The sequence below is a fragment of the Streptomyces sp. NPDC058796 genome (assembly GCF_042745235.1).
Lineage (GTDB): Bacteria > Actinomycetota > Actinomycetes > Streptomycetales > Streptomycetaceae > Streptomyces.
This window is the reverse complement of record NZ_JBHYOP010000001.1, coordinates 1-57,193: the sequence shown is the minus strand read 5'-3', so window position 1 is coordinate 57,193 and position 57,193 is coordinate 1. Positions and strand designations below refer to the sequence as shown.

The following is a 57,193-nucleotide window of genomic DNA, read 5'->3' as shown; positions in this document are numbered from 1 at the left end:
CAAAGATCGTCTGTACCCTGGGGCCCGCCACCGACTCGTACGACCAGATCAAAGCCCTGGTCGACGCCGGAATGGACATCGCCCGCTTCAATTTCAGCCACGGCACCCACGCCGAACACGAAGAGCGCTATCGCCGTGTCCGAAAAGCGGCCGACGAAACCGGTCGCAGCGTCGGCGCCCTCGCCGACCTTCAGGGCCCGAAGATCAGGCTCGGCCACTTCGCCGAAGGACCCGTACTCCTTGAACGCGGCGACACCTTCACCATCACCGTCGAAGAAGGCGTCGAAGGCGACCGCCACACCTGCGGCACCACCTACGCCGGCCTCGCCACCGACGTCACCCCCGGTGAACGCGTACTCGTCGACGACGGCAAGGTCTGCCTCGAGGTCACCGACGTCGACGGCCCCCGCGTCCACACCAAGGTGATCGAAGGCGGCATGGTCTCCGACCACAAAGGCCTCAACCTCCCCGGCGTCGCCGTCTCCGTCCCCGCCCTCTCCAAAAAGGACGAGGACGACCTCCGCTGGGCCCTGCGGGCCGGCTTCGACGTCATCGCCCTGTCCTTCGTCCGCAGCGGACGCGACGTCCTCGACGTCCACCGCATCATGGACGAAGAAGGCCGCCGCCTCCCCGTCATCGCCAAGGTCGAAAAGCCCCAAGCCGTCGAGAACATCGACGACATCGTCGCCGCCTTCGACGGCATCATGGTCGCCCGCGGCGACCTCGGCGTCGAAATGCCCCTCGAACAGGTCCCCATCGTCCAAAAGCGCGCGATCAAACTGGCCAAGCGCAACGCCAAGCCCGTCATCGTCGCCACCCAGATGCTCGACTCCATGATCGACAACGCCCGCCCCACCCGCGCCGAGGCCTCCGACGTCGCCAACGCCGTCATCGACGGCACCGACGCCGTGATGCTCTCCGGCGAGACCAGCGTCGGCAAGCACGCCGTCGACACGGTGCGGACGATGGCCAAGATCGTCGAAGCGGCCGAGGAGGACATCCTCGCCAAGGGCCTGCCGCCCCTCACCGAACGCAACAAGCCCCGCACCCAGGGCGGCGCCGTCGCCCGCGCGGCCGCGGAGATCGGCGACTTCCTCGACGCGAAGTTCCTCGTCGCCTTCACCCAGTCCGGCGACACCGTCCGCCGCCTTTCCCGCTACCGCTCACCCATCCCGCTGCTCGCCTTCACCCCCGAACCGGCGACCCGCTCCCAGCTCAGCCTGACCTGGGGCGTGGAAACCTTCCTCGGCCCCCACGCCGACTCCACGGACGCGATGGTCGACCAGGTGGACGAACTGCTCCTGCGCTACGGGCGCTGCGAGAAGGGCGACGTCGTGGTCATCACGGCCGGCTCGCCGCCGGGGGTGTCGGGCACGACCAATCTGGTGCGGGTGCACCACATCGGGGAGGACGACAGTCCCAAGTAGCTTCAGTACTTGGGGCCGACGTGGGCGTCCATGAGGGCTACGGAGGCTTTGCGGGCTACGGAGATGTTGTACGGGTTGCCGTGGCGCGTGCAGCGCGTCCACTCGATGCCTAGTTTGTCGAGGGTATCTGTGTACAGGCGGCGGATGTCGGTCGAGACGTTGGTGAAGAAGTATCGGGGGTATTCGTAGCGCTTGCGTTCGCCGTCGACGAGTCTGGTGGTCCAGTTGATGATGCGGCAGCCGTCGGAGTGGACCAGGCCACGGATGAACTCCCACGGGTGAGCATCGACGATCGCCTGTTGCCATGATGCGAGCACGATCTCCCGCTCATGCTTCATGCCGGGGCCGTGCTGCGGGAACATGCAGCACCAATGCTTGGTGTAGGACTTGACCTCGACACACCCGGGTTTGTGGCGCCGTCCCACGCGGTGTAGGGGCATGACCCTGTGCATGGCTTCCTCTGCCATGGCGATCAAGCCGGTTTGCCCGGCATTGCAGAAGATCGACAGATGGTGCTGGCTGGGCTTCGAGACGATGTGGCCGTCGCCGAGGTAGAGACCGAGCAAGTAGGCGTACGCGACCTCGTCGAACTCGCGGCCTGTGCACTGAGGGCAGTCGGTCGGTCGCTCGTAGGCGTCCCCGCGCGCTTTGCGGTCCTGACTGCGCCACCAGCCCACTGTCCCTCTAGGGACGTTTAGCTGCGCGGCGACCACGCGGTTGGGTACGCCTTGATTCATGAGAGCGACAGCGCGTGCGCGGATCGAAGGGCTGTGCTGTTCCATGTAGCCACAGTGGGCTGGTTATCGCAGCCCCAGGGATGGAAGATTCAAGGACCACGCGAACGTGATCCTCCGCTTGGAGCGGCTCACCTTCGAAATGAAGGAAAAATGCCCCGGGTGGGATTCGAACCCACGCTGTCGGTGGTTTGAGCACCGTGTCTCTACCGCTGGACTACCGGGGCTTCCTGTAAAACAGAGGTTGACGGTCACCCGCCGTGCCCCCACCTTATCGCAGCTAGGTACGCTCTTGTCAGCAGTACCGCCTGCCCCGGAACAAGGAGCGCCCACGTGACCGCCCCCGAGTCGCCCCAGCCCGCCGACGTGAACGACGACGACAAGTCGCACGTGCCTCCGCTGACGACCCGTGTCGTCATCGCCGAGGACGAGGCGCTCATCCGGCTGGATCTCAAAGAGATGCTGGAGGAGGAGGGCTACTCCGTCGTAGGTGAGGCCGGTGACGGTGAGGAGGCCGTGGAGCTGGCCCGTGAGCACAAGCCGGACCTGGTGATCCTGGACGTGAAGATGCCGAAGCTGGACGGCATCTCCGCGGCGGAGAAGATCGCCGAGGAGAGCATCGCGCCGGTGCTGATGCTGACGGCGTTCTCTCAGCGCGACCTGGTGGAGCGGGCGCGGGACGCCGGTGCGATGGCGTATCTCGTGAAGCCGTTCAGCAAGAGTGATGTCGTCCCGGCGATCGAGATGGCCGTCTCGCGGTTCACGGAGCTGAAGACGCTGGAGAAGGAGGTCGCCGACCTCAGCCAGCGGCTGGAGACGCGGAAGCTGGTGGACCGGGCGAAGTCGGTGTTGCAGACGGAGTACGGGCTGACGGAGCCGGCGGCGTTCCGGTGGATCCAGAAGACGTCGATGGATCGGCGGATGTCGATGCAGCAGGTTGCCGAGGCGGTCATTCAGGACGCTGAGGAGAAGAAGGCGTCGAAGGGCTGAGTGCGTACGGCTGAGGCCCGCGTCCCCGGTGTGGGGGCGCGGGCCTCAGCCGTGTCCGGGTCGGGTCAGTCCTCGCCGAGGTAGGCCTTGCGGACGGACTCGTCGTGCAGGAGGTCCTGTCCGCTGCCGGAGAGGACGATGTTGCCGACTTCCATGACGTGGCCGTGGTCGGCGAGGGAGAGGGCGGCTTGGGCGTTCTGCTCGACGAGCAGGATGGTGGTGCCCTGGGACTTCAGTTCGGCGATGGTCTGCATGATCTTCTGCATCATGATCGGGGAGAGGCCCATGGAGGGCTCGTCGAGCATGAGGAGCTTCGGCTGGGACATCAGCGCGCGGCCCATGGCGAGCATCTGCTGTTCGCCGCCGGAGAGGGTGCCGGCGGCTTGCTTGCGGCGTTCCCCGAGGATGGGGAAGAGGTCGTAGGCGCGCTGGATGTCCTTCTCGATGCCGGGCTTGTCGCTGCGGAGGAAGGCGCCGAGACGGAGGTTGTCCTCGATCGTCATGCGGGGGAAGATGTGCCGCCCCTCGGGGGAGTGGGCGAGCCCGAGGGAGACGATCTGGTGCGCGGGGACCTTCTTCAGTGACTTGCCGCCGAACTTGATCTGTCCGCCGACCGGCTTCAGGAGGCCGGAGAGGGTGCGCAGGGTGGTGGTCTTGCCGGCGCCGTTGGTGCCGATGAGGGTGACCACTTCGCCGGCGTCGACCTTGAAGGAGATGCCCTTGACGGCTTCGATCTTGCCGTAGGCGACGCGGAGGTCCTCGACCTCGAGGAGTGCGGTCATCGGTCGTTCTCCTTGCCGGCCGCGGTGTCCGTGGTGGTGTCGGCCTGGGCGTGGGCCTCGGCGGCTTCCACTTCGGCTGCTTCGGCGGCGCCGGGGTCGTTCTCGAGGGGTTCGCCGAGGTAGGCGGCGATGACCCGTTCGTCGCCCTGGACGGTTGCGCTGTCGCCCTCGATGAGTTTCTCGCCCTGTACGAGGACGGCGACGCGGTCGCAGAGGTTGAAGATGAAGCGCATGTCGTGCTCGATGACGAGGACGGCGATGCCTTGGTCGCGGATGGCGAAGACGAGTTCTTCGGTGGCTCGGGTCTCCTGGGGGTTCATGCCTGCCGTGGGCTCGTCCAGGAGGAGCAGGCCGGGTTCGCTGGCGAGGGCGCGGGCGATTTCCAGCTTGCGCTGTTCGCCGTAGGGCAGGTTCCGTGCGAGGTGGTCGGCCTTGGGGGCGAGGCCGACGAACTCCAGGAGTTCCATGGCGCGGTCGCGGGAGGTGGCTTCGGCCTTGTGGAAGCCGGGGCCGCGCAGGACGGCTGACCAGAAGCCTTCCTTGGTGCGGGTGTGGCGGCCGACGAGGACGTTTTCCAGGACTGTCATGTTGGCGAAGAGCCGGATGTTCTGGAAGGTTCGGGCGATGCCGGCGGCCGTGACCTTGAAGGATTTGGCGGGCAGTACCTGGCCTTTGTAGCGGACTTCGCCCTCGGTGGGTGTGTAGAGGCCTGTCAGGCAGTTGAAGAAGGTGGTCTTGCCGGCGCCGTTGGGGCCGATGAGGCCGACGATCTCGCCGCTGTTGACGGTGAGGTCGACGTTGTTGACGGCGGTGAGGCCGCCGAAGCGCATGGTGACGCCGCGTGCGTCGAGGACGGTGGTGCCGGGGGCGGGGGTGCCCGGGGTGGTGTCCTTGGTGGTGGTGTCGGTGGTCATGGTGGTCAGGCCCCTGTCTTGCCGAGGACTGTTGGCGCTTCGGCCTTGTCGTGGAATTCCAGTTGGCGGCGCCGGTTGGGGATGAGGCCTTCGGGCCGGAACCGCATGAGGAGGACGAGCGCGAGTCCGAAGGCGAGGAGCTGGTAGTCGCCGAGGAACTGGAGCTTGTTGGGGATGAGGAAGAGCAGTGCGGCGCCGAGGAGGGGTCCGCCGATGGTGCCCATGCCGCCGAGGACGACGGCGGCGAGGAGGAACGCGGAGTTGGGCGGGGTGGTACCGGCGAAGAGGTACTGCTCGGGGGTCACGGTGTAGGTGACGTGTGCCTGGACGGTGCCGGCGAGGCCGGCGAGGGCGGCGCCGACGGCGAATGCGATCAGTTTGACGCGGAAGCCGTTGATGCCCATGGCGAGGGCGGCGGTCTCGTCTTCGCGGATGGCGACCCAGGCTCGGCCGATGCGTGAGTCGCTGCTGCGTCGGAAGACGAGGACGACGACGGCGGTGATGATCAGCATCAGGAAGAAGTAGTTGGCGAACCGGCCGATGGTGACGCCGAGGATGTCGTGCCGGGCGCCGAGGTCGAATCCGAGGATGTTCAGGTCCGGCACGGCCGAGATGCCGTTGGAGCCGTTGGTGATGTCGGGTCCGGAGGTGCCGTCCATGTTGAGGACGGCGATGCGGAAGATCTCTCCGAAGCCGAGGGTCACGATGGCGAGGTAGTCACCGCGCAGCCGCAGGGTCGGGGCGCCGATCAGTACGCCGAAGATCAGTGAGGCGGCGGCGCCGACCAGGACGGCGGCCCAGAAGGGGAAGTGGACGCCGAAGGGGGAGCTGGGCGAGCCGGAGACCAGGGCGGCGGCGTAGGCACCGACGCCGAGGAAGGCGACGTAGCCGAGGTCGAGGAGGCCGGCGAGGCCGACGACGATGTTGAGGCCCAGGGCGACGGTGGCGAAGATCAGGATGTAGACGCCGATGGTGGCGTACTGGTCGTCGGTCTGGGTGAAGGGGAACAGCGCCGCGGCGACGAAGGCGCCCCAGATGGTGATGGTCTGGTGCCGTGCGGTGATCTGGGTGGCCTGGCGGATGAGGCCCGCCTTGTGGGCGGCTGCGAAGCCGAATCCGGCGGTGATCAGGAAGCCTACGAAGAGTTCGTCGTACTCGGTGCCGATGCCGTAGGTGAAGACGGTGAGGCAGACGGTGAGGACCGCGACGATGATGAGGATTTCGGCGGAGGAGGGCAGGGCGCGTACGGGGCCGGGCTCGCCGGCGGCGAAGGCGGCCTTGACGGTCTGCCAGGCGTGGCCCGCGCGGTGCTTGGTGAGTTCCCAGCCTGTCTCGTCGGGGTCGATGGGGTCGGGCGCGGGGTGATCGAAGGGGAGCGCGAGGGCGCCGAGGAGGGCTGCGAGGGTGACGATCGCCGCGATGTAGGCGCCGGGTTCGAGGTTGACCAGGCCGCCGAGCTGGAGGCTGATGGCGAGGACGGTGTACCAGGTGGTCGCGAAGGTGGCGAGTGCGGCGAACCTCAGTGCGGCGTCGGCGCCGGCGGGGGTGAGCCAGCGGAGGCCTTTGACGCCGTAGGAGGAGAGGCCGAAGAGGGTGGTGAGGGCGCCGCCGATGAGGACGAGGACCTGGAGGCCGCCCGGGTAGCCGTAGACGGTGAGGTCGCCGGGGAAGGCGGCGGTCCAGGTCCAGGCGAGGAAGGTGGAGACGACGGCGAGGAGGCCGCCGCCGGTGGCGAGGGCGCGTCCGAGGTGCGGTGGGATGCCGATGAGGCCGGTGGCCGCGTCGGTGGCGGGGGTGTTCGGGGTCTTCTCGGTGGTCTGTGTGGTCATCGGTGTCACGCCCTGTCCGCGACGCGCTCGCCGAGCAGGCCCTGTGGCCTGAACAGCAGCACAAGGATGAGGAGGATGAAGGCCCAGACGTCCGCCCAGGACTGGCTGCCGAACTGGCCGAGGCCGGGGATGTCGCCGATGTAGGCGGTGGCCAGGGTTTCGGTGATGCCGAGGACGACTCCGCCGATCATGGCGCCGTAGATGTTGCCGATGCCGCCGAGTACGGCCGCGGTGAAGGCCTTCAGCCCGAGGATGAAGCCCATCTTGAAGTCGACGTGGCCGTACTCCAGGCCGTAGGCGACTCCGCCGATGGCGGCGAAGACGGCGCCGAGGGCGAACGCGATCACGATGATGCGGTCGGTGTTGATGCCCATCAGCTTGGCGGTGTCGGGGTCCTGGGCGGTGGCCTGCATGCCGCGTCCGGTGCGGGTCTTCATGACGAAGTAGCCGAGGAAGGCCATGCTGACGGGGGCGGCGATGAGCAGGAAGATGCTGCCGGTCTGGAGGGTGACGTCGCCGATGTGGAAGGGGCCGCCCTCGATCTGGGGGAAGGTGCGGGCGGACTTCGCGTCGGGGTACCAGGCCCAGACCGCCTGCTGGAGGGCGAGGGAGAGGCCGATGGCGGTGATGAGCGGGGCGAGGCGGGGGCCGCCGCGCAGGGGGCGGTAGGCGAAACGTTCAGCCCCGATGGCGACGGTCACCGAGACGATCACTGCGCCGAGGATCATCAGGGGCAGGGCGATCAGCATGGAGGTGCCGTCGGGCAGGATGTAGATGTAGACCGTGAGCGCGCCGAAGGCGCCGGTCATGAAGATCTCGCCGTGGGCGAAGTTGATGAGCTGGACGATGCCGTAGACCATCGTGTAGCCAATGGCGATCAGCCCGTACATGGATCCCAGTAGCAGGCCGTTGACCAGCTGCTGCGGCAGTTCGTTCACCGCATGTCCTCCGAGAGGTTCGGATGTTCGACGGATGTGGCCGGGTGTGAGTCCGCGCGGGGCGCCGGTGGAAAAGCGCCCCGCGCGGCTCTTGGTGGTGCGGGTGTCTCGTCGGACGACTCAGCCGGTGTAGGTGCCGGACTTCACGGCCTTCCAGTCGCCGTTCTCGACGGCGTACACGGTCAGCTGCTTGTTGGTGGCGTCACCGAACTCGTCGAAGGAGACCTTGCCGGTCACTCCGTCGAAGGAGACGTTCTGCATGGCCTCGACGACCTGGCCTCGGGCGTCGTCGGGGAGCTTGCCGTCGTTCTTCTCGACGACCGTCTTGACGGCCTCGATGATGGCCCAGGCGGAGTCGTAGGAGTAGCCGCCGTAGGCCTCGAAGGGCTCCTTGTAGCCCGCGGCCTTGTAGTTGGCGACGAATTCCTTGGCGGAGGGCAGTTCCTCGACGGGCGCGCCGACGGAGGTGGCGAGGTCGCCGGTACCGCTGGCGCCGGCGAGCTTGATGAAGTCGGCGCTGTAGATGCCGTCGCCGCCGACCAGCGGAATCTTGGCGCCGGTGCCCTTGATCTGCTTGCTGAGCGGGCCGGCCTGCGGGTATTCGCCGCCGTAGTAGACGACGTCGGCGCCCGAGTTCTTGACCTTGGTGGCGACCGCGGAGAAGTCCTTGGTGTCCGGATTGATGTGCTCGGTACCGACGATCTGGCCGCCGAGCTTCTTGAACTCGTCGGTGAAGGTTCCGGCGAGGCCCGCGCCGTAGGTCTTCTTGTCGTCGATGACGAAGGCCTTCGTCTTCTTGAAGTCGTTGAAGACGTACTGCGCGGCGAACGGGCCCTGGATGGCGTCGGTGGTCGCGGTGCGGAAGTAGGTCTTGAACGGGCGCTTCTTCTCGGTGCGCCAGTCGGGGCCCTGGGTCAGCGAGGGGCCGGTGTTGGCCGGGGAGACCAGGGCCATGTTGCCGGACTCGAAGACCTGCTGCATGGACTCGCCGACCGAGGAGTTCAGCGGGCCGACGACGCCGAGGACCTTGTCGTTGGCGACGAACTGGCTGGCGTTCTGCTGGCCCGCGGAGGGCTGGCCCTGGTCGTCGAGGGCTTCGACCTTGAAGGTTATGCCCTCGACGTGCTTGTCCTTGTTGGCGGTCTTGGCCGCGAGGTCCGCCGAGTTCTTGATGCCGAGGCCCAGCGCGGACAGGTCGCCGGTCAGCGGGGCGTCGACGCCGATGACGACGGTGGTGCCTCCACCGCTGCCGCCGTTGCCGGAGTCCGAGCCGCCGTCGTCGTCGCGCGAGCCGCAGGCGGTGAGGGTGAGCGCTCCCGCCGCCAGAGCGGCGGTGATGGCGATGAGCGAACGTTGACGCACGATCAGTCCTTTCCCTGGCGCAGCCGCGTCCCCGTGGAAGCGGCCGAGTCGAACGCTGGGCCGAAGTGACAATCCGACTGCGCGGTGACTGGCCGTGACTCTAAGCGTGTGTGGGGAACGTGGAGGAGGGTCTGACTCAGGCTGTGACGCTCTTGTTATGACACGGGGTAATGCAGAGCGGTACTGGCTGGGAAGAAGGGCGGAATTCAGGCCGATTCGCCCTGTCCGCATGATGAGAACCCGCAGGACCGGTGGGGCTGGTTCAGGCGTCTGGGGCGTTTTGGTGATTACCCGGATTCGTTTCCGCAGACGGCCTGGAGGGCCTCGGAGAGGTCCTGTGCATAGCGTGATCCGAGGATGTAACTGTGGGCCTGGATTGCGCGCGTATTACGCAGCGTTACATCCAGAAAAGGGAGGCCAAGGTTCCGGGGTGCTTTTTCGCATTCCGTCACCCTCAGCGTGACAATGATCTTGCGGGCCGAATGCGACTTTGTCTGGAAAGGTGCCGCGGGCGACGAAGTGATCGTCAGGCCCTCGTAGGGCTGGGCCAGGCGCGTGACGGTGACGGGCGGGCCGGACCGCACGCTCAGCAGCACCGCGAAGCTGAAGGCGCCGGTCCCGGCGGCGGGTACCGCCTCAAGGTAGGCGACGTCCACCACATGGACCGGGTACGGCGGCGGGGGAGGGGCCGGCTGTCGTGGCCGGCTCGCGTACAGGTAGCCGCTGCCCGCCAGTACGGCGAGGGCCGCGGCGGTGGCGAGGACGGTCCGGCGGCGGTCGGCGTAGCGCCGGGCCAGGCGCCCGCGCGGCCGGGCGGGTGGCCGGGGAGCGTCGGCGGCGTCCTGGGCGCGGGTGCCCTCGCCCGGCTCCACGGGGCCGATGCCGGTCATTGCCACGGTCCGTCGGCCGGGCCGCCGTCGCGGTACTGCTCGGTGCACCTGGCCCGTGCCTGACGGTCGATCAGCGTCTGTGCGGCTCCGCTTCCCCGTACGCGCCGCGCGGTCTGCGCGGCGTCCACGACCTCGCGCAGGATGCCGTACTGACGGTTGGAGAGGCCCATCGACTGGTAGTCGCCGTACGGGGTGGCGCCGTCGAGTGTCCGGCGGGCCCAGTAACGGACGGCGGTCGTACACAACTCCGTGGGAGAGAGGGCTTGCCGAGCCGATGGCGATGCCGATGCGGGCGTGGGCGGTGGCGGGGTGGCTTCCGTGGCGGTGGCGGAAGGGACCCCGGTGGTGCGGGGGTTGCCGCAGGCGGTGGCCAGGGCGCCGGTCGGCAGAGTCAGCGCCAGTGCGAGCAGGGCGGGGACGATCCGGACGTGCGCCGTGTGGCGGGGCGTTCGCCGTGGGGGGACCGGGCGTCCGGGCCCGAGCCGCGCGGACGCGCGCCGTCGGGGCACGAGCCCTGCGGGCGCGGTGCGTGCGGAGGTGGAGCGGAACCGCCGAGCCGTCGCCCCCGGCCAAGGGGCATCTCCCCGTCCCATGCCCCGAAGTTAGGGCGCCGGGTGGCCGGGAGCAATGCCGTGGGCGCGACGCGCCGACCGGGCCGTGTGCCGACCGGGCCGTGCGCCCAACGGGCTGTCATGCCGCTCAGGCGGCCGCGTCCGCCTGCGCCCCGTCGCCCGGCTTCACGTCCCGCAGCAGGCAGGTCAGCCGGGCGGTGCACACGCGGCGGTCCTGCTCGTCGCTGATCACGATCTCGTACGTCGCCGTCGACCGGCCCCGGTGCACCGGCGTGGCCACTCCGGTTACCAGGCCGGAGCGGACCCCGCGGTGGTGGGTGCAGTTCAGGTCGACGCCGACGGCGATCTTGGAGGCGCCGCCGTGCAGCATCGAGCCGACCGATCCGAGCGTCTCGGCCAGCACCGCCGAGGCGCCGCCGTGCAGCAGCCCGTACGGCTGGGTGTTGCCCTCGACCGGCATGGTGCCGACGACCCGGTCGGCCGACGCCTCGAGGATCTGGACGCCCATGCGCGTCCCGAGATGCCCGGCGGAGAAGAGCGCCGGCAGGTCGACGCCGAGCGCGGCGTACTCGTCGATGACCTCCTGCGGGAACTGCACCTGCTGCTGCTCGCCCATGGGCCCGGCTCCGTTTCGTCGCTCCGTCTGTCGGATCCGCCGGCCGGCCCGGTGGGACGGGCCGTCGGCGCGACTGAGCAAACGCTCAGTCGGTCGCCGATTGTTCCAGACGGACGACGACGGACTTGCTGGCCGGGGTGTTGCTGGTGTCCGCGGTCGCGTCCAGCGGCACCAGGACGTTGGTCTCCGGGTAGTACGCCGCCGCGCAGCCCCGGGCCGTCGGGTAGTGCACGACGCGGAAGCCGGGCGCCCGGCGCTCGACACCGTCCTTCCACTCACCGACCAGGTCGACGTACGCGCCGTCCCGGACGCCGAGGGCCCGGGCGTCCTCCGGGTTGACCAGGACGACCCGGCGGCCGTTCCTGATCCCCCGGTAGCGGTCGTCCAGGCCGTAGATCGTGGTGTTGTACTGGTCGTGCGAGCGCAGCGTCTGGAGCAGCAGCCGGCCCTCGGGCAGCTCGGGGTACTCGACCGGTGCCGCGGTGAAGTTGGCCTTGCCGGTGGCCGTGGGGAAGCGGCGTTCGTCGCGCGGGGCGTGCGGCAGGGCGAAGCCCCCGGGGCGGGCCACGCGCGCGTTGAAGTCCTCGAAGCCCGGGACCACGCGCCCGATGCGGTCGCGGATCGTCGCGTAGTCCTTCTCGAACTCCTCCCAGGGCGTGGAACTGCCCTCGCCCAGCACCCGGCGGGCCAGCCGGCACACGATGGCCGGCTCGGACAGCAGGTGGGCGCTCGCGGGTTCCAGCCGGCCGCGGGAGGCGTGCACCATGCCCATGGAGTCCTCGACGGTGACGAACTGCTCGCCACCGCCCTGGAGGTCCCGCTCGGTGCGGCCGAGCGTCGGCAGGATCAGGGCACGCGCGCCCGTGACGGCGTGCGAGCGGTTCAGCTTGGTCGACACGTGCACGGTGAGCCGGGCCCGGCGCATCGCCGCCTCGGTGACCTCCGTGTCGGGGGAGGCGGAGACGAAGTTGCCGCCCATCGCGAAGAACACCTTGGCCTCGCCGTCGCGCATCGCGCGGATGGCCCGTACGACGTCGTAGCCGTGCTCGCGCGGCGGGGCGAAACCGAACTCCCTCTCCAGGGCGTCCAGGAAGGCGGGCGCCGGGCGTTCGAAGATGCCCATGGTGCGGTCGCCCTGCACGTTGGAGTGGCCGCGCACCGGGCAGACGCCCGCGCCGGGACGGCCGATGTTGCCGCGCAGCAGGAGGAAGTTGACGATCTCGCGGATGGTGGGCACCGAGTGCTTGTGCTGGGTCAGGCCCATCGCCCAGCACACGATGGTGCGCTTCGAGGCCAGCACCATGCGCAGGGCTTCCCCGATCTCCGCGCGGGTGAGACCGGTCGCCGTGAGCGTCGCCTCCCAGTCGGCCGCGCGGGCGGCCTCGGCGAACTCCTCGTACCCGTGGGTGTGCTGCTCGACGAACGCCTCGTCGACCGCGCCGTCGGTGTCCAGGATCAGCTTGTTGAGGAGCCGGAACAGGGCCTGGTCGCCGCCGATGCGGATCTGCAGGAACAGGTCGGTGAGCGCGGCGCCCGCGGTGAGCCCCTTGGGGGTCTGCGGGTTCTTGAAGCGCTCCAGACCCGCCTCGGGCAGCGGGTTGACGCTGATGATCTTCGCGCCGTTGGCCTTGGCCTTCTCCAGGGCGGAGAGCATGCGCGGGTGGTTGGTGCCCGGGTTCTGACCGGCCACGATGATCAGATCGGACTTGTACAGGTCCTCGAGCAGGACGCTGCCCTTGCCGACGCCGATGGTCTCGGACAGGGCCGAGCCGGACGACTCGTGGCACATGTTGGAGCAGTCGGGCAGGTTGTTGGTGCCCAGCTCGCGCGCGAAGAGCTGGTAGAGGAACGCGGCCTCGTTGCTGGTGCGCCCGGAGGTGTAGAAGACCGCCTCGTCGGGCGAGTCCAGGGCGCCGATCTCCTCCGCCACGATGTCGAAGGCGCGCTCCCAGGTCACCGGCTCGTAGTGCTCGCCGCCCTCCGGGAGGTACACCGGGTGCGTGAGCCGTCCCTGCTGGCCCAGCCAGTAGCCGCTGCGGGTGGCGAGGTCGGCCACGGAGTGCGCGGCGAAGAACTCCGGGGTGACCCGGCGCAGGGTGGCCTCCTCGGCCACGGCCTTCGCGCCGTTCTCGCAGAACTCCGCCTTGTGCCGGTGGTCCGGCTCCGGCCAGGCGCAGCCCGGGCAGTCGAAGCCGTCCTTCTGGTTGACGCTCAGCAGCGTCAGCGCCGTCCGCTTCACGCCCATCTGCCGCTGCGCGATCCGCAGGGTGTGGCCGATGGCCGGGATGCCCGCCGCCGCGTGCTGGGGCTCGGTGACCTGCGGGGCGTCCTGGACCGGATCACCCGTGGGCGGCTTGGTGGCCATCGCGCGCTCCTTCGCTTACGCGTGTGAGGTACGTCTCCGATCCTCGCACGTCCCTGTGACAGTGAAGGAGGCCGGGCGGGCCGGGACCCGGAAGCGGTGGCCGCGGCGGCGTACGGAGGCCGTCCGCGCCGGCGGCGAGCGCGGGGCCGAGTGTCAGTGGTCCGTGGCAGGATCGGGGGCGTGGCAGAGACAGCATCGAAGAAGACCGACAACCCCTCCGGCGGCGACCGTCCGCGCCTGATGCTCATGGACGGGCACTCGCTGGCCTACCGCGCGTTCTTCGCGCTGCCCGCGGAGAATTTCACGACCGCGACGGGCCAGCCGACCAACGCGATCTACGGTTTCGCGTCGATGCTGGCCAACACGCTGCGTGACGAGGCGCCGACCCACTTCGCGGTGGCGTTCGACGTCTCCCGCAAGACCTGGCGGTCCCAGGAGTTCACCGAGTACAAGGCGAACCGCTCCAAGACGCCGGACGAGTTCAAGGGGCAGGTCGAGCTGATCGGCGAGCTGCTCGACGCCATGCGCGTGCAGCGCTTCGCCGTCGAGGGCTTCGAGGCCGACGACGTCATCGCGACGCTCGCCACGCAGGCCGAGGCCGAGGGCTTCGACGTCCTGATCGTCACGGGCGACCGGGACTCCTTCCAGCTGGTCAGTGAGCACACCACGGTGCTGTACCCGACCAAGGGCGTCTCCGAGCTGACCCGTTTCACGCCGGAGAAGGTCTTCGAGAAGTACGGGCTGACCCCCGCCCAGTACCCGGACTTCGCGGCCCTGCGGGGCGATCCGTCCGACAACCTGCCGGGCATCCCGGGCGTCGGCGAGAAGACGGCCGCGAAGTGGATCAACCAGTTCGGGTCCTTCGCGGAGCTGGTGGAGCGCGTCGAGGAGGTCAAGGGCAAGGCCGGGCAGAATCTGCGCGACCACCTGGAGTCCGTGAAGCTCAACCGCCGGCTCACCGAGCTGGAGCGCCGGGTCGAGCTGCCGAAGACGGTCACCGACCTGGAGCGCGCCGCGTACGACCGCAAGGGCGTCGCCGTGATCCTGGACACCCTGGAGATCCGCAACCCGTCCCTGCGGGAGCGGCTGTACGCCGTCGACCCGGGCGCCGAGGAGGCCGAGGCGACCCCGGTCGTGGCGGACGGGGTGGAGCTGGACGGCACCGTGCTGGGCACCGGCGAGGTGGCCGGCTGGCTCGCCGGGCACGGCACGCAGCCGCTCGGCGTGGCGACGGTCGACACCTGGGCGCTGGGCACCGGCTCGGTCGCCGAGGTCGCGCTCGCCGCGGCCGACGGCAAGGCCGCCTGGTTCGACCCGACCGAGCTGGACGAGGCCGACGAGACGGCGTTCGCGGCCTGGCTGTCCGACCCGGACCGGCCCAAGGTCTTCCACAACGCCAAGGGCGCGATGCGCGTCTTCGCCGAGCACGGCTGGAGCGTCGCCGGCGTCGGCATGGACACGGCGCTCGCCGCCTACCTGGTCAAGCCGGGCCGCCGCTCCTTCGACCTGGACGCGCTCTCCCTGGAGTACCTGCACCGCGAGCTGGCCCCCGCCGCCGCGGCCGACGGCCAGCTGGCCTTCGGCGCGGACGACGGTGCCGAGGCCGAGGCGCTGATGGTGCAGGCCCGCGCGATCCTCGACCTGGGCGAGGCCTTCGAGGGCCGCCTGGCGGACGTCGGCGCCGCCGACCTGCTGCGCGACGTGGAGCTGCCCACGTCCGCTCTGCTGGCCCGCATGGAGCGGCACGGCATCGCGGCCGACCGGGAGCACCTCCAGGCCATGGAGCAGATGTTCGCCGGTGCCGTGCAGCAGGCGGTGAAGGAGGCGCACGCGGCGGCCGGGCACGAGTTCAACCTCGGCTCGCCCAAGCAGCTCCAGGAAGTCCTCTTCGGTGAGCTGAACCTGCCGAAGACGAAGAAGACCAAGACCGGCTACACCACGGACGCGGACGCCCTGGCGTGGCTCGCGGCGCAGACCGAGAACGAACTGCCGGTGATCATGCTCCGCCACCGCGAGCAGGCCAAGCTGCGGGTCACGGTCGAGGGCCTGATCAAGACGATCGCCGCCGACGGCCGCATCCACACCACGTTCAACCAGACGGTCGCCGCGACCGGCCGCCTCTCCTCCACGGACCCGAACCTGCAGAACATCCCGGTCCGCACCGACGAGGGCCGGGCGATCCGCCGCGGCTTCGTCGTCGGCGAGGGCTTCGAGTCGCTGATGACGGCCGACTACAGCCAGATCGAGCTGCGCGTGATGGCGCACCTCTCCGAGGACGCCGGCCTGATCGAGGCCTTCACCTCCGGCGAGGACCTGCACACCACCGCCGCCGCGCAGGTCTTCTCCGTCGAGCAGTCCGCGGTCGACGCGGAGATGCGCCGCAAGATCAAGGCCATGTCGTACGGGCTGGCGTACGGTCTGTCGGCCTTCGGTCTCTCCCAGCAGCTGAACATCGAGGCGGCCGAGGCCCGCGGCCTGATGGACGCCTACTTCGAGCGGTTCGGCGGCGTACGGGACTACCTGCGCCGGGTCGTCGACGAGGCACGGGCGACGGGCTACACGGCGACCCTCTTCGGCCGCCGCCGCTACCTGCCCGACCTCAACAGCGACAACCGCCAGCGCCGCGAGGCGGCCGAACGGATGGCGCTGAACGCGCCGATCCAGGGCACGGCGGCCGACATCGTCAAGATCGCCATGCTCAATGTGGACAGGGCACTGCGCGAGGCGGGCCTCACCTCCCGCATGCTGCTCCAGGTCCACGACGAAATCGTCCTGGAGATCGCTCCCGGCGAGCGTGCGGCGGCGGAGGAACTCGTCCGCCGCGAAATGGCCGGCGCCGTGCAGCTCAGGGTCCCCCTGGGCGTCTCGGTGGGCGTGGGACCGGACTGGGAGTCGGCGGCGCACTAGCCTGCGCGGCCTGCGCCGGTCGACGGCCGGTCGGCGGGACGGGGGATTCGCCGCGAGGCTGCGTGCTCGCGGCGAATCCCCCCGGCTCACCACCGCTGACATCTCCGAGTCCTCTCCCTCGCCGAAGCCCGGCGACCGGTCCCGGCCACCCGCGCCCGGCGCGTACGCCGATGCCCCTTGTCCGGTTGGCCTCCGGGCCGAAGCGCCATCCACCGCCGCCGCCCGCGCCCGGCACTTCCCCCGCCGCCCACCGACCGGGCGGGAAACGCCCCCGCCGGCCCCGCCCGCCCGGCAAGGGGGCACCGTCACTCAGGTGGCCCCCGCGAAAGCGCCCCCCGCCCCCGACTCCCGTGAGGATGCGGGCATGGGTATACGCATGCTCCACCACCGGACCACACCGGGACGGGCAAGCACAGACCGACCCGCCCGCGTGCCACTCCTGCCGGTCCCGGTCTTCGCACCGGGCGCAAGTACCGGCCGCACCCCCACCACCCTCACGACGGCCCTGCGCCGCACCACGGCAGACCTCCGCCGTGGACTCCTCCACCGGGACCAGGCCGCCGCGCCCCCGAGCGAGATGCCCGCCTGGCGCCTGTGGGCCGATCTCGCCCGCGGCTACCTGGCGCTCGCCCGCACCCTGCTGCCGCGGACCCGGCCCGCGCACACCTTCACCGTGTTCGTCGCGAGCACCGACACGCTCAGGGCGCGACCCGCCGGTCCGGCTCCGTACCGGCGCCTGCCGGGACGGCCGGGACGGCCGGGACCGGGGCCGGACGCCACACCCTGACCGCCACGGTGTACAGCAGCAGCCCCGGGACGAGCCCCGCGCCCGCCCCGAAACACACCGTCGGGATCAGCTCCCAGGGTTTCGCGACGTCACCCCAGTAGTCCCACCACCGGGTGGCCCGCCGCACCGCCCCGGCCACCGCACAACCGCCGAGCACCGCCCCGGCCCACCACCGGTCCCGCACCTGGAGCACCGGCACGTGCGACGCCCCGGCCCGGGGGGCCCGGCGCAGCGCCCGCACCAGGAACACGGCGAGGACGACGGCCGCCACGGCGGAACCCCCGTACTGGAGGTACCAGTACAGCGGAGCGCCCGCGATCTCCCGGCCGAGGACGGGGAACACCTTCATCCCCCACCGGTCGAGGTGCGTGAACGCGTCCCACACCACGTGGGTCGACGCCCCCAGCACCGCCGACACGTACCACCACAGCGGCAGCGACGGCCGCACACGCGCGCGCTGCGCCCCGCACCGCAGCAGGGTGGCGACCCGCCCCTGCCGGGACGGCGGCAGCAGGGCCACCAGTGGCTCCCGCACGACCAGCCACAGCCCCACCAGCGCCCAGGCGACGACCACGTCGACGGTGAGGACACCCGGGAAGGAGTGCGTGACGTCCCCGAACTCCATCGCCCCGGGCAGGAAACTCGCCGCGTAATAGGTCATGTCGGGCGCAAACGACCCCGCCACCAGCACGGCCGGCACCAGCCGCCCCCGTCCGGTCCCGTCACCCCGCAGCGCGGGCAGGACGGCGGCGGCGTGGCTGAGGGTGAAGGGCAACGAAACTCCTCTTATGGCCAACTGGTGAATATCGGGCACGAACGGGTCCCCGTGCAAAGCAAGTTGTCGTAGGGTCGCCTGCGGCACCGTGCTGATCGAACAGACGAGCACCGCGCGGGGGAAAGTTGCGGCGCAACCTGCGACGCGCACCGTTCGTCGCAACAGGGCGGGTACGACGGGCGAGTACGACAGCCGAAGACGGACGGACGCGCGGGCGTCCCACGGGAGGGGTTCACTCTATGGCGGCGCATTTCGACAGGAGGCTCCGCAAGGCGGCGGTCACCACCACCGTCGCGGCGGTCGCGGTCGCGGCCCTGTCCGCGTCCCAGGCCCCCAATGTGACGACCGACGCCAACGGCAGACAGACCACCTCTGACGAGGTGCCGGCCTCCGACGCGCCCGCCGAGGAGAGCGCGACCGGCAACTCGCCGTACTACACGGACCTGCCGCCGCTGAACAGCCCGAGCCCCGCGCCCACCATCGGCACGCCCGCGTCCCGGACACCTTCCGAGGCCGGCATCCCCGCCACCGTCCTCGACGCCTACAAGAAGGCCGAGTCGGCGCTGCGCCGGTCCAAGCCCGGCTGCAACCTGCCCTGGCAACTCCTGGCCGCCATCGGCAAGGTGGAGTCGGGCCAGGCCCGCGGCGGCCGCGTCACCGCCGACGGGACCACGACCAGTCCGATCATCGGCCCGCAGCTGGACGGCAACGGCTTCGCGCTCATCAAGGACACCGACAACGGCGTCTACGACGGCAACAGCGCCTACGACAACGCCGTCGGCCCCATGCAGTTCATCCCCTCCACCTGGGCCTGGGCGGCCCGCGACGGCAACGGTGACGGCAAGGAAGACCCCAACAACATCTACGACGCCGCGCTCGCCGCCGGACACTACCTGTGCCGCAACGGCTGGGACCTGTCCGACCAGGCCGACCTCAACCGCGCGATCCTCAGCTACAACAACTCGCAGGACTACCTGCACACGGTCCTGTCGTGGCTGGAGCACTACCGCAAGGGCACCCACGAGATCCCGGACGGCACCGGCGCCCTGCCCGGGAACCGCAGCGACGGCGCGGCGAGCCGCCCCGGCCCGTCGCCCAGCGCCACGGGCCCGTCCACGCGCCCCACGACCCCCGGCACGCCGTCGCCCAGCCCGGACAAGCCCGGCGGTTCCACCGGCTCCGGCAAGCCCACGAACCCGGCGAAGCCGACAGACCCCGGCGCCGGCTCCCCGAACCCGGAGACACCGGACCCGACCGACCCCGAGACCCCGCCCGAGAACCAGACCCCCACCGACACGGTGCACCACCTGGAGAACGCCGGCACCACCGGGCTCACCGCCATCGCCGGCGACACCTTCGCCAAGAAGGTCAGCACCCGTGCCGAGACCAGGGCCGGAAAGGCCGTCGGCAAGGTACGCATCCGCTTCACCATCCTGGGCGACACCGACGCCACCTTCACCGGCGGTGAAAAGGTGGCCGTGGCCACCACCGACGCCTCCGGCGTGGCGGTCGCACCCGCGTTGGTGGCGGGCGAGAAGACCGGTGCCTTCACCGTGCGGGCCGCCGTCGCCGGCCGGACCGTCCCCGGCGTCGACTACGAGGCGACCGTCACCGAGCGCGTCGCCGACGCCCTCGCGCGCACCGACGCGACCGACCTGACGTGCACACCCGGCGGTGAGTTCGCGGACCGGGTCGAGGTCAAGGCCACGCACAAGGGCGCCGCCGCGGACAAGGTCGCCGTCACCGCGACGCTCGTCAAGTCGGTGCTCGACCCGGCCGAGAACGACAAGGGCCCCTACTTCAAGGACGCCGACGGCAAGGCCGTCCGCACCCTGACCGGTCTGAAGACCGACGCCAAGGGCCTGCTGACGCTGCCGAAGCTGTACGCGGACGACACCGACGGCACATTCGTGCTGCGGCTCACCACCGCGGGCGGCGCCATGCTCGACGTCCGGCTGAAGGTGGCCGAAAAGAAGCCGACGCCGAGCCCGTCGCCCGACTCGCCCGACGCCTCGCCCAGCCCCTCCACCGAGCCGTCGACCGAGCCGGACGCGTAGGGGCGCGGCTCCCGCGCGAACGACCGGGGGGCGCCCTCCGCTTCGGCCCGGGCGCCCCTTCGGCACGTCGTCGTCCACTCACTTCGCGAGCCGGGCCTTGGTGTGCCGAGTCGGCTCCGCCGTGGCCGGGTCCTCGGGCCACGGATGCTTCGGGTAGCGGCCGCGCAGCTCCGCCCGTACGCCCTTGTAGCCGTCCTTCCAGAAGGAGGCCAGATCGGCGGTGACCGCGGCAGGGCGGCCGGCGGGGGAGAGGAGATGGACGAGGAGCGGCACCCCGGCGACCTCGGGCGAGTGCTGCAGCCCGAACATCTCCTGCAACTTCACCGCGAGGACCGGCTGCGCGGGGTCGCCGTAGTCGACCCGGATCCTGGACCCGCTGGGGACGGTGATCCGCTCCGGAGCCAGCTCGTCGAGCCGCGCCGCCTCGCCCGAGGCCCAGGGCAGCAGCCGCGCCAGTGCTTGACCGGCGTCGATCCGTGTCAGGTCGGCCCGTCGCCGGGCCCGGCTCAGCTCGGGCTCCAGCCACTCGTCCACGCGCTCGTGGAGCGCGTCGTCCGAGACGTCCGGCCAGGGATCGCCGAGCCGCCGCCGCAAGAAGGCGAGCCGCTGCCGCAGCGCCTCCGCGTCGGCCGGCCAACGCAGCAAGCCGAGTCCCTCCCGTCGCAGCCCCTCCAGCAGCGCACTCCGTACGAGGGAGGGGTCGGGGGCGGCGAGCGGCCGTGCCGTGAGCTCCACCGCCCCGAGCCGTTCGACCCGCCGCGCCACGACATCGCCGCCGGCCCAGTGGACCTCGTCCCGCTCCTCCAGCAGCGCCCCGGCGGCCAACCGGGCCGTCGCCTCGTCGACGGCCGCGCCGAGCCGTACGCGCGCGTGGCCCTTCCCCACGGGCCGGTCGGCCACGGCCACGGCGATCCAGGGGGCCCCGCCCAGCGCCGACGTCTCCGGCAGTTCGGCCCGGGTGCCGGACACCATGAGGTACGAACCGCCGTCCTTCCTGGCCACGCGCTCCGGGAACGCCAGCGCGGTCACCAGCCCGGCGACACCGTCGTCGGTGACGTCCACGGCCATGCCGGGCCCGGAGTCCCGACCGGAGTCCCGCCCGGCGGCCCGCAGCCGTCGGACCTCGCTCCGCCACCGTGCCCCGTACGCGTCACCCCCGCGCCGGGCGGCGCGCAACGCGGCCACCAGATCGTCCCCGTACTCCCGCGGGGGCTCCTCACTGAGCAGGGCCACGACCTCGGCCACCACCTCCGATCCGCGGACCCCCGAAACGACGGGGCCGGGCCCCTGACTCCCGGGGGCGTCCGAGCCCCGCCCCACCCGCGTGCCCTCACCCGACCCACGCGCACCGTGGGCGCCCACGCCTTCGGTGCCGGGGCTGGTGCCGGTACGTGCGCCGGTGCCCGTGCCCGTGCTGGAAGCCGAGCCGGTGCGTGTGCCCGCGTCGAGCCTTGTGCCGGAGTCCGAGCCGGTACCGGGGCCCGTGCCGGTGCCGGACTTCGTTCCGGCCCCCGCGCCGGCGCCGGCGCTCGTGCCGGTGTCTGTGCTCGTGCCGGTGTTCGCCGCCGTGCCGGCCAGCGAGGGGCGAGGCATCCTGGACGCCCCCGCTTCCGCCCCCGCGGCTTCCGCGTCGAGCAACGCCCGCCCCAGCCGGGGATGCAGCCCGAGGCGGGCCAGTCGTGCTCCCCGCCCGGTGGCGCGGCCGGTGGAGTCCACCGCGCCCACCGCCGTCAGGACCGACCGGGCCGCCTCCATCGCACCGCCCGGCGGCGGATCGAGCAGCGCCAGCCCGGATGCGTCCGGGTCGCCCCAGCAGGCCGCCTGCAGCGCGAACGCCGTCAGGTCGGCCACCTTGATCTCCGGCGCCGGGAAGCGCGGCAGACGGGCGTCCTCGGCCTCCGCCCAGCAGCGGTACACCGTGCCCGGAGCCTCCCGCCCGGCCCGCCCCGCCCGCTGCCGCCCGGCGGCACGCGAGGCCCGTACGGTCGTCAGCGCGCTCAGCCCCCGCGCGTGGTCCACCCGCGGCTCCCGGGCCAACCCCGCGTCCACGACCACCCGCACCCCCGGAACCGTCAGCGACGACTCGGCCACCGAGGTCGCCAGCACCACCCGGCGTCGTGCCCCGGGAATCAGTACCGCGTCCTGCACGGCCGCCGGCGCCCGCCCGTGCACCTGCAGCACGTCGACGTCCCCGAGACCCGTCAGCCGTCCGGCGACCCGGGCGATCTCACCGACCCCGGGCAGGAAACACAGCACGTCCCCGGCCCGCTCGGCCAGCGCCCGGCGCACCACCGAAGCCACATGCGCGAGCAGCGCCGGGTCCACCCGCATGCCGTGCGGCGGCCGTACCGGGCGGACCGGTGGCGCCCACACCACCTCCACGGGGTACGACACGCCCCGCGCCTCGACGACCGGCGCGTCGCCCAGCAGGCGCGCCCAGCCCTCCGCGTCGGTCGTCGCGGAGGCGGCCACCAGCCGCAGCTCCGGCCGCAGCGCCTGCCGCACGTCCCACAGGAACGCCGCCGTCGTGTCCGCGTCCAGATGCCGCTCGTGGCACTCGTCGAGCACCACCACGTCGACGCCCGTCAGCTCCTGGTCCCGCTGGAGCCGCTGCAGCAGCACGCCGGTCGTGACGACCTCCACGCGCGCGTGGCGCCCGACGACCCGCTCGCCGCGCACGGTGTACCCGACGCTCCCGCCGGGCTTCTCACCCAGCAGCCACGCCATCCGCCGTGCCGCCGCCCGCGCCGCGATCCGTCGCGGCTCGGCCACCACCACGCGCCGCGCGGGACCCTCACCCAGCAATCCCGCCAGCGCGAGCGGCACCAGTGTCGTCTTGCCGGTGCCGGGCGGCGCGACCAGCACCGCGGTGCCGTGCCCCTCCAGGGCGTCGTGCAAGGCGGGCAGGGCACCGCGTACGGGCAGCGCGTCCAGGGCGTCGTAACGGATCACGTCCCCAGTGTCGTACGCCGGCGAAACCGTCTCCCACGCGCGCGTGCCCGACGACGGTGACTCAGTCCCGCTCGCAGACGAAGATCGCCGTCCCGGGGATCAGATGTCCGCGCAGCGGCGACCAGCCGCCCCACTCGGAGGTGTTCCAGCCGGGCCACTCCGGTTCGACGAGGTCCACCAGCCGGAACCCCGATGTCACCACGTCCCGCACCCGGTCGCCGAGCGTCCGGTGGTGTTCGACGTACACCGCGCGGCCCTCGTCGTCCTGCTCGACGTACGGCGTGCGGTCGAAGTACGAGGCGGACACCGACAGCCCCTCGGGGCCCGGCTCGTCCGGGAACGCCCAGCGCAGCGGGTGCGTCACCGAGAAGACGAAGCGGCCCCCCGGCCGCAGCACCCGGCGCACCTCCCGCAGCACCAGCCGCGGATCGGCGACGAAGGGCAGCGCCCCGTACGCCGAGCAGGCCAGGTCGAAGGAGCCGTCCGCGAAGGGCAGCACCGCCGCGTCCGCGCACACCAGGGGGAAGGACGAGCCGATGCGCAGCGCGTGCTGGAGCTGGCGGTGCGAGAGGTCCAGCGCCACCGGACGGGCGCCCTGGGCGGTCAGCCAGCGCGAGCACTGGGCGGCGCCGGCGCCGATCTCCAGGACGTCCTTGCCCTTCAGCTCCTCCGGCGGGCCGAGCAGCTCGGCCTCCACCTCGTCCAGACCTTCGGGGCACCACACGAAGCGGTCGTCACCGAGGAACGTGCCGTGCTCGACCTGGTACTCGTCCGCGTTGCGGTCCCACCAGCCGCGGTTGGCGCGGGCGCTCTCCGTGACACCGGCGGCACGCCGGGTGGCCTCGGGCTCGGCGGGTCCGTCGGATTCGGCCTCGGACGCTACGGGCTCTTGGATGACCGGCTCCCTCGTACTAGTCTGCGGGCTCTTCCGCGCCGCCGGCCCCGCGTGTCGCAAGGCCCGCCCAAGGCGCCAGTGTGGCCCCGGGGGACGGCAATTGTGCCGGGAATGCGGTGATCCGCCCCGGGTGTGCGCCTTCGCGCATTGACCCTGCCCGGCTGCCCCCGTATGCTACAAGTTGCGCTGCGGGCCTGCGCACCTCAGACGTAGCAGGTCGCGCTCGCATCTGTTGTATGTCCCCTCGGTTCTCGAGGCGTCACCAGCGGTTTTCGGTGGCGCTTACTTGGCTGTCCGGCTTCTGCAGAGCGAAACGGGCTCCCGGCGTAAGCAGTACCTACGACTCAATGTCCGTACCGGAGCCCTTTCCCACATGACGAGCAGCACCGAGACCACCGCCACCACCCCGCAGGTAGCGGTCAACGACATCGGTAACGAGGAAGCCTTCCTCGCCGCGATCGACGAGACGATCAAGTACTTCAACGACGGCGACATCGTCGACGGCGTCATCGTGAAGGTCGACCGGGACGAGGTCCTGCTCGACATCGGTTACAAGACCGAAGGTGTCATCCCGAGCCGCGAGCTCTCGATCAAGCACGACGTCGACCCCAACGAGGTCGTTGCCGTCGGCGACGAGATCGAGGCCCTGGTCCTTCAGAAGGAGGACAAGGAAGGCCGCCTGATCCTCTCGAAGAAGCGCGCCCAGTACGAGCGTGCCTGGGGCACCATCGAGAAGATCAAGGAAGAGGACGGCATCGTCACCGGTACCGTCATCGAGGTCGTCAAGGGTGGTCTCATCCTCGACATCGGCCTCCGCGGCTTCCTTCCGGCCTCCCTGGTCGAGATGCGCCGTGTCCGCGACCTCCAGCCCTACGTGGGCAAGGAGCTCGAGGCGAAGATCATCGAGCTGGACAAGAACCGCAACAACGTGGTCCTGTCCCGCCGTGCCTGGCTGGAGCAGACCCAGTCCGAGGTCCGCCAGACCTTCCTCACCACCCTCCAGAAGGGTCAGGTGCGGTCCGGCGTCGTCTCCTCGATCGTCAACTTCGGTGCCTTCGTGGACCTGGGTGGCGTCGACGGTCTGGTCCACGTCTCCGAGCTCTCCTGGAAGCACATCGACCACCCGTCCGAGGTCGTCGAGGTCGGCCAGGAAGTCACCGTCGAGGTCCTCGACGTGGACATGGACCGCGAGCGTGTCTCCCTGTCGCTGAAGGCGACCCAGGAAGACCCGTGGCAGCAGTTCGCCCGCACCCACCAGATCGGCCAGGTCGTGCCCGGCAAGGTCACGAAGCTGGTGCCGTTCGGTGCGTTCGTCCGCGTGGACGAGGGCATCGAGGGTCTGGTCCACATCTCCGAGCTGGCCGAGCGCCACGTGGAGATCCCGGAGCAGGTCGTCCAGGTCAACGACGAGATCTTCGTCAAGGTCATCGACATCGACCTCGAGCGCCGTCGCATCAGCCTCTCGCTGAAGCAGGCCAACGAGGCCTTCGGCGCCGACCCGTCGACGGTCGAGTTCGACCCGACCCTGTACGGCATGGCGGCGTCCTACGACGACCAGGGCAACTACATCTACCCCGAGGGCTTCGACCCCGAGACCAACGACTGGCTCGAGGGCTACGAGACCCAGCGCGAGGCGTGGGAGACCCAGTACGCCGAGGCGCAGCAGCGCTTCGAGCAGCACCAGGCGCAGGTCATCAAGTCCCGCGAGGCGGACGAGAAGGCCGCTGCCGAGGGTGTCGACACCGCGGGTGCGGCCCAGGCCGCGTCCGGTGGCGGTGGCGGTGGCTCCTACTCCTCCGAGGGTGGCGACAACTCCGGCGCCCTGGCGTCGGACGAGGCGCTGGCCGCCCTGCGCGAGAAGCTGGCCGGCGGCCAGAGCTAACGCAGGCGGAGGCCGCTGAGGCCTAGCCGTTGACTGAGGGGCCGTACCTTTCGAGGTGCGGCCCCTCAGCCGTCCCCGCACGCCGGCACGATCAGACCCCGCTCCGTCGGGAATGCCGGCCCCCGTGCGGACGTTATGACGTACGAACACGAGGAGGGGAGCGGTCACTGTGCTTGATCCGCAGGGTTTGTACGCATGGGAGCCGAAGGGCCTGGCCGTCGTCGACATGGCACTCGCCCAGGAGTCGGCCGGACTGGTCATGCTCTACCACTTCGACGGATACATCGACGCCGGTGAGACCGGCGACCAGATCGTCGACCAGGTGCTCGACTCGCTGCCCCACCAGGTCGTCGCCCGCTTCGACCACGACCGGCTCGTGGACTACCGGGCGCGCCGGCCGCTGCTGACCTTCAAGCGGGACACCTGGACGGACTACGAGGAGCCCACCCTTGAGGTGCGGCTCGTCCAGGACGCCACCGGAGCGCCGTTCCTGCTGCTCTCGGGCCCCGAGCCGGACGTGGAGTGGGAGCGCTTCGCCGCGGCCGTGAGTCAGATCGTGGAGCGGCTCGGCGTCCGCCTGTCGGTCAACTTTCACGGCATCCCCATGGGTGTCCCGCACACCCGCCCCGTCGGCATCACCCCGCACGGCACCCGCACCGACCTTGTCCCGGGCCACCCCAGCCCCTTCGAGGAGGCGCAGGTCCCCGGAAGCGCCGAGGCACTCGTCGAGTACCGCCTCATGCAGGCCGGCCACGAGGTGCTGGGCGTCGCCGCGCACGTTCCGCACTACATCGCCCGCTCCCCGTACCCCGACGCGGCGCTGACCGTCCTGGAGACGATCACCGCGGCGACGGGCCTGGTGCTGCCGGGCATCGCGCACTCCCTGCGCACGCGGGCCCACCGCACCCAGACCGAGATCGACCGGCAGATCCAGGAGGGCGACGAGGAGCTCACCGCCCTCGTCCAGGGCCTGGAGCACCAGTACGACGCCGCCGCAGGCGCCGAGACGCGCGGCAACATGCTCGCCGAGCCCGTCGAGATTCCCTCGGCGGACGAGATCGGCCGCGAGTTCGAACGGTTCCTGGCGGAGCGGGAGGGCGACAACTGAGGCCCCGCGGCTGGGCCGCCACGGGCAGGCCCTAAGCTTCCGCACATGCTGAAGGTGGGCCTGACCGGCGGAATCGGCGCCGGCAAGAGCGAGGTGTCGCGGCTGCTCGTCGAGCACGGTGCCGTGCTGATCGACGCGGACCGGATCGCACGCGAGATCGTCGCCCCGGGCACCCCGGGGCTCGCCGCGGTCGTGGCGGCCTTCGGCGAGGAGGTGCTGGCCGAGGACGGCGGCCTGGACCGCCCGAAACTCGGCTCGATCGTGTTCGCGGACCCGGAGAGGCTGGCCACGCTGAACTCGATCGTGCACCCCCTGGTCGGCGACCGCTCCCGGGCCCTGGAGGAGGACGCCGCCGACGACGCCGTCGTCGTTCACGACGTGCCCCTGCTCACCGAGAACGGCATGGCCCCGCTGTACGACGTCGTGGTCGTCGTCGACGCCGCCCCCGCCACCCAGCTCGACCGGCTGGTACGGCTGCGGGGCATGACCGAACAGGACGCGCGGGCCCGCATGGCCGCCCAGGCGACGCGCGAGCAGCGCCGGGAGATCGCCGACCTGGTCATCGACAACGACGTCACGCTGGACCGGCTGCGCAGCCGCGTGGACGAAGTGTGGGCCGAGCTGACCCGCAGGGCGCACGAGCCGCGCCGGTCGCCCCGGGGCCAGGAATAGCGGCACGCACACGGGCGTTGATCCCTTCCAGCAAGGGAAGGACTTCTGCCGTGCCCGACACCAGCGGATCGACCGGACGTACGCCCGAGACGGATGTCATCGACTTCCGCGCGGCCGAGCAACTGCTCGCTGCGCGGGACCCGCGGGGCGCGGTGAAACTGCTCGACGGAGTCATCGGCGCCCATCCCGAGAACACGGCCGCGCGGCTGCTGCGCGCGCGTGCCTTCTTCGCGGCCGCCCAGCTGAGACCGGCCGAGCTGGAGTTCACCATCGTCCTGGAGCGCGAACCGGACAACGCCTTCGCCCACTTCGCCCTCGCCCGCACCTACGAACGCCGGGGGTGCGGCGAACAGGCACGGCGCCACTTCCGGCTGGCGGCGGCACTGGACCCGAACCCGGAGTACCTGCAGCAGGCACGCTTCGAGTCCTGACGGGCCGCGGAGACGGGGCGAGCGGGGCCGACGGGCCGGGTGCGATCGCACGCGTTCACTCGGTCGGGTGAATAGGTGCCGAGTGGGAACGGCTGTGCGGGGATGGGCCGTTGGACGGGCATGGAACTGAGCATGCGAGAGGGACACCAGGGGACGGGGCCGGGGGCGATCACCCCGGACGGCTGCGCGGTCGAGCTCTATGCGCGGCTGCCCGTCGGAGCCGAGCCGGACATCGTCGCCGCGGCCGTCCCCGAGGGCGCCCGCATCCTGGAGCTGGGCAGCGGGGTCGGGCGCATGACCCACCCACTGCTGGAGCGGGGGTTCGACGTCACCGCGGTGGACGAGTCCGCCGAGATGCTGGAGCGTGTGCGCGGGGCCCGGACGATATGCAGCCCGATCGAGGACCTGGACCTGGGCGAGCGCTTCGAGGCGGTGCTGCTGGCGTCGTTCCTCGTGCACGCCGGCGACAGCCAGGTGAGGCGGGGCCTGCTGGGCACCTGTGCACGGCACGTCGGGCCGGACGGCTGTGTGCTGATCCAGCGGGAGGGCGCGGACTACCACACCGACCTGCCGCGTGTGCGGGTCGATCCCAGCGGCTTCACGGTACGGATCGTGTCGTCGCAGCCGGTCGGGGACGGCGTCAACTCGGTACGCGCGGAGTACGAGTTCCCGGACGCCGTCTGGACGCAGACATTCCGGGCCCGGCCGCTGACCGATGCGCAGTTCGAGGAGGCGCTGTCAGAGGCGGGGCTGCGCGCGGACCGCCCTCTGACCGACGACGGGACGTGGGTGAGGGCGGTGCCCACATCACGGAGAGGCGGGCGATGAGTTCGGGGCCGACGGGCGGTCTGCATCCCCGGCAGCATCACGGACCGCTCACCAGGAGAGCCCATGTCTCAGCCCGTCGCCTCCACCGTCCCCACCACCCCCGCCGCGGCCCCGGCGGCTTCCGCCGCACCGGATCGAGGGCGGGGCGCCCGGATCGTCCTGCGTGTGGTGCAGGTGCTCCTCGCGGTCTTCTTCGCCGTGGCGAGTGCCCTGCCCAAGCTGATCGCGCACTCCTCGGCGGCCGAAAGCTTCGCCGAGATGGGCTGGGGCAACGCGGGTATGTTCACCATCGGAGTGCTCGAACTGTCCGGCGCGATCGCCCTGCTGATCCCCGTACTGCAGTCGGTGGCCGCGGCGGCCCTCGGCGCTCTGATGGTCGGCGCGTTCGTCGTCCAGCTCACCTACTTCGGCGGAGTCAACGCCGCGACACCCGTCATCCTCATGGTGCCGCTCCTGATCATCGCCTGGGTCCGCCGGGGGCACAACGAGGACCTTCTCCGTCGGGTACGGACACGGCGGGCCTGAACCGGCAGGGCACACGTGTGGCTGCACGCTCTCAGGGCCTGGCCTGGGCATCCTTGCGGGCGCGGTTCAGGCTCTCCAGCCCACGCAGCCGTTCCAGCTCGCGGCGGTCGCGCTTGGTCGGCCGGCCGGCGCCCCGGTCGCGGATGCCGGCCGGGGCGACGGCCTCGCGGGGCGGGGGCGGAGGGGAGTTGTCGATGTAGCACTGGGCGGCGACCGGTGCACCGACACGCTTGCGGATCAGCCGCTTCACGACGACGACACGTTCCCTGCCCTCGTGGCGCAGGCGGACCTCGTCCCCGACGCGCAGCGAGTACGCGGGCTTCACACGCTCGCCGTTCACCCGGACATGACCGCCTCGGCAGGCGGTCGCGCCGAGGGAGCGGGTCTTGATGAGACGGACGGCCCAGATCCAGCTGTCCACGCGGACGCTCTCGCCGCTCTGCGGCCCGGCCGCCTCGGCGGCGGCGATCGCGGCGGCGGTCTTCGGGTCCGGGGTCCGGGACGCGGTGGCACCGTCGTCGCCCGTGCCGGTTCCGGCCGCCCCGCCGTTCCTGCCCTCGTCATGCTCGGAAGCCATGCCTCGACTTTAGCCGCCCGCCCCGGCGGGACGGGCCGCCATTTCCCGGGCGGTCCGCCACCACCCCGTTGTCCCGGCACCCCCGTGCCCCGGCGTCGCGGCGGCAAGTCCCTCCGGGACGGGTTGCACCTACGGTGGAGGCATGGACACCAGCGGCCTCTCCGTACTCGACCGGCGGATCGCCGGGTGCCGGGCTTGTCCACGGCTGGTCGACTGGCGGGAGGAGGTGGCCCGTACCAAACGGGCGGCCTTCGCCGACTGGACCTACTGGGGCCGACCGGTGCCGGGCTTCGGCCCGCCGGACGCGCGGCTGCTGATCATCGGCCTAGCCCCCGCGGCCCACGGCGGCAACCGCACCGGCCGGATGTTCACCGGTGACCGCTCCGGCGACGTGCTGTACCAGGCGCTGTACGACGTGGGCCTCGCCTCACAGCCCACCGCGGTCGCCGCCGACGACGGCCTGGAGCTCTACGGAGTGCGCATCACCTCGCCGGTGCACTGCGCCCCGCCCGCCAACAAGCCCACCCCCACCGAGCGGGACACCTGCCGTTCCTGGCTCGTCCAGGAGCTGGGACTGCTGCGGCCGACGCTGCGGGCCGTGGTCGTGCTCGGCGCCTTCGGCTGGCAAGCCGCGCTGCCGGCGTTCGCCGAGTCCGGCTGGACCGTGCCCCGGCCACGCCCCGCCTTCGCACACGGCGGGCACGTCGCACTGGCCGCCGCCGACGGGCCGGCCCTGCACCTCTTCGGCTGCTTCCACGTCAGCCAGCGCAACACGTTCACCGGCCGGCTCACCCCCGAGATGCTCCGGGAGGTGCTGCGCACGGCGGCCCGGACGGCAGGGCTGACCGCCCGGTAAAGGGGATGAGTGGTTCCGGTCGGCCGGGCTACGGTGCTCCGATGGGCCTCTATCCGGTGATCGAACCGTACGACCACGGCATGCTCGACGTGGGCGACGGCAACCACGTCTACTGGGAGACCAGCGGGAACCCGCACGGCAAGCCCGCGCTGGTTCTGCACGGAGGACCGGGGAGCCGGACCAGTCCGAACCTCAGGCGGTACTTCGACCCCGCCGCCTACCGGATCGTCCTGCTCGACCAGCGCGGCGCCGGACGGTCGCTGCCCCGCGCGAGCGCGTACGACACCGACATGAGCGTCAACACGACCGCCCATCTCATGGCCGACCTGGAGCGGCTGCGCGCGCACCTGGGCATCGAACGGTGGCTGGTGTGGGGTGTGTCGTGGGGATCGGTGCTGGGTCTGCGGTACGCGCAGACGCACCCCGGGGTGGTGTCCGAGCTGGTGCTGACCGGGGTCGCGACCGGTTCCCGTGCCGAGGTGGACCTGCTGACGCGTGGCTTGGGCAAGATCTTCCCCGACGCCCACGAACGGTTCCTCGCCGAGCTGCCCCCCAAGGACCGCGACGGTAACCTGGCCGCCGCTTACAACCGCCTGCTGGAGTCGCCCGAGGCCGCGGTGCGCGACCGGGCCGCGCGTGCCTGGACGGACTGGGAGACGGCGATCATCCCGGCACCGCCCGGCTCGGTCGTCCGGTTCCGGGATCCGGAGTTCCGCAGGGGCTTCGCCCGCACCGTCACGCACTACTGGGGCAACGACCACTTCCTCGGCGAGGGCGAGGGCGAGAGCCAGGGCGGCGGCGACGAGGGAGTGGTTCTGAGGGACGCGCACCTGCTGAAGGGCATCCCGGGCACTCTGGTGCAGGGCAGCCTGGACTTCGGCAACCTCCTCGGCATCGTCTGGAGGCTCCACCACGCCTGGCCGGACAGTGAGCTGGTGGTCGTGGACGAGGCCGGACACGACGCCGGAGCGGTCGGTGACGAGGCGCTGCGGGCGGCGACCGACAAGTACGCCCGCGGCGGGGCCTGGCCGGCCGGCCCTTCCCCCTGGCTCACGGACCCGTCCGTTCCGGCACGACCGCCGTTGCCGTGATCTCCACGAGCTGCCCCGGGTATCCGAGGCAGCCGACCCCGAGCAATGTCGAGGAATGCGGTCCGGTACTGAGCCCGGACGCCTCGACGACCTCCCACACGGCGGACAGCGCGGCGGTCTCGGTGCTCACGACGTACACGTCGGTCGACAGGACGTGGGCCGGCTCGCTGCCCACGGCGCGCAGCTGCTCCGTGAGATTCGCGATCACCTGCTCCGCCTGCCGGACCGGATCACCCTCACCGACCAGCCTCCCTTCGGCGTCGAGCGGAACGGACCCGGCGAGGAAGGCGATCTTCGTCCCGGCCTCGACGACGGAGGCGTGGGAGTAGGCGGGCGGCGGGAACAGGCCGGGCACGGTGACGCGCCGAATCATGTGGGCTCCAAGGAGGCGAAACGGGCAGTCCCCCGATCGTCCGCTCCCCCCACACCCCACCGCATCCGAATTTCCCTCGTGCCCGGCGTCCCGGGCACCTAGGCTGCCGACGTCCGCGCCGCCCCCCGCCACAGGAGCCCTCCGCAGTGCCCTCCCTCACGGACCAGGTCTTCCTCGACACGACCGCCGACCGGCTCGCCGCCCTGCCCGCCGTCCGGGCGGTCACCCTGGGCGGCTCCCGGGCCCAGGGCACCCACGGGCCCGGCAGCGACTGGGACCTGGCGGTCTACTACCGGGGCGCCTTCGACCCGGACGACGTCCGCGCCCTCGGCTGGGCCGGCGAGGTGTCCGAGATCGGCGCCTGGGGCGGCGGCGTCTTCAACGGCGGCGCGTGGCTGACGATCGACGAGCGCCGGGTCGACCTGCACTACCGTGATCTCGGCGCGGTCGAGCACGAGACGGCGGAGGCGGAGGCGGGACGCTTCGGCATCGAGCCGCTGATGTTCCACCTCGCCGGCATCCCGACGTACCTCGTGGTCGCGGAACTGGCTCTCAACGAGGTGCTGCGCGGTGAACTGCCCCGCCCCGCCTACCCCGAGGCCCTCCGGACCACCGCCCCCGACCGCTGGCACGGTGCGGCCGCCGCCACCCTCGCCTACGCCAAGGCGGGCCACGCCCCCAAAGGTTCCCTCACCCAGGTCGCCGGCGCGATCGCCCTGGCCACCACTCAGACGGCACACGCGGTGCTCGCGGCACGCGGGGAGTGGGTCACCAACGAGAAGGGCATGGTCCGGCGGGCGGGGCTGGACGGGCCGGACGGGATCGACGGGCTTCTGGCGAACCTGACACCGGATCCCGGGGCCCTGGAACGGACGATCACGGACGCCGAGGAACTCCTGCACGCCACCGTCGAGTCGGCCCGCAGAGGCTGACCGCCGTGCCGGCGCCGGCGGACCGCTCGCCGGGCCGACGGACGAACTCGCCACGCGGCGCGGCCGGACGGGCCGTTCCCGTACGTTGGCGTGATGACGTCTCCTTCCCATGAGAAGCCCGCCCGGCAGCCCCATGAGAAGCGTCTCCGCGAGACGCCCGCCGACCTGGTCGTCACCGGATGCACCGTCCTCGTCCACGACGACCGGGAACGGATCGGCTTCGAGGAGGACGCGGCCGTCGTCGTACGGGACGGAGTGATCGACTCCGTGACCACCGCCGCCGCGGTGGACGGCCTGCCCGCCGCCGAGCGGATCGACGCCCGCGGGCAGGCCGCCCTCCCCGGGCTGATCAACTGCCACACGCACGCGCCGATGGTCGCCCTGCGCGGCCTCGCCGAGGACCTGCCCACCGACGAGTGGTTCAACGACGTCGTCTGGCCGGTCGAGTCCAACCTCGCCGAGCGGGACGTGGAACTGGGCGCCCGGCTCGCCTGCGCCGAGATGATCCGGGCGGGAGTGACGACGTTCGCGGACCACTACTTCGCCATGGACGCCGTCGCCGCGGTGGTCGCCGAGTGCGGGATGCGGGCGCTGCTGGGGCAGGCGTACTTCTCCTCGCAGGGCCCCCGGGGCCGGGAGAGTTCGCTGGAGTTCGCGCTGCGGCACCGGGGCTGGGCCGACGGGCGGATCACGACCGCCCTCGCCCCGCACGCTCCCTACACCGTGACCGGCGCCGACCTCGCGGCCACCGCCGGCCTCGCCCGCGACCACGGCCTGCCCGTGCACCTGCACGCCGCCGAGAACCGCGACCAGACCGACACCAGCCTCGCCCGGCACGGCGCCACCCCGATCGGCGTCCTGGAGCGCACCGGCATCCTGGACACCGACGTGCTCATCGCCCACGGCACCGGCATCACCGAGGACGACCTCCCGCGCCTGGCCCGCGCGAGCGGCCGTACGGCCGTGGCCACCGCGCCGCGCGGCTACCTGAAGTTCGCCTGGCCCACCACCACCCCCGTACGCGCCCTGCGTGACATCGGCGTCCCGGTCGGACTCGCCACGGACGGCGCCGCCTCCAACAACTCCCTGGACGTGTGGGAGTCGATGGCACTGACGTCCCTCGTCCAGAAGTCCACCGAGGGCGACCCCCGCTGGCTCACCTCCCGCCAGGCCCTGCACCACGCCACGCTGCAGAGCGCCCGCGCGGTCGGGCTCGGTGACAGCGTCGGACGCATCGCGCCGGGGCGGCGGGCCGACCTCGTCCTCGTCGACCTCACCGGTCCGCACACCCAGCCCGTGCACGATCTCGCCGCCACCCTCGTGCACAGCGCGCGCTCCGCCGACGTGCGCACCACGATCGTCGACGGGCGCGTCCTCATGCGGGACCGCGAGCTGCTGACCCTGGACGTCCACGCGGTGGTGCGAGAACTGGGGGAGCGGCTGCCCGCGCTGACCGACCGCGGCCACGGCCGCCGTATCCAGGAGTACGACACCTGAAACCGAAGGGCCAGGTCAGACGCTTACCGGTGCTGCCGCGAGAAAAATGTCGCCGGGCAGCGATGAGTTCCGCTCCGCGCGGCGGTCACCACCCCGACGGACTGTCGCATGCCGCACAGGAGGAGCTGGAGCCCATGTCGCTGCCCGAGATCGTCGACCGCGCGGACTGGCGCGCGGCGCGCGAGGCCTTACTGGTCAAGGAGAAGGCGGCCACGCGCGCGCGTGACGCGCTCAACGCCGAGCGGCGCGGGCTGCCCATGGTGGAGGTCGACAAGGAGTACGTGTTCGAGGGCGGCGACGGCAAGGCCACACTGCTCGACCTCTTCGAGGGCCGCGACCAGCTCGTCGTCTACCACTTCATGTTCGCTCCGGAGTGGGACGCCGGCTGCCGCAGCTGCTCCGCCTTCCTGGACCAGATCGGGCACCTCGCGCACCTGCGGGCCCGCGGTACGTCGTTCGCGGCCGTCTCCCGGGCGCCGTACCCGAAGATCCTGCCGTTCAAGGCGCGGATGGGCTGGACCCTGCCCTGGTACTCGTCGTACGTCTGCGACTTCAACACCGACTTCGAGGTGACCCTGGAGCACGAGGGCGAGCTCGTCGAGCGGCCGGGGGTCAGCTGCTTCCTGCGGGACCGCGAGCGGGTCTTCCACACCTACTCGACGTACGAGCGGGGTCTCGACGGGCTCGGCTCGACCACCAGCCTGCTGGACCTGACCGCGCTCGGCCGGCGGGAGCAGTGGGAGAAGCCCGAGGGGCGTGCGTCGGCTCTCGGGACGCCCGCGGGAAGCGAAGGCGTCCGGTACCACGACGAGTACGAGAACTGACACGCACGGTAGCGACCCGAGTCATATGGATGAGGTGCCGCTCACACTTTGCGGTGAACGAGTGTCAACTATGTCTCAGTACCATCACCACGCGAGGCTTCCGCTCCATGGTTGGCGTTTAACTCTACGAGTACAGCGCGACATGGAGGTGCAGGGTGGTGAACGGGCGAACGGTGCTTGAGCGCTTTCCCGCCGGTGGACCGCGAGGATCATGGCCGGCGGAGGAGTTCGCGCAGGCACGGCGTCTGGAGGGGCTGCCCGCCGAGGTCGTCATGGATCTCGCCACGGACATGTTCCTGGTCATCGTTCGCGGCGGCGACGCCGTGGGTGGCGCGGCTGCCTGACGCGCGGCCGTGAGACAGGGGGTCCCAGTCAGCCGGCCCTCGGAGCGGGCACCGGCCGGCTGGTGAACTGTTCCGCCTGCAGTGAGTACAGCTCCGCGTATACCCCGCCGGCGGCCAGCAGCTCGTCCGGTGTCCCTGACTCCACGAGCCGGCCCTGGTCGAGCACGTGGACGAGGTCGGCGTGGCGCACGGACGCCAGCCGGTGGGTGATCAGCACAACCGTCTGCCCGCCGCCTGCCAGGGCGCGGATCTTCTCGAAGACCTCCAGCTCGGCCCGTGCGTCCAGGGCCGCCGTCGGCTCGTCCACGATGAGGATGCTGCCCTGCCGGTACGCCGCCCGCGCGATCCCGACCCGCTGCCACTGACCGCCGGACAGCTCGTGGCCGCCGCTGAAGTTCCGGGCCAGCAGGGTGTCCAGGCCGCGCGGCAGGTCGGCGACCACCTCCTCGGCCCCGGCCTCGGCGACCGCCGCGGCCACGCGGTCCTCGCCCAGCGGCACGGAGGAGCGGCCCACCGCGACATTCACCCGCGCGGTGAACGGCCACCGTTTGAAGTCCTGCGCCACCATCGCCACCCGCTCGGCGAGCGCGTGCCGGTCCGCAGTCGCCACGTCGACGCCGTCCCACGTGATGCGGCCCGAGTCCGGCGTGTACAGCCCGGCCAGCAGTTTGACGAGGGTCGTCTTGCCCGAGCCGTTCTCCCCGACGAGCGCCACGATGCGGCCCAGCGGCAGGGAGAGCGTCACGTCGTCGAGGGCCGGGCGGGCCGCGTCGCCCGGATAGCGGAACGTGACGTTCTCGAAGCGGATCTCCTTCGGGTCCTCGGGCAGTGCGGCGCCGCCCACCGGGATGGCCCGGCCGGCCGCCTCCACGTGCAGCCGTTCCAGGTCGCCGACGAACAGGGCCTCCTCGTGGAGCGCGTTGACCTCCACGACCAGGGTGCCGAGGCTCTGCGAGCCGGTGCGGATCGCGATCACGGCCGTGCCCGCCACCGACAGGGCCATCGCGCCGCCCAGCAGCAGTCCGCCGAGCGTCGCGTACGTCGCCGCCGTCGCCAGTCCCGTCCACGCCGCCGCGATCAGCCCCGTACGGGCCGCCAGCCGGGCCAGCCGCGCCTGCTCCGCCTCGGCGGTCTCCGACATGGCGCGGAAGTGGCGCAGCAGGAAGGGACCGACTCCGTGCACCCGGATCTCGGGGGCGGCGGCCGGTTCGATGAGGAGACTCGCCAGCAGCCGGCCCGCCCGCTCGTGCTGCACCCAGGCGTGGAAGGACTCGTACCGGCGGCGGGCGAGGGTCAGCGCGCTCCAGGCGCTCGGCAGCGTCATCGTGACCAGCAGCGGCAGCAGGACCGGGTGCAGCACGGTCAGCACGCCCGCCGCCGCGATCAGCGAGATCATCGCGTTCATCACGCGCGTGCCGTACGAGATCATGCGTCGCGCGGAGGCGGCTCCGTACTGGGCGGTGTCCAGCAGCTTGTGGAAGGCGTGGTCCTCGATCGCGGCCAGCTCCACGGCCGCCGCCCGCTCCAGGTACCGCTCGGTGGCCACCCGTTCCACCTTGGGCTCCAGCCGCCCGGTCGCGTACGTCGACGCCGCCCGCAGCAACGCCGCGACCAGCATCACCACGGCCACCGTGATCAGCGCCGGGGCGGCCCCGCGCAGCCGCTCCTCGATCGGGCCGTCGGCCATCAGCCCGGCCAGCACGCTGTTGACCGCGAGCAGACTCACCGCCTGCGCCACACCCCGGCCCGTCTCGGCCGCCAGTACCGTCCGCGCGGCCTGCGGGTCCGCCTGCCGGGCGAGCCGCAGGCTGGACGCCAGCAGGGACGGCAGCCTGGTCAGCATCGCCCGGAAGCCCAGCTCCAAGAACGCGTCCGCGTGCTGGTTCCAGCCCATGTCGTAGCGCAGCGGGCCGCCGAAGAGCAGCCGCTCCGACTCCGACACCCCGGCCGCTTCCGTGCCGCCCTTCCTGCGCACCGTCTGCCTCCCCCGATCGTGGACGGACGGCCACTATCGCGGGGCGGGGGTGCCTGCGGGCAGGGCGCGGGCGGGGGGAGCCAGGAGCGCGCGGGCGCACTCCCGGCCGCGGCGCGCCGGAAGGGGGCGTGCGGGGGTGGTCCGGGGGAGTGGGGCAGGGCTCAGAAGCGTGCCCAGCGCGCGGCAGCGTTACGCGCTCACCGGACGCGACCAGGTCGGCGTCGTGTTCGTCAGCCGGCACAGCGCCAGGTACAGCGGGATGGGCGGGGTGTACGGAACCGTTCCGTCCGGCCGGTGGATGAGGCCGGGGGCGTCCGGCGAGTCGGGGACGACCGCGCCGGTGGCGTACCGGGCGGGGGCGGGCCACTCCAGGGCGTAGTCGGAGTCGGACGGGACGATCCACCACCAGTGCGCGTCGTCGGCGTAGACGCATCCCACGCGCGGCAGCCGGGGCATCACCAGGGGACCGAAACGGGCGGGCACCGCCACCGCGTCGCAGCCCAGTGGGGCCGTCATCCCGTCCGGTACGAGCAGCCGCCGGGGCGTCCCGGGGGCGTCCAGCCGCCGCTGGAGGCGGACCAGTGTGTCGAGGCCGAGTGGCCGGATGCCGGACGCAGCCCTCACAGCCATGCGGTCCCCGTTCCGCGGCGGGCCTGTGGGTGGTGCCCCTCCGCCTCGCCGTCGTCGCCCGTGCCGTCGGCCGGGCCGGGCTTGGGGCGGGCGCCCCAGCCCAGGTCGTTGTGGGGCTCCGCCGGGTCGCGCGGGCCGTCGGCCTTGCGCGGCAGCTCCGCCCAGACCAGCAGCCCGGGCCCGTGCTCGTGGGCGCCCCACGCGTCGCACAGGGCGTCGACGAGGAGCAGGCCCCGGCCGTGCTCGTCCTCGGGCTGCCGGCCGGCCTGCGGGTGTGGCTGACCGGGGGCGCATCCCTCGTCACGTACGGCTATGCGCACCAGGTCGGCACCGTCGTGCAGCTCGCACACTATGTGCCGGCTAGCGGTGTGCACGATCGCGTTGGTGACCAGCTCGGAGACGACCAGGGCCGCGGTGTCGCAGGTGTCCTCGCACACCGACCAGCCGTTCAGCCGGGCGCGTGTCAGGCGTCTGGCCTGCGCGGGCGAGCCCGGATGTGCGGCCAGCTCGAACCGGAACCGGCGCTCGGCGGCGGCGGCCCCCGAAGGGCCGGCTCCCACGGTGGCGGCGAGGCCCAGGGAGCCCGCGGTGGCCTCTGTTCCTAAGGGCGCGGACGGAATCACGCTTGCCACTATCGCCCCGTCGTGAACACTTGGCAAGTGTCACTCTGAAAAATGCAGAGTGCGGTGTGACGGTCTGCAAGGCCGTGGCACACTGCTCGCAACAGCACGTCGAGCGGCGCCACTTCAGGTCACCGAAGGTCTGCCCGGGCTTTCGAAAAGGTCTTCGAATGGCGCCGCCGGGCTGTGCGCACAAAGACGCAACGGGCTCTTCGGGATCTTCAGGAGGTGGGCGGTGAGCGAGCCCCGGTCGGCGCCGACGGTCGGCCAGGTCGTCCTCGGCCGGCGCCTGCTGGACCTGCGCGAACGCGCCGGTCTCAAGCGTGAGGAAGCCGCCCGCGTCCTGCGCGTCGCCCCTGCCACGGTACGCCGGATGGAGATGGCCGAGGTGGCCCTCAAGATCCCGTACCTCCAGCTCCTGCTGAAGGCCTACGGCATCGGCGACGAGGAGGCCGACGCCTTCGTCAAGCTGGCCGAGGACGCCAACAAACCCGGATGGTGGCAGCGCTTCCACGACATCCTGCCGGGCTGGTTCTCGATGTACGTCAGCCTGGAGGGCGCAGCCTCCCTGATCCGCTCCTACGAGCCCCACTTCGTCCCCGGGGTGCTGCAGACCGAGGACTACGCGCGCGGTGTGCTCCGCTCCGGGGCGATCGGGCAGACCAGGCCCGACGACATCGAACGCCACGTCGACCTGCGCATGCGGCGCCAGGAACTGCTCACCCGCAAGGACGCACCCAGGTTCTGGGCCGTGATGGACGAGACGACGCTGCGCCGCCCCGTCGGCGGGCCGGAGGTGATGCGGGCACAGATCGACAGACTGCTCGAGGCGACGGAGCTGCCCAATGTGACGCTGCAGGTCGCCCCGTTCTCCAACGGACCGCACCCGGGCACGTACGGCCCTTTCGTCCTCTTCCGATTCGCCATGCCGGAGCTGCCGGACATGGTCTACAGCGAGTACCTGACCGGCGCCGTCTACCTCGACGCGCGCGCGGAGGTGGCGACCCACCTCGAGGTCATGGACCGCATGGCGGCGCAGGCCGCCACGGCACACCGCACGAAGGAGATCCTCCGGGACCTCCGCAAGGAGCTGTGAATGAGTCACATCAAACCCCAGCGCTCGCCACGCAACCGCAGTCAGCGGATCTACAACGGCATGCCCGCCCGTGAGCTGGGCAGTGAGGGCTGGCACAAGCCGTGGAGCGGCGGCAACGGAGGGAACTGCCTGGAGGCGATGAAGCTCGCCGACGGCCGGATCGCCGTACGGCAGTCCACCGACCCCGACGGCCCCGCGCTGATCTACACCTCCGACGAGATGACGGCCTTCATCGAGGGAGCGAAGGCGGGAGAGGCGGACTTCCTGCTGTCCTGAACGTGCTCTGTTGATGCTTGTTCTAAAACTGGTTGTACTGGTCCAGCAGGACTCAAGGGAAAACTCGACACCTTGTCGGAGGGAGCTTTCAGCGGGCACTCAGGCCGTCATCGGCCGGTCGTACGGGCCGATCGGTGCCGGCAGCCGAGTACTGCCGCCGGACAGATGACGGTCGACTGCCGCCGCCACCGCCCGCCCCTCCGCGATCGCCCACACGACGAGCGACTGCCCGCGCGCCGCGTCCCCGGCCGCGAACACGCCTGGGACGTTGGTCGCGAACCCCCGGTCCCGGGCGATCGTGCCCCGGGGCTCCATCTCCAGTCCCAGCCCGCCGACCAGCCCGTCCTCCCGGTCCGGCCCCGAGAAGCCGAGGGCGAGGAGGACGAGGTCGGCGGGGAGTGAGCGTTCGGTGCCGGGCAGCGGCCGACGGCCGGCGTCCACGGCGACCAGGTGCAGCGACCGCACATGTCCCTCGGCGTCGCCGGTGAAACGGAGCGTGGACGCCGCGAACAGCCGCGCGTCCGCGTCCGCCGCCGGTGCGGACCGCAGGTCACGTGCCTCCTCGTGGGCGGCCGACAGCCGGTACAGCCGTGGGCAGGTCGGCCACGGCTCGGCCTCCTCGTCGCGCTCCGAGCCCGGCCGCGCGTAGATGTCCAGCTGGGTGACGGACGCGGCCCCCTCCCGCACCGCCGTACCGAGACAGTCCGCGCCCGTGTCACCACCGCCCACGATGACGACGTGCTTCCCGGCTGCCGACAGCGGAGAGCGCTGCAGATCGCCCTCGCACACCCGGTTGGTCAGGGGCAGGTACTCCATCGCCTGGTGGACACCGGCCAGCTCCCGGCCGGGCACGGCCAGTTCGCGCCGCGCGGTCGCCCCGGTGGCGACCACCACCGCGTCGTAGCGGGCACGCAGTCCGGCGGCGTCCACGTCCCGGCCGACGGCCGTCGACGTACGGAACCGTGTTCCCTCGGCCCGCATCTGCCCGATGCGCCGCTCCAGATGGTGCTTCTCCATCTTGAACTCGGGGATGCCGTACCGCATCAGCCCGCCGATCCTGTCGTCCCGCTCGTAGACGGCGACCGTGTGACCCGCCCGGGTGAGCTGCTGCGCCGCCGCGAGCCCGGTGGGTCCCGACCCGATCACCGCAACCGTCCTGCCGGACAGCCGGTCCGGCGGCCGCGGCGGGGTGAACCCCTCCTCCCATGCCTTGTCGGCGATCGCGCACTCGACGTTCTTGATCGTGACGGCCGGCTGGTTGATGGCGAGCACACAGCCCGCCTCGCACGGCGCCGGGCAGAGCCGGCCGGTGAACTCGGGGAAGTTGTTCGTGGCGTGCAGCCGGTCGCTCGCCGCCCGCCAGTCCGAACGGGCGACCAGGTCGTTCCACTCCGGGATCAGGTTGCCGAGCGGGCACGCCTCGTGGCAGAAGGGGACGCCGCAGTCCATGCAGCGGTCGGCCTGCGGACCGACGATCGGCAGCAGGGCCCCGGGCACGTACACCTCGTCCCAGTCCCGCACCCGCTGCCCGACCGGCCTTCGGGGCCACTCCTGGCGGGGCGTGGTCAGGAAACCCTTGGGATCGGCCATGACCGTCTTCCTTGCCTGCGGGGCCGGCCGTGCGCGGTCGGGGCGGTGTTCGTCCTGCGGCCACGATACGGCCCACCGGCCCCGCGCGCAGAGTGCCCGCGGCTCTCGCCGGTGGCGCCCGCCCTCTCAGACGAGGGCGAGCACGTACGCCACCGCGGCGGCGGCAGAGGCGACCGTACGGACGTGGTTCCACGCCGTCCACCGGCGGACGTACGTCGGCCACTGACCGGCCGCCTCCGCGGTGCCCGGCTCCAGCCGGAGCAGCGCGGTGTTGCGCGGCACGTTGGCGGCCGCGGTCACCCCGAACGACCCGAGGAGATGGAGCGCGCTGCCCAGCAGCAGCTCCACCGCGGCCCCGGCCGGCCACAGCACGAACGTCACCACGGCGATCGCCGCGGCCAGCACCGCCGTCCCGAGGAACACGAGCATGAAAGGCGGTCTCACCGCGGCCGTGTTGATCGAGTTCATCGCGGCGACCCCCTGCGCGGGAGGGAGCGCCGCGAGCCCTCGCATCACGAACGTCGAGAAGGCGCAGAAGACGCCTGCCGTCAGGCCGGTGCCGAGCACGCCCAGCACCGTCAGCACGAAGTACGGTCCGTCGATCATGTCCTGTCAACTCCCACCCGTCGAGTCGATGCCCGCGCGGTACCGGCGGCCGTCGACGATCCCAAGTCAACTTCGGTGCGGCCATGGTGACCATGGCCGGTCGGCGCGGGCGCATGTGCGAGCGTCCACGCGGGCGGACGGGTGGGCGGAGCATCATGGGCGGGTGCGACTGGAAGCGATCACCTGGGAAAGGCTCGGCGACCTGCTCGCCGAGCGCCTGCTCGACCTGGAGCCCGCCGACGGCGGCGACCGGCCACGCGTCGCCTTCGACGGCGCCCCGGCCGCCCGCCCCGGTGAACTCGCCCAGCGGGTGTCCGAAGCGCTGCGGATCCGCGGACGCCCCTCCCTCGTCGTCGGAACCGAGGGCTTCCTGCGCCCCGCCTCGGTCCGACTGGAGTACGGGCATCAGGACTCGGAGTCCTACTACAGCGGCTGGTACGACACGGGTGCTCTGTGGCGGGAGGTCTTCGACCCGCTCGGACCCGGCGGTGACGGACGTGTGCTGCCGGACCTGTGGGACCCGGTCACCGACCGCGCCACCCGCAGCCCCTACGTCCACCTCCCGTCCGGCGGCGCGCTGCTGCTGCACGGCCCTTTCCTGCTGCGCCACTGGTTCCCCTTCGACCTCAGCGTCCACCTCGTCCTCACCCCGGGGGCCCTGCGCCGCCGCACTCCCGACTCCGAGCACTGGACCCTCCCCGCCTTCGAGCGCTACGAGGAGGAGACCGACCCCTCGGCCACCGCCGACGTCCTGGTGCGCACGGATGATCCGCGGCACCCCGCGTGGAGCGGCTGAGCCGCCGGCCGGTTCACTCCCGCTCAGAGCCAGCCGTTGCGCCGGAACCCCCGGTGCAGCGTCACGCAGGCGACGGCTATGGCGGCGATGACCATGCCGTAGCCGTACCGCCAGCCGAGTTCCGGCATGTGGTCGAAGTTCATGCCGTACACCCCGCAGACCATCGTGGGCACGGCGATGATCGCGGCCCAGGCGGTGATCTTCCGCATGTCCTCGTTCTGCGCGACCGTCACCCGGGCGAGGTGCGCCTGGAGGATGGAGTTGAGCAGTTCGTCGAACGCCGCGATCTGCTCCGTGGCCCGCAGGAGATGGTCGGCGACGTCGCGGAAGTACGCCTGTATCTCCGGCTCGACCACCCGGGCCGGCCGCGTGGCCAGCTCGTCCAGCGGCCGGCCGAGCGGCACCACGGCCCGCCGCAGCTCCAGGAGCTCCCGTTTGAGCTGGTAGATCCGGCCCGGGTCGACCCGGGCGCCGTGCTCCGCGAACACCTCCGTCTCGACATGGTCGATGTCCGCCTGGAAGGCCTCGATGACACTGAGGAAGTCGTCCACCACATGGTCCGCGATCGCGTGCAGCACCGCCGACGGCCCCTTGGCGAGCTGCACCGGGTCGGACTCCAGCCCTTCCCGGAGTGGGCCCAGTGAGCCGTGCCGCCCGTGTCGCACGGTGATCACGAAGTCCTGGCCGACGAAGACCATGATGTCGCCGGTGCTCACCACCTCGCTCGTGGCCGTGAGCTGGTCGTGCTCCACGTGGCAGACGGTCTTGAACACGGCGAAGAGCGTCTCGCCGTACCGCTCCATCTTCGGGCGCTGGTGGGCTTCGATCGCGTCCTCGACCGCCAGTGGATGCAGGTCGAAGAGGTCTGCCACGCCCGCGAACTCCTGGTCCGTCGGCTCGTGCAGACCCAGCCAGACGAAACCGCCGCCCCGCCTGCGCATCCGCTCCACGACCCGGACCGGGTCGCCGCCCTCGGGGATGCGGACACCGTCCCGGTAGGTCACGCAGTTCACCACCGAGGAGCCCAGCGGCGAGCGCACCGGGTGGCTCAGGTCCACCCGCGGGCGCCGCCGGGCCAGCCGTGCCACCTTGCGGAGGCCGCCGGTCCGTCCCAGGCCCGTGACCTTCCGCAGATTGCCTGCCATCGTCATCCGTGTCTCCCCGTGTGCGTCCCCTCGCGCCGTGCTTGCCCGCGCCTTGGCGCGCCAGTCTGCCAGGCCGGCGCGGACGGCGGACGAGCCTGTGGACAGGGAGCATTCCGCTTTGTTCCCGGCTGTGGACGGGTGGTCCGGAGCCTCGTCCGGCCCGGTCCTGTCCCGCGGTCGGAGCGTCGACCGCTTCGGGCAAGCGGGACAACTGGGATGATCGTCGCATGACGCGAACCGACGGATACCTCCTCGACAACCGGCAGACCGAGGCGGGGGAGCGTTTCGACGCCTTCGCCACCCTCTTCGACCCCACGACCTTCCGACACCTCCAAGCGCTCGGCGTGGGGCCCGGGTGGCGCTGCTGGGAGGTCGGGGCCGGAGGCACCTCCGTGGTGTCCTGGCTGGCCAAGAGGGTCGGGCCGACCGGCAGGGTCCTCGCCACGGACATCGACACCTCGCGGGTCGCACCGGCCGGCCGTCCTCCCGTCGAGGTGCGCGTGCACGACGTGGGCGCGGAGGAACCGCCGGGCGAGGGCTTCGACCTGGTGCACGCCCGGCTCGTACTGGTCCATGTTCCGGACCGCGAGCGGGCACTGCGGTCCATGATCCGGGCTCTGCGGCCGAGTGGCCGACTCCTGGTCGAGGACGCCGACCCCGCGCTGCAGCCCCTGCTCTGCCCCGACGAGCACGGTCCCGAGCAGCAGTTGGCCAACCGGCTGCGGCACGGCTTCCGCCAGTTGCTGGCCCGTCGCGGCGCCGACCTGTCCTACGGCCGCCGGATCCCGCGGCTGCTCCGGGAGGCGGGGCTGCGCCGCGTGGAGGCCGACGCCTACTTCCCGGTCACCTCGCCCGCGTGCGCCGCTCTGGAGTCCGCGACGGTCCGTCAGGTCCGCGACCAACTGGTCGCCGCGGGTGTGGCCACCCACGACGACATCGACCGGCACCTCGCGAACGTGGCGTCGGGCAGCATGGACCTGGCGACTGCGCCGATGATCTCCGCATGGGGACGCAAGGCGTAGAGGAGCGGCGCTCGGGCCGGCCGGCGGCTGTCGTCGGCCGCGTACGACGGATGCCGCGGGCCGCCGACGGTCCACGAGGCTCCCCGTTCTCCCGAACGGTGCGGCACGCTGGGTACGGGAGTCCCGGTCGCCGTCGACGTCCCGTCCCCGCCGGTACATACCGTCGGCCCTCAGTCCTCCGCCCCCGGAGGCCTCGCCCCCACCCGCTCGACCGCCCTCGCTCCCGCCCGGCACCCCGCGGCGGCCGCCTCCTCGGGGGGCACGCCCGTGAGGAGGGCGGCGAGGAACGCTCCGGTGAAGGCGTCGCCGGCGCCGGTGCTGTCCCGTGGCGACGCCGGGACGGCGGGGACCCGCGCGCACACGGTGCCGGACCGGGCCACCAGGGCCCCCTCCGCTCCCTGCTTGGCGATCACCAACGGAACGTGCCGGCTCAGCTTCGCCGCGGCGTCGACCGGGTCGGGCAACCCGGTCAGCAGGCACGCCTCGGCACGGCTGGGGAGCAGGACGTCCACTCCCTCGACCAGGTCGAGGAACCGGTCGACGCCCAGCTCGGTGAGGAACCCGGCCGACGCCGGATCCAGACTCACCGGGACCCCGCGCGCGCGTGCGGCGGCCAGGGCGACCGGCACCAGGGCGCGGCTCGGCTCCGAGAACAGGAGGTAGCCCGACAGGTGCAGCCGGGCGGCACCGTCGAGCAGCCCGTCCGACCAGTCACCGGGCTCCAGCCGAAGGGACGCCCCGCTGTCCGTCAGGAACGTCCGCTCGGCCGCGGCACCCGTGTCGACCAGGCAGATCACCGTCCCCGTCGGTGCGCTCCCGTCGACGACCAGGTGGGGACGCACGCCGAGGGCCGTCAGCTCCCGCCGGTGCCAGCCCGCCGCGTCCGAACCGACCCGTCCCAGCAGCCGGACGTCCCGGCACCCGCCGTACGCGGCCCAGCAGGCCACGTTGGCACCCGCCCCGCCCGGCAGCCGGTGGATCGCGGCGGCCGTGTCCGTGCCGGTGGCCAACGGTCCCCGGTGCCGGGCGACGACGTCCGTCACCACGTCCCCGACGACCAGCAGCGCGCCGCCCCGTCCCGCGGTCATGCCCCTGCCCAGGCCGCCGCGATGCGTGCCGCCAGCCGTACGTTCCCGCGCACCGCCGCCAGATTGGCCTCCAGTGACGCGCCGTCGGTGTGCCGTACCAGGTGGGCGAGGAGGAAGGGAGTGACCGCCTGGCCCGTGATCCCCTCCGTCTCGCACGCCCGCAGCGCGTCGGCGAGGACCCGAGCGTGGAGCGCGGGATCCAGCTGCTCCTCCTCGGGGACGGGGTTGGCGACGACGAGAGCGGACCGCGGCCCGCGCAGCGAGTCCTGCGCCCGCATGACGGCCGCCACCTGCGTCGGGGTGTCCAGCGTCCAGTCCACCGGGTGTCCCGAGTCGGACAGGTAGAAGCCGGGGAAACGGTCCGTACCGAAACCCGCCACCGCGACGCCCAGTGTCTCCAGTCGCTGCAGGGTCGCCGGCACGTCCAGGATGGACTTCACTCCCGCGCAGACCACCGTGATCCGGGTGCGCGCCAGCAGGCCCAGGTCGGCGGACTCGTCCTGCGTGGCCGTCCACTCCCGGTGCACGCCGCCGAGGCCGCCGGTCGCGAACACCCGCACGCCTGCCAGCTCCGCCAGCAGGGCGGTCGCCGACACGGTGGTCGCTCCGCTCGCGCCGGTGGCCACCGCGAGCGGCAGGTCCCGGTGACCCAGCTTGCGGATGCCGTCCTCGTTCGCCACCCGCTCCAACTGCTGTTTGTCCAGGCCGACGTGCGGCCGTCCGTCCAGCACGGCGATCGTCGCCGGTATCGCACCCTCCTCCCGGACCGCCTCCTCCAGTTCCCGCGCCACCCGGAGATTGCGCGGGCGTGGCAGCCCGTGCGCGATGATCGTGGACTCCAGGGCCACCACGGGGCGGCGCGCGCCGATCGCCGCCCGTACCTCTTCCGACACCACCAGGTTCACGCGTCCGCCTCCTGTCGTCGGTCCTTCCTCATCTCTGGCGGGCACGGGAGCGGACCAAACCCGCAGCCGGGGGCGGGCCGGACTTCCCCGGCTCCCCAGCGGCCTCTTGCGGCCCGCTCGGGAGGAAACGAGTCTGGGCGCACGACGGACCACAAGACACGCCTCGGCCACGTAGTCCTCTGGGTGCGCGACCCGGTCGCCGCGGCCGCGTTCTACGAGAAGACCCTGGGGACGGAGCCCCTGCGGGTCACCGAGCACGCCGCGGGAACCGTGAGCTTTCCCCCCGTGCGCCTCAACGAGGAGACCATCCTCGATCTCGCGCCCCGTTCCATGGCGGAACGGATGCGAATGATCCCCGGCGCCGACACGAGTGCGGGCCACCCCGTCAACCACATCCGCGTGTCCCTGTCACCCACGACTTCGACGCACTCCGCGCCCGCCTGACGGAGCAGTCCGTTCCGGTGTCCGAGCTCTCGCACGACTCCTATGGCGCACGCGGCCTGGCGAAGCGCAGCTTCTACTTGGGAGACCCGGACGGCAACATCATCGAGGCACGGCACCACGAGTAGCCCGCCCACCGCCACGCCCGGCGGCCGGCCGTTCAGAACAGCGGCTCGGGCAGCACACCCTCCAGCGCGAGCAATTGCCGTTTGGTGTCCACACCGCCCCCGAACCCGCCGATGCCGCCGTCACTGCCGACGACCCGGTGGCACGGCACGACGACCGGCAGCGGATTGGCCCCCATGGCCGTGCCCACCGCCTGAGCGGCGCCCGGCTGACCGACCCGGCCGGCGAGGTCGCCGTAACCGACGACCGAGCCGTAGGGGACGCCGGACGCCAGCTCGCGCAGCACCTCCCGGTTGAAGCCCGAGATCAGCGACCAGTCAAGAGGCAGGTCGAAGTCACGCCGTCGGCCCGCGAAGTACGCCTCCACCTGCCGTATCGCCTCGGTCAGCAGTGGGGAGCCGGGCGCCTCGACGGGCTCCGTGCCGAGCCGGGCCGCCAGCCTCTCGAGGGCCCGGCCGCGCACGGCGCCGGTGGCGTGGAACACGACGTTGACCAGGCCGTCGCGGGTGGCGGCCAGCAGCAGTGGACCGATGCCGGTGTCGACGACGGTCCACACGATCCGCTGCTCGTACTGCCCATTGCTGTCCATGCGCCCACGGTACGGCCGGCCACTGACAACGGGTCACCACCCGGTGAGGAGACCGCCCCGGTTCTCGTCCTCGTCCTCACCCACGGCCTCGCGCACCACGTCGGGCTTGTTGGTGATGATGCCGTCGACGTCGTACCCGGCGACCCGCCGGGCGGTGGCCGCGTCGTCGACCGTCCAGGTCAGGACCTCCATCGGACGGCCGTGCGGCCCCGTGAACGCGTGGACGGAGGAGACGTAGCTCATGGAGAGCGAGCCGTGCGAGGGGTTGATCTGGTCGGCGAACTCCGCGTATTCGGGCAGGTCCGACACGGACGGCGTGCCGAGGAATCCGGTCTTGACGGCAGGCTTGAGCTCGTGGACGGTCCGGATGCTGTCCGCGCTGAAGCTCTGCACGACCAGCCGGCCCGCCAGGTGCCGCCGGTCGAGCCAGCCCTCATTGGCGAGCACCTTGAGGGTCTGCTGCTCGATGCCGGGGTACAGCTCGGGGTTCTTCAGCTCCAGGAGCAGCTTCTGGTGGTTGTGCTCCACACGCTCCACGTACTGCTCCAGCGTCGGCACGCGCGCGCCCGCGTACTCGGGACCGAACCAGCTCCCCGCGTCCAGCCTGGCGATCTCCGCGGCGGTGAAGTCCTTCACCTTCCACGGCGAGCGGTCGGGGAAGACCTCCTCCACGTCGGTCGTGCGTCGCAGGCTGTCGTCGTGGAGGACCACGAGTTCCCCGTCCCTGGTGCGCTGGACGTCGTTCTCGACCCAGCGGATGCCCAGCTCGGCGGCCCGGTCCACGGCGGCCAGCGTGTTCTCCGGGGCGTACCCGGAAGCACCCCGGTGGGCGACGACCACGGGCCCGTCGTCCTCACCGCTCTGGGGGGCCCGGGCGTGGGAGAGGGGGGTCAGCAGGGCAACCCCCAGGAACGCGGTGGTCGTCACGGCGACTGCGCGTGCGTACATGCGTGCTCCTCGCGTCGAGCGATCACGGACAGCATCACTGTGACATCAGAGAGTCAACAGGAGAGGGGTGCGGAGTGGCCGCAGGCTGAATGGAGATGCTCAACTCCGCACACCGGGGCGGCACAAGTGGGGCAAGGCCGTGATTCTTTGCAGGAGAATCGTTCGACCATTCCGGTGGGAGTCATACTCTCTGCCTCGACCCTGGGCGTCTCAACCGGTCCTGGGAGGGGGGGTACATCAGGAAATTCCGGGGTGTATCCGGGCAGCAAGAACGCGGAAGGGCGGCCGCAGATGCAAGGCACGGTCGACGGATTCAGTTACGGACTGGTCACACCGCTGGTGGCCTACCTCATGGCCTGCCTCGGCGGTGCCCTCGGGCTGTGCTGCACCACCAGATCCCTGCGGGTCGCCCGCTCCTGGCGTCCCGGGTGGCTCGCCCTCGGCTCGGCGGCGATCGGCTCCGGGATCTGGACCATGCACTTCGTCGCGATGATGGGGTTCACGATCGAACACACGCCGGTCCGCTACGACTGGCTGATGACCTTCGCCAGCCTGGCCGTCGCCATCGTCATGGTGGGCGTGGGAATCTTCATCGTCGGCTACCGGGGGGCGCGGGGAACGGCCCTGTTCACCGGCGGCACCATCACCGGCCTGGGCATCGCCTCGATGCACTACCTGGGCATGGCGGGTATGCGCCTGGACGGGCAGCTGACGTACAACACCTTCACCGTGGCCGTGTCCGTCGTCATAGCCATGGCCGCCGCCACCGCCGCCCTGTGGGCGGCCGGACAGGTCCGGGGCTTCCTGTGGAGCGTCGGAGCGAGCCTCGTCATGGGACTGGCCGTCACCGGCATGCACTACACCGGCATGGCCGCCCTGGAGGTCCACCTCCACGGCACGTCCGACCCCGGCACCGGCGGGTCCCCCGCGGAACTGCTCGCCCCGATGCTGATCGGTCCTCTCGCCTTCCTCCTCCTCGCAGCCGTGGTGGTGATGTTCGATCCGCTGATGGTCACGGGCAAACCCGCCGGGGCCCCCGTCGAACGGAAGCCGGGCATCCCCGCCCACACCGTGGCCCCGCGCACGGTCCCCCGCCGGGCGCACCCACCGGCGCTGCGAACCCGCCGCCCCCTCGTCCACCGCCGCTCCCGCACCCCGCAGAACCGCTGATCCGGACCGGTTGTCAGTGCGGGGTCGTACGGTGGAACCCATGCGGCCCGTTTCCCAGATCGAACGCACGGTGGCGCCCTTCGAGGTCGTCAGTCCGTACCAGCCCAACGGCGACCAGCCGGCGGCCATCGCCGAGCTGGCCCGGCGTGTCGAAGCAGGCGAGAAGGACGTCGTCCTCCTCGGCGCGACCGGCACCGGCAAGTCCGCCACCACCGCGTGGATGATCGAGAAGCTCCAGCGCCCCACCCTCGTGATGGCGCCCAACAAGACCCTGGCCGCCCAGCTGGCGAACGAGTTCCGAGAGCTCCTGCCGAACAACGCCGTCGAGTACTTCGTCTCGTACTACGACTACTACCAGCCCGAGGCGTACGTCCCGCAGTCGGACACCTACATCGAGAAGGACTCCTCGATCAACGAGGAGGTCGAGCGACTGCGGCACTCCGCGACCAACTCGCTGCTCACCCGACGCGACGTCGTCGTGGTCGCCTCCGTCTCCTGCATCTACGGCCTCGGCACCCCGCAGGAGTACGTCGACCGCATGGTCCCCCTCCGGGTCGGCGAGGAGTACGACCGGGACGAGCTGCTGCGCCGCTTCGTGGACATCCAGTACACGCGCAACGACATGGCCTTCACCCGCGGCACCTTCCGGGTCCGCGGCGACACCATCGAGATCTTCCCGGTCTACGAGGAGCTGGCCGTCCGGATCGAGATGTTCGGCGACGAGATCGAGGCCCTGTCCACCCTCCACCCGGTCACCGGCGAGATCATCAGCGACGACCAGCAGCTGTACGTCTTCCCGGCCTCCCACTACGTCGCGGGCCCCGAGCGCCTGGAGCGGGCCGTCAACGACATCGAGAAGGAGCTCGCCGAGCGCCTGACCGAGCTGGAGAAGCAGGGCAAGCTCCTGGAGGCGCAGCGGCTGCGGATGCGCACCACGTACGACATCGAGATGCTGCGCCAGATCGGTTCCTGCTCCGGCGTGGAGAACTACTCGATGCACTTCGACGGCCGCTCACCCGGCTCCCCGCCGAACACCCTGCTGGACTACTTCCCGGACGACTTCCTGCTCGTCATCGACGAGTCGCACGTCACCGTGCCGCAGATCGGCGCCATGTACGAGGGCGACGCCTCCCGCAAGCGGACCCTGGTCGACCACGGTTTCCGGCTGCCCTCCGCCCTCGACAACCGCCCGCTGAAGTGGGAGGAGTTCCAGGAGCGCATCGGGCAGACCGTGTACCTGTCGGCCACCCCGGGCGCCTATGAGCTCTCCCGTTCGGACGGCGCCGTCGAGCAGATCATCCGCCCCACGGGCCTCGTCGACCCGGAGGTCGTCGTCAAGCCCACCGAGGGCCAGATCGACGACCTGGTGCACGAGATCCGCACGCGGACCGAGAAGGACGAGCGCGTCCTGGTCACCACGCTCACCAAGAAGATGGCCGAGGACCTCACCGACTACTTCCTGGAGCTCGGCATCCAGGTCCGCTACCTGCACAGCGACGTCGACACCCTGCGCCGCGTGGAACTGCTGCGTGAGCTGCGCGTCGGCGAGTACGACGTCCTGGTCGGCATCAACCTGCTCAGGGAAGGTCTCGACCTGCCGGAGGTCTCCCTGGTGGCGATCCTGGACGCCGACAAGGAGGGCTTCCTGCGCTCCGGCACCTCGCTGATCCAGACCATCGGCCGTGCCGCGCGCAACGTGTCCGGCCAGGTCCACATGTACGCCGACAAGATCACGCCGGCGATGGAGAAGGCGATCGACGAGACCAACCGCCGTCGCGAGAAGCAGATCGCGTTCAACCAGGCGAACGGCATCGACCCGCAGCCCCTCCGCAAGAAGATCAACGACATCGTCGCGCAGATCGCCCGCGAGGACATCGACACCGAGCAACTGCTCGGCTCTGGCTACCGCCAGACCAAGGACGGCAAGGGAGCCAAGGCCCCCGTCCCCTCCCTGGGCGGCGAGACGGCAACCGGCGGCAAGGCGGCCAAGGGCAGGGGCAAGGCCAAGGAGACGCCGGTGACCGACCGTCCGGCGGCGGAGCTGGCCGCGCAGATCGAGGACCTCACCACCCGTATGCGGGCCGCCGCCGCGGACCTCCAGTTCGAGATCGCGGCCCGGCTGCGTGACGAGGTCTCCGAGATGAAGAAGGAACTGCGCCAGATGAAGGAGGCAGGTCTGGCCTGACGGCCCACCCGGGCACGCGCTGTGTTGCAAGACCGACACAAAGTGCGGTCCTGGGTGGGGCGCTGTCCGTGCCCCTGCGTAGGGTTCTGGTCAACCGCGGGCGCCGCGGCAACAGGGGACAGCTCGAGAGGGGATCAGCGCGTGACCGTCAATATGACCAAGGGTCAGGCCATCAGTCTGCAGAAGGACGACGGCGGCAGCCTGACGTCGGTGCGCATGGGTCTCGGCTGGCAGGCGGCTCCCCGGCGCGGCCTGTTCGGTTCGCGCACGCGGGAGATCGACCTGGACGCCTCCGCCGTCCTGTTCGCGGAGAAGCAGCCCGTCGACGTCGTCTTCTTCCGTCACCTGGTGAGCGACGACGGCTCGGTGCGCCACACCGGGGACAACCTCGTCGGCGGCGTCGGCCAGGGCGGTGACGACGAGGCGATCCTCGTCGACCTGCAGCGCGTCCCCGTCCACATCGACCAGATCGTCTTCACCGTGAACTCCTTCACGGGCCAGACCTTCCAGGAAGTGCAGAACGCGTTCTGCCGCCTGGTCGACGAGACCAACGGGCAGGAGCTCGCCCGCTACACACTGGCCGGCGGGGGCGCCTTCACGGCCCAGATCATGGCGAAGGTGCACCGGGTGGGGCAGGGCTGGTCGATGACCGCCATCGGCTCCCCGGCCAACGGCCGCACCTTCCAGGACCTGATGCCGGCGATCCTGCCGGTCCTGTAGCGGACGCAAGCACGAGCGCCGCCGAGTGACACAGCCGCCGAGTGAGCACGAGTGACACAGGGGGAAAGGCGATGACGGCCGAGCTGACGCGGGGACAGAACCACCCGCTTCCCCGGGCTCGCCTGGAGATCCGGGTCTCGGCCGGCACGCCGGTCGTGGCCGGAGCCACGCTCGGCGACGAGAACGGCGAGGTCCACGGCGTCGAGGGGGTGGCCCACCCGGGCGCGCCCACCCTGCCTGGTGTGGAGGTCTCCCGGCAGGCCGCCGCCGACCACCGCCTCGCGGTCGACCTGGACGCGGTCCCGGACGCCGTGCACCGCGTCAGCGTGCTGCTCGCCCTGCCCATCGGCGGCCGGGGACCGGCCCGCTTCGGAGCCGTGGCCGCCCCCTTTGTCGCCGTCACGGGCCTCGACGGCGACGAGGTCGCCAGTTACACCCTCACCGGCCTGGAGGCCGAGTCCGCCGTCGTCGCGCTGGAGCTCTACCGGCGCCAGGGCGCCTGGAAGGTGCGTGCCGTCGGCCAGGGCTACGCGGGCGGGCTCGCAGAGCTGCTCACCGACCAGAACCTGCCCGGGGCCCACCGCCTCGCCGACGACATCCAGGACGCGGTGGCCCGCGGTCTGGCGCGTTCGGTGCCGGCCCCCTCGTCCCGCACTCCCGACGGCGACCGCTCCCGGCCCGCCACCGCCTCGGCGCACGACCCCGGCACGGCCGCGGCCCACGGCGCCACGGGGGGCGTGCCACCCACGCCGCAGACCGACCCCCAAGGCCCGCCGGCACGGCAGACACCCGCGACCCCGGGACAGCACGCCGCGCCACAGCCGTACCCGGCCGCCACGGCGGACTCCTCCGTGACCCGCCAGCCGTCCGCGGCCACCGGCGGCGGTCCCATCGACTACAGCCACCCCCGTCGGCAGCACGGCGCTCCGCCCCCGCCCCCGCCGGCCACGCCCCCGACCGCACCCGGGGAGCCCGCGCCCCCCGTCGCGGGCGACGCCACCGGCTGGTCCATGGAGGAGCGGCTCTACAACCAGGTCTGGGGCATGTTCGAGGACCTGGCCCGCACCACCGCCGCCTACCGCAGCGCCGTGGACTTCGCGGACTCACGCATGGAGAAGGAGCTCGACCAGGTCCTGTCCGACCCGCGCAGCCGGATCGGCGGTCAGGGCGACGCCGCCCGGGAGGCGGCCCGCGCCCGGTACGAGCAGCTCGTGGCACAGGCCGCGGAGGCCCTGGAGCGGGACGTGACCCAGCTGGAGGCCGAGGCCGAGGTCGTCGAGCCGGCCCTGCCGGCGGCCTACGCGCGCTGGGACAGCCCCGTCTGGCACGCCTACCGCGTGCCCATGGAGATCCCCATGGCCGTCAGGCTGGGCGATCTCCATCTGTCCGAGGCGGACCGCATACGCATTCCGCTGCTGGTCCGGCTACCGCTGGAGCGCGGCCTGTGGATCGACAGCGGACGCGCGGCCTCGCTGGACGGCGCGTACACCGACCCGCACGAGACCCGGCGCCTGGGCCTGGAGACCGCGGTCGCCCACGCGGCCCGGCTGCTCGCCGTCTACCCGGCGGGCGAGTTCACCGTGCACGTCGTCGACCCGGCCGGATCGGGGACACAGCCGCTGGCACCCCTGGTGCACTCCGGGGTGCTCGACGCCCCGCCGGCCCTGGGCGCCGCCGGGACCGCGGACGTGCTCACGCGCCTCACCCAGCGCGTCGACCTGGTGCAGATGGCGTTGCGCGGTGGCGCTCCCGACGCGCTCCCGCCCGGCCTGGACACGTCCCAGCAGCTCCTCATCGTCAACGACTTCCCGCACGGTTTCGACGACCGGGCGGTGAACCAGCTGCGCTACCTCGCCGACGAGGGACCGGCCGTCGGAGTCCACCTGATGCTGGTCGCCGACCGTGAGGACTCCGCCGGGTACGGGCCGCTGCTCGACCCGCTGTGGCGGTCGCTGCTCCGGTTGACGCCCGTCGCCGACGACCACCTCGCCGACCCGTGGGTGGGGCACGCCTGGACGTACGAGCCCTCGCTCGTCCCGCCCGGCAGCCAGGTGCTCCGGCACGTGCTCGAGCAGGTCGCCGCAGCCCGCCGTTCGTGGCGTCGGTAAAGGCCCTGAGCTGCCCTCTTGGGCTTTATTTGCAAATCTCTTTACCTTCCCTTGGGGAATGGGGTACTGTCGTCCGTACGGAGGGGAGTACTCCCTGCCAACTACTGCGGCGTACCCGTCAATACGGATCAGGCCAGATCCCGGGGCGTCGGCCCGTGGGTTCCGGACGCGTCACGCGTCCCGGGCACCCGGGGTGGAAGAGACCTCCGGCAGCGACGACGCTGACATCTGCCGTGTGACGTACTGCCGGAGGCGTAGTAGTGGAAGTTTCCGTGACCCTGTGGGTCCTGACCGTCGTGGGCCTCGCCGTCCTGATCGGGGCCGACTTCTTCATCGGCCGCAAGCCGCACGACGTATCGATCAAGGAGGCCGGGATCTGGACGGCCGTCTGGATCGCCCTGGCGGGCCTCTTCGGAGTCGGCCTGCTCATCTTCGGCGGCGGCCAGCCCGCCGGCGAGTTCTTCGCGGGCTTCATCACCGAGAAGTCCCTGAGCGTGGACAACCTCTTCGTCTTCATCCTGATCATGGCGAAGTTCGCGGTGCCCTCGCAGTACCAGCAGCGAGTGCTCCTCATCGGTGTCCTCATAGCCCTGGTCCTCAGGGCTGTCTTCATCGCGGCGGGTGCCGCGATCATCGCCAACTTCGCCTGGGTCTTCTACATCTTCGGCGCCTTCCTGATCTACACGGCCTGGAAGCTCATCCAGGAGGCCCGTGCCGACGAGGAGGACGAGGAGTTCGAGGAGAACAAGCTGCTCAAGGCGGCCGAGCGCCGCTTCGGCGTCGCCGACCGCTACCACGGCACCAAGCTGTGGATCGAGGAGAACGGCAAGCGCGTCATGACCCCGATGCTGGTCGTGATGCTCGCGATCGGCACCACCGACGTGCTCTTCGCTCTCGACTCCATCCCGGCGATCTTCGGCCTGACCCAGGACCCGTACATCGTGTTCACGGCCAACGCGTTCGCCCTGATGGGTCTGCGACAGCTGTACTTCCTCCTCGGCGGTCTGCTGAGGAAGCTGGTGCACCTCTCCTACGGCCTGTCGGTCATCCTGGGCTTCATCGGCGTCAAGCTGGTGCTGCACGCCCTGCACGAGTCCGGGGTTCACGTCCCCGAGATCAGCATCCCGGTCTCGCTCGGCGTGATCTGCTCCGTCCTGATCGTCACCACGATCACCAGCCTGCGAGCCTCCAAGAAGCAGGCCGAGGCGGAGGCCGCGGAGAGCAGGAGCGACGAGGCCCCGAAGGACAGCATCGAGGCCTGACCGGAAGTACCCGCCCCAGCACGGGCAGGAGCCACCGGGAGCGGGGGGGGGGGGGGGGCCGCCCCCCCCGCGTGCGGTGGGGGGCGCGGGGGGGGGGGCACCCCCGGCGGGGGGGTATAAAAAAAAGAAGCAGCCCGCCACGCATAGAGTGTATGTGAAGGGG

The 57,193-nt window shown here is 71.5% G+C and carries 50 protein-coding genes, 1 tRNA gene and 1 pseudogene (1 of these 52 cut by a window edge); 26 read left to right on the top strand and 26 right to left on the bottom strand.

Translation table 11 applies throughout. The features are described from left to right. Positions 1-1,427, top strand: the 3' portion of a protein-coding gene (gene pyk / locus ACFW47_RS00260) for a pyruvate kinase (protein ID WP_386282563.1). 10 nt of this gene lie to the left of the window's left edge; 1,427 of the gene's 1,437 nt are visible here — the last part of the coding sequence; its start codon lies beyond the left edge, outside the window; the stop codon is at positions 1,425-1,427. A 2-nt stretch (positions 1,428-1,429) separates the two neighbouring features. On the opposite strand, the gene ACFW47_RS00255 is transcribed toward pyk, so the two are convergent. Further along, the gene (locus tag ACFW47_RS00255) at positions 1,430-2,209 is read right to left on the bottom strand and encodes a helix-turn-helix domain-containing protein (protein ID WP_386304155.1); all 780 of its coding nucleotides are present in this window, start codon (positions 2,207-2,209) and stop codon (positions 1,430-1,432) included. A 106-nt stretch (positions 2,210-2,315) separates the two neighbouring features. Further along, positions 2,316-2,388, bottom strand: a tRNA-Leu gene (locus ACFW47_RS00250). 106 nt (positions 2,389-2,494) lie between these two features. Between ACFW47_RS00250 and ACFW47_RS00245 the strand changes: the two genes are divergently transcribed. Continuing rightward, a complete protein-coding gene (locus ACFW47_RS00245; RefSeq protein WP_272585322.1) occupies positions 2,495-3,151 on the top strand; it encodes an ANTAR domain-containing response regulator in 657 nt (218 codons plus the stop codon). A gap of 65 nt (positions 3,152-3,216) precedes the next feature. Here the strand turns inward: ACFW47_RS00245 and ACFW47_RS00240 are convergent, their stop codons facing one another. The 9 genes from ACFW47_RS00240 to ACFW47_RS00200 all read right to left on the bottom strand — a co-directional run bounded on the left by ACFW47_RS00240 (position 3,217) and on the right by ACFW47_RS00200 (position 13,419). Next, a complete protein-coding gene (locus ACFW47_RS00240; RefSeq protein WP_386282557.1) occupies positions 3,217-3,933 on the bottom strand; it encodes an ABC transporter ATP-binding protein in 717 nt (238 codons plus the stop codon). Beyond that, on the bottom strand, positions 3,930-4,847 hold the full coding sequence (locus tag ACFW47_RS00235; protein ID WP_386304154.1) for an ABC transporter ATP-binding protein: 918 nt from the start codon (positions 4,845-4,847) through the stop codon (positions 3,930-3,932). The genes ACFW47_RS00240 and ACFW47_RS00235 overlap by 4 nt, the downstream gene beginning before the upstream one ends. A 5-nt stretch (positions 4,848-4,852) precedes the next feature. Next, on the bottom strand, positions 4,853-6,676 hold the full coding sequence (locus ACFW47_RS00230; RefSeq protein ID WP_386282552.1) for a branched-chain amino acid ABC transporter permease: 1,824 nt from the start codon (positions 6,674-6,676) through the stop codon (positions 4,853-4,855). Between the two features lie 5 nt (positions 6,677-6,681). Continuing rightward, positions 6,682-7,614: a branched-chain amino acid ABC transporter permease gene (locus ACFW47_RS00225; protein WP_386282550.1), complete on the bottom strand. Its 933-nt coding sequence runs from the start codon at positions 7,612-7,614 to the stop codon at positions 6,682-6,684. 120 nt (positions 7,615-7,734) lie between these two features. After that, on the bottom strand, positions 7,735-8,976 hold the full coding sequence (locus ACFW47_RS00220) for a branched-chain amino acid ABC transporter substrate-binding protein (protein WP_386282548.1): 1,242 nt from the start codon (positions 8,974-8,976) through the stop codon (positions 7,735-7,737). A 287-nt stretch (positions 8,977-9,263) separates the two neighbouring features. Then, a complete protein-coding gene (locus ACFW47_RS00215) occupies positions 9,264-9,866 on the bottom strand; it encodes a Tat pathway signal sequence domain protein (protein ID WP_386304152.1) in 603 nt (200 codons plus the stop codon). Beyond that, on the bottom strand, positions 9,863-10,111 hold the full coding sequence (locus ACFW47_RS00210) for a hypothetical protein (RefSeq protein ID WP_386282543.1): 249 nt from the start codon (positions 10,109-10,111) through the stop codon (positions 9,863-9,865). The genes ACFW47_RS00215 and ACFW47_RS00210 overlap by 4 nt, the downstream gene beginning before the upstream one ends. Before the next feature lie 454 nt (positions 10,112-10,565). Beyond that, the gene (locus tag ACFW47_RS00205) at positions 10,566-11,054 is read right to left on the bottom strand and encodes a PaaI family thioesterase (RefSeq protein WP_386282541.1); all 489 of its coding nucleotides are present in this window, start codon (positions 11,052-11,054) and stop codon (positions 10,566-10,568) included. Positions 11,055-11,139: 85 nt separating this feature from the next. Then, a complete protein-coding gene (locus ACFW47_RS00200) occupies positions 11,140-13,419 on the bottom strand; it encodes an FdhF/YdeP family oxidoreductase (protein ID WP_386304149.1) in 2,280 nt (759 codons plus the stop codon). A 180-nt stretch (positions 13,420-13,599) separates the two neighbouring features. Here ACFW47_RS00200 and polA point away from each other — a divergent pair, with 180 nt between their 5' ends. After that, entirely contained in the window at positions 13,600-16,326 is a 2,727-nt protein-coding gene (gene polA, locus ACFW47_RS00195; protein ID WP_386304146.1) for a DNA polymerase I, read from the top strand. A gap of 698 nt (positions 16,327-17,024) precedes the next feature. Here polA and ACFW47_RS00190 read toward each other — a convergent pair. Continuing rightward, on the bottom strand, positions 17,025-17,888 hold the full coding sequence (locus tag ACFW47_RS00190; RefSeq protein WP_386304145.1) for a DUF4184 family protein: 864 nt from the start codon (positions 17,886-17,888) through the stop codon (positions 17,025-17,027). Positions 17,889-18,127: 239 nt separating this feature from the next. Between ACFW47_RS00190 and ACFW47_RS00185 the strand changes: the two genes are divergently transcribed. Next, entirely contained in the window at positions 18,128-19,945 is a 1,818-nt protein-coding gene (locus ACFW47_RS00185) for a lytic murein transglycosylase (protein ID WP_386304144.1), read from the top strand. Between the two features lie 78 nt (positions 19,946-20,023). Here ACFW47_RS00185 and ACFW47_RS00180 read toward each other — a convergent pair whose 3' ends face one another. Both ACFW47_RS00180 and ACFW47_RS00175 read right to left on the bottom strand, forming a co-directional pair. Beyond that, entirely contained in the window at positions 20,024-22,897 is a 2,874-nt protein-coding gene (locus ACFW47_RS00180) for an ATP-dependent RNA helicase (protein WP_386304141.1), read from the bottom strand. 61 nt (positions 22,898-22,958) lie between these two features. Beyond that, a complete protein-coding gene (locus tag ACFW47_RS00175) occupies positions 22,959-23,852 on the bottom strand; it encodes a class I SAM-dependent methyltransferase (protein WP_386304138.1) in 894 nt (297 codons plus the stop codon). Positions 23,853-24,165: 313 nt separating this feature from the next. Between ACFW47_RS00175 and rpsA the strand changes: the two genes are divergently transcribed. The 6 genes from rpsA to ACFW47_RS00145 all read left to right on the top strand — a co-directional run bounded on the left by rpsA (position 24,166) and on the right by ACFW47_RS00145 (position 29,238). Continuing rightward, on the top strand, positions 24,166-25,674 hold the full coding sequence (rpsA, locus tag ACFW47_RS00170; RefSeq protein WP_127894270.1) for a 30S ribosomal protein S1: 1,509 nt from the start codon (positions 24,166-24,168) through the stop codon (positions 25,672-25,674). Between the two features lie 169 nt (positions 25,675-25,843). Then, positions 25,844-26,782: a PAC2 family protein gene (locus tag ACFW47_RS00165; protein WP_386304137.1), complete on the top strand. Its 939-nt coding sequence runs from the start codon at positions 25,844-25,846 to the stop codon at positions 26,780-26,782. 45 nt (positions 26,783-26,827) lie between these two features. Further along, a complete protein-coding gene (coaE, locus tag ACFW47_RS00160; RefSeq protein ID WP_386304135.1) occupies positions 26,828-27,454 on the top strand; it encodes a dephospho-CoA kinase in 627 nt (208 codons plus the stop codon). A 50-nt stretch (positions 27,455-27,504) separates the two neighbouring features. Continuing rightward, the gene (locus ACFW47_RS00155) at positions 27,505-27,885 is read left to right on the top strand and encodes a tetratricopeptide repeat protein (protein WP_217245152.1); all 381 of its coding nucleotides are present in this window, start codon (positions 27,505-27,507) and stop codon (positions 27,883-27,885) included. A 132-nt stretch (positions 27,886-28,017) separates the two neighbouring features. After that, positions 28,018-28,713: a class I SAM-dependent methyltransferase gene (locus tag ACFW47_RS00150; RefSeq protein ID WP_386282520.1), complete on the top strand. Its 696-nt coding sequence runs from the start codon at positions 28,018-28,020 to the stop codon at positions 28,711-28,713. 63 nt (positions 28,714-28,776) lie between these two features. Then, positions 28,777-29,238, top strand: coding sequence for a DoxX family protein (locus ACFW47_RS00145; RefSeq protein WP_386282517.1), 462 nt, complete (start codon positions 28,777-28,779; stop codon positions 29,236-29,238). Between the two features lie 31 nt (positions 29,239-29,269). Here ACFW47_RS00145 and ACFW47_RS00140 read toward each other — a convergent pair whose 3' ends face one another. Further along, the gene (locus tag ACFW47_RS00140) at positions 29,270-29,815 is read right to left on the bottom strand and encodes an RNA-binding S4 domain-containing protein (protein ID WP_386282515.1); all 546 of its coding nucleotides are present in this window, start codon (positions 29,813-29,815) and stop codon (positions 29,270-29,272) included. Positions 29,816-29,957: 142 nt separating this feature from the next. On the opposite strand from ACFW47_RS00140, the gene ACFW47_RS00135 reads away from it, so the two are divergent. Continuing rightward, the gene (locus ACFW47_RS00135) at positions 29,958-30,671 is read left to right on the top strand and encodes a uracil-DNA glycosylase (protein ID WP_386282513.1); all 714 of its coding nucleotides are present in this window, start codon (positions 29,958-29,960) and stop codon (positions 30,669-30,671) included. 41 nt (positions 30,672-30,712) lie between these two features. Next, entirely contained in the window at positions 30,713-31,762 is a 1,050-nt protein-coding gene (gene pip, locus ACFW47_RS00130; RefSeq protein WP_386282511.1) for a prolyl aminopeptidase, read from the top strand. On the opposite strand, the gene ACFW47_RS00125 is transcribed toward pip, so the two are convergent. Next, the gene (locus ACFW47_RS00125) at positions 31,722-32,135 is read right to left on the bottom strand and encodes a RidA family protein (protein ID WP_386304133.1); all 414 of its coding nucleotides are present in this window, start codon (positions 32,133-32,135) and stop codon (positions 31,722-31,724) included. The genes pip and ACFW47_RS00125 overlap by 41 nt on opposite strands. Before the next feature lie 146 nt (positions 32,136-32,281). Between ACFW47_RS00125 and ACFW47_RS00120 the strand changes: the two genes are divergently transcribed. The 4 genes from ACFW47_RS00120 (at position 32,282) to ACFW47_RS00105 (ending at position 35,732) form a co-directional block, all read left to right on the top strand. Next, the gene (locus ACFW47_RS00120; RefSeq protein WP_386282507.1) at positions 32,282-33,067 is read left to right on the top strand and encodes a nucleotidyltransferase domain-containing protein; all 786 of its coding nucleotides are present in this window, start codon (positions 32,282-32,284) and stop codon (positions 33,065-33,067) included. A 93-nt stretch (positions 33,068-33,160) separates the two neighbouring features. Continuing rightward, positions 33,161-34,564 carry an amidohydrolase gene (locus tag ACFW47_RS00115; RefSeq protein ID WP_386304130.1) on the top strand — a complete coding sequence of 468 codons (1,404 nt, stop codon included), beginning with the start codon at positions 33,161-33,163 and terminating at the stop codon, positions 34,562-34,564. 134 nt (positions 34,565-34,698) lie between these two features. Next, positions 34,699-35,388 carry a DUF899 domain-containing protein gene (locus tag ACFW47_RS00110; RefSeq protein WP_386282934.1) on the top strand — a complete coding sequence of 230 codons (690 nt, stop codon included), beginning with the start codon at positions 34,699-34,701 and terminating at the stop codon, positions 35,386-35,388. A 158-nt stretch (positions 35,389-35,546) separates the two neighbouring features. Then, positions 35,547-35,732, top strand: coding sequence for a hypothetical protein (locus tag ACFW47_RS00105; RefSeq protein ID WP_217245169.1), 186 nt, complete (start codon positions 35,547-35,549; stop codon positions 35,730-35,732). Between the two features lie 28 nt (positions 35,733-35,760). Here the strand turns inward: ACFW47_RS00105 and ACFW47_RS00100 are convergent, their stop codons facing one another. The 3 genes from ACFW47_RS00100 to ACFW47_RS00090 form a co-directional block, all read right to left on the bottom strand. Beyond that, positions 35,761-37,626: an ABC transporter ATP-binding protein gene (locus tag ACFW47_RS00100; protein ID WP_386282932.1), complete on the bottom strand. Its 1,866-nt coding sequence runs from the start codon at positions 37,624-37,626 to the stop codon at positions 35,761-35,763. Positions 37,627-37,896: 270 nt separating this feature from the next. Further along, positions 37,897-38,337, bottom strand: coding sequence for a hypothetical protein (locus ACFW47_RS00095; RefSeq protein WP_386304128.1), 441 nt, complete (start codon positions 38,335-38,337; stop codon positions 37,897-37,899). Next, complete coding sequence (locus tag ACFW47_RS00090; RefSeq protein ID WP_386282503.1) at positions 38,328-38,969, bottom strand: ATP-binding protein; 642 nt, start codon at positions 38,967-38,969, stop codon at positions 38,328-38,330. The genes ACFW47_RS00095 and ACFW47_RS00090 overlap by 10 nt, the downstream gene beginning before the upstream one ends. A gap of 223 nt (positions 38,970-39,192) precedes the next feature. Here ACFW47_RS00090 and ACFW47_RS00085 point away from each other — a divergent pair, with 223 nt between their 5' ends. Beyond that, positions 39,193-40,053: a helix-turn-helix domain-containing protein gene (locus ACFW47_RS00085; RefSeq protein ID WP_386282501.1), complete on the top strand. Its 861-nt coding sequence runs from the start codon at positions 39,193-39,195 to the stop codon at positions 40,051-40,053. After that, positions 40,054-40,329: a DUF397 domain-containing protein gene (locus ACFW47_RS00080; protein WP_386282499.1), complete on the top strand. Its 276-nt coding sequence runs from the start codon at positions 40,054-40,056 to the stop codon at positions 40,327-40,329. Positions 40,330-40,428: 99 nt separating this feature from the next. Here ACFW47_RS00080 and ACFW47_RS00075 read toward each other — a convergent pair whose 3' ends face one another. Beyond that, complete coding sequence (locus tag ACFW47_RS00075; protein WP_386304125.1) at positions 40,429-41,919, bottom strand: glutamate synthase subunit beta; 1,491 nt, start codon at positions 41,917-41,919, stop codon at positions 40,429-40,431. A gap of 126 nt (positions 41,920-42,045) precedes the next feature. After that, entirely contained in the window at positions 42,046-42,525 is a 480-nt protein-coding gene (locus tag ACFW47_RS00070) for a DUF1772 domain-containing protein (RefSeq protein WP_386304123.1), read from the bottom strand. A gap of 163 nt (positions 42,526-42,688) precedes the next feature. Between ACFW47_RS00070 and ACFW47_RS00065 the strand changes: the two genes are divergently transcribed. Further along, positions 42,689-43,321 carry a uridine kinase gene (locus ACFW47_RS00065; RefSeq protein WP_386304121.1) on the top strand — a complete coding sequence of 211 codons (633 nt, stop codon included), beginning with the start codon at positions 42,689-42,691 and terminating at the stop codon, positions 43,319-43,321. Positions 43,322-43,344: 23 nt separating this feature from the next. On the opposite strand, the gene ACFW47_RS00060 is transcribed toward ACFW47_RS00065, so the two are convergent. Further along, positions 43,345-44,472, bottom strand: coding sequence for a magnesium and cobalt transport protein CorA (locus ACFW47_RS00060; RefSeq protein WP_386304118.1), 1,128 nt, complete (start codon positions 44,470-44,472; stop codon positions 43,345-43,347). Between the two features lie 221 nt (positions 44,473-44,693). On the opposite strand from ACFW47_RS00060, the gene ACFW47_RS00055 reads away from it, so the two are divergent. After that, positions 44,694-45,488: a methyltransferase domain-containing protein gene (locus ACFW47_RS00055; RefSeq protein WP_386282486.1), complete on the top strand. Its 795-nt coding sequence runs from the start codon at positions 44,694-44,696 to the stop codon at positions 45,486-45,488. Between the two features lie 170 nt (positions 45,489-45,658). Here ACFW47_RS00055 and ACFW47_RS00050 read toward each other — a convergent pair whose 3' ends face one another. Continuing rightward, a complete protein-coding gene (locus ACFW47_RS00050; RefSeq protein WP_386282484.1) occupies positions 45,659-46,576 on the bottom strand; it encodes a carbohydrate kinase family protein in 918 nt (305 codons plus the stop codon). Beyond that, complete coding sequence (locus ACFW47_RS00045) at positions 46,573-47,481, bottom strand: pseudouridine-5'-phosphate glycosidase (RefSeq protein WP_386282482.1); 909 nt, start codon at positions 47,479-47,481, stop codon at positions 46,573-46,575. Before ACFW47_RS00045 ends, ACFW47_RS00050 begins: the two co-directional genes overlap by 4 nt. A gap of 183 nt (positions 47,482-47,664) precedes the next feature. On the opposite strand from ACFW47_RS00045, the pseudogene ACFW47_RS00040 reads away from it, so the two are divergent. Next, positions 47,665-48,050: pseudogene (locus tag ACFW47_RS00040) on the top strand (VOC family protein). 32 nt (positions 48,051-48,082) lie between these two features. On the opposite strand, the gene ACFW47_RS00035 reads toward ACFW47_RS00040, so the two are convergent. Beyond that, entirely contained in the window at positions 48,083-48,637 is a 555-nt protein-coding gene (locus ACFW47_RS00035) for a methylated-DNA--[protein]-cysteine S-methyltransferase (protein WP_386282480.1), read from the bottom strand. Between the two features lie 33 nt (positions 48,638-48,670). Then, positions 48,671-49,585, bottom strand: a complete 915-nt coding sequence (locus tag ACFW47_RS00030) for a glycerophosphodiester phosphodiesterase (RefSeq protein WP_386282477.1) — start codon at positions 49,583-49,585, stop codon at positions 48,671-48,673. 291 nt (positions 49,586-49,876) lie between these two features. Between ACFW47_RS00030 and ACFW47_RS00025 the strand changes: the two genes are divergently transcribed. From ACFW47_RS00025 to ACFW47_RS00005, 5 genes are all read left to right on the top strand, one after another. After that, on the top strand, positions 49,877-50,755 hold the full coding sequence (locus ACFW47_RS00025; protein ID WP_386282474.1) for an MHYT domain-containing protein: 879 nt from the start codon (positions 49,877-49,879) through the stop codon (positions 50,753-50,755). Positions 50,756-50,795: 40 nt separating this feature from the next. Further along, positions 50,796-52,940, top strand: a complete 2,145-nt coding sequence (gene uvrB, locus ACFW47_RS00020; RefSeq protein WP_386304116.1) for an excinuclease ABC subunit UvrB — start codon at positions 50,796-50,798, stop codon at positions 52,938-52,940. Between the two features lie 141 nt (positions 52,941-53,081). Beyond that, positions 53,082-53,660 (top strand): TerD family protein, encoded by a 579-nt coding sequence (locus tag ACFW47_RS00015; protein ID WP_386282470.1) that lies wholly within the window; start codon positions 53,082-53,084, stop codon positions 53,658-53,660. Between the two features lie 71 nt (positions 53,661-53,731). After that, complete coding sequence (locus tag ACFW47_RS00010) at positions 53,732-55,768, top strand: TerD family protein (protein WP_386304114.1); 2,037 nt, start codon at positions 53,732-53,734, stop codon at positions 55,766-55,768. A 260-nt stretch (positions 55,769-56,028) separates the two neighbouring features. Beyond that, positions 56,029-57,030, top strand: a complete 1,002-nt coding sequence (locus ACFW47_RS00005; protein ID WP_386282466.1) for a TerC family protein — start codon at positions 56,029-56,031, stop codon at positions 57,028-57,030. Positions 57,031-57,193 lie beyond the last annotated feature (163 nt).

Excerpts from the sequence above, each read along its gene's own strand:
- ACFW47_RS00255 (WP_386304155.1), bottom strand. The coding sequence starts at position 2,209 with ATGGAACAGCACAGCCCTTCGATCCGCGCACGCGCTGTCGCTCTCATG.
- ACFW47_RS00240 (WP_386282557.1), bottom strand. The coding sequence starts at position 3,933 with ATGACCGCACTCCTCGAGGTCGAGGACCTCCGCGTCGCCTACGGCAAG.
- ACFW47_RS00235 (WP_386304154.1), bottom strand. The coding sequence starts at position 4,847 with ATGACCACCGACACCACCACCAAGGACACCACCCCGGGCACCCCCGCC.
- ACFW47_RS00230 (WP_386282552.1), bottom strand. The coding sequence starts at position 6,676 with ATGACCACACAGACCACCGAGAAGACCCCGAACACCCCCGCCACCGAC.
- ACFW47_RS00215 (WP_386304152.1), bottom strand. The coding sequence starts at position 9,866 with ATGACCGGCATCGGCCCCGTGGAGCCGGGCGAGGGCACCCGCGCCCAG.
- ACFW47_RS00205 (WP_386282541.1), bottom strand. The coding sequence starts at position 11,054 with ATGGGCGAGCAGCAGCAGGTGCAGTTCCCGCAGGAGGTCATCGACGAG.
- ACFW47_RS00200 (WP_386304149.1), bottom strand. The coding sequence starts at position 13,419 with ATGGCCACCAAGCCGCCCACGGGTGATCCGGTCCAGGACGCCCCGCAG.
- ACFW47_RS00185 (WP_386304144.1), top strand. The coding sequence starts at position 18,128 with ATGGCGGCGCATTTCGACAGGAGGCTCCGCAAGGCGGCGGTCACCACC.
- rpsA (WP_127894270.1), top strand. The coding sequence starts at position 24,166 with ATGACGAGCAGCACCGAGACCACCGCCACCACCCCGCAGGTAGCGGTC.
- coaE (WP_386304135.1), top strand. The coding sequence starts at position 26,828 with ATGCTGAAGGTGGGCCTGACCGGCGGAATCGGCGCCGGCAAGAGCGAG.
- ACFW47_RS00150 (WP_386282520.1), top strand. The coding sequence starts at position 28,018 with ATGCGAGAGGGACACCAGGGGACGGGGCCGGGGGCGATCACCCCGGAC.
- ACFW47_RS00145 (WP_386282517.1), top strand. The coding sequence starts at position 28,777 with ATGTCTCAGCCCGTCGCCTCCACCGTCCCCACCACCCCCGCCGCGGCC.
- ACFW47_RS00140 (WP_386282515.1), bottom strand. The coding sequence starts at position 29,815 with ATGGCTTCCGAGCATGACGAGGGCAGGAACGGCGGGGCGGCCGGAACC.
- ACFW47_RS00135 (WP_386282513.1), top strand. The coding sequence starts at position 29,958 with ATGGACACCAGCGGCCTCTCCGTACTCGACCGGCGGATCGCCGGGTGC.
- pip (WP_386282511.1), top strand. The coding sequence starts at position 30,713 with ATGGGCCTCTATCCGGTGATCGAACCGTACGACCACGGCATGCTCGAC.
- ACFW47_RS00125 (WP_386304133.1), bottom strand. The coding sequence starts at position 32,135 with ATGATTCGGCGCGTCACCGTGCCCGGCCTGTTCCCGCCGCCCGCCTAC.
- ACFW47_RS00115 (WP_386304130.1), top strand. The coding sequence starts at position 33,161 with ATGACGTCTCCTTCCCATGAGAAGCCCGCCCGGCAGCCCCATGAGAAG.
- ACFW47_RS00110 (WP_386282934.1), top strand. The coding sequence starts at position 34,699 with ATGTCGCTGCCCGAGATCGTCGACCGCGCGGACTGGCGCGCGGCGCGC.
- ACFW47_RS00100 (WP_386282932.1), bottom strand. The coding sequence starts at position 37,626 with ATGGGCTGGAACCAGCACGCGGACGCGTTCTTGGAGCTGGGCTTCCGG.
- ACFW47_RS00095 (WP_386304128.1), bottom strand. The coding sequence starts at position 38,337 with ATGGCTGTGAGGGCTGCGTCCGGCATCCGGCCACTCGGCCTCGACACA.
- ACFW47_RS00080 (WP_386282499.1), top strand. The coding sequence starts at position 40,054 with ATGAGTCACATCAAACCCCAGCGCTCGCCACGCAACCGCAGTCAGCGG.
- ACFW47_RS00075 (WP_386304125.1), bottom strand. The coding sequence starts at position 41,919 with ATGGCCGATCCCAAGGGTTTCCTGACCACGCCCCGCCAGGAGTGGCCC.
- ACFW47_RS00070 (WP_386304123.1), bottom strand. The coding sequence starts at position 42,525 with ATGATCGACGGACCGTACTTCGTGCTGACGGTGCTGGGCGTGCTCGGC.
- ACFW47_RS00060 (WP_386304118.1), bottom strand. The coding sequence starts at position 44,472 with ATGACGATGGCAGGCAATCTGCGGAAGGTCACGGGCCTGGGACGGACC.
- ACFW47_RS00055 (WP_386282486.1), top strand. The coding sequence starts at position 44,694 with ATGACGCGAACCGACGGATACCTCCTCGACAACCGGCAGACCGAGGCG.
- ACFW47_RS00050 (WP_386282484.1), bottom strand. The coding sequence starts at position 46,576 with ATGACCGCGGGACGGGGCGGCGCGCTGCTGGTCGTCGGGGACGTGGTG.
- ACFW47_RS00035 (WP_386282480.1), bottom strand. The coding sequence starts at position 48,637 with ATGGACAGCAATGGGCAGTACGAGCAGCGGATCGTGTGGACCGTCGTC.
- ACFW47_RS00030 (WP_386282477.1), bottom strand. The coding sequence starts at position 49,585 with ATGTACGCACGCGCAGTCGCCGTGACGACCACCGCGTTCCTGGGGGTT.
- ACFW47_RS00025 (WP_386282474.1), top strand. The coding sequence starts at position 49,877 with ATGCAAGGCACGGTCGACGGATTCAGTTACGGACTGGTCACACCGCTG.
- uvrB (WP_386304116.1), top strand. The coding sequence starts at position 50,796 with ATGCGGCCCGTTTCCCAGATCGAACGCACGGTGGCGCCCTTCGAGGTC.
- ACFW47_RS00010 (WP_386304114.1), top strand. The coding sequence starts at position 53,732 with ATGACGGCCGAGCTGACGCGGGGACAGAACCACCCGCTTCCCCGGGCT.